Below are 56,908 nucleotides of genomic sequence, written 5' to 3' on the forward strand. Positions count from 1 at the left end.
GTCGCCGGTTCGTTGACCGACTACCTGCAACTGCGGGCAGGCGCTGAGGGCGACGACTGGTATAAGTGACCGCGTCATCGTTCCGCACAATGACCGCCCGCGAAACATCCTCAATTGCCGCATGGCGCGCGGCATCGTGGATCAGAAACGATCGTTTACGAACGCCTCCTTAGCGGGATCGCCGACCGGCCGGCCTCGCGCACGATGCGGTCAATGCTGCGCTCCGACAGCCGGGTCGGCCGCGTGGAGCCAATGAACAGCGCTCGCGGACATCGGTCGGCTTCCGTTTGCTGATCTGCGCGACGACGAACCGGCACCGCTATGGTGCGACGTGGTCGCGAGGTGGGCTCGTCGGCGTGCAATATACGTGCAATAGCGCAGCCCAATCCTGCCCATGGATGTATATGGCTGCTATTGCCGGGTGGCGCACGATCGCCCAGGTAGGAGCCTTTCTTTCGAGGTAGTGGCCGGTTTCGGTGTCCATGCTTTGGCGGGTTCGAAACCAGCTGGGACCACCAAGAAACAGCAGGTCATCGCTATCGTCGCGATGACCTGCTTTTTTGTATGTCGAGACACCTCTACGCCCGTCCGGCCACTCCGAGCTGGCGTATCAACCGGGCCAACCATGCTCGGGCTGCCGGCTGATCGTTGTCGAGCAACAGTTGCACGGTGACGCCGTCGTAGGCGGCAATGACCGCGCGCGCTGCCTCGCCGATCGAGCCCAATTCCGCGGGCAGTCTGAACTGGCTCTCGGCGAGCTTGTCTTCGAGGGCTGATCGCAACTGGGCACGATGGGTGATCAGCCGCGCCGCGGTCTCCGGCCTGCGTGCGGCGTGGGTGAGGAAGTCGGTCTTCACCAGCAGCCAGTCGCGATCGAGCAGCAGTGTCGCCGAGAGCCGGTCGACGAACGATTCGAGGTCCGTCGGGTCCGCGACGGCGTCGAGCGCGGCTCGCACCTGCTCGTTGATCAGCGTGGCGCGCTGGTCGTAGAGGACGAAGAACAGCTCTTCGAGACTGTCGAACTGGGAGTAGAACGCTCCGCGCGTGTATCCGGCCGCGCCGCAGACATCGTCGATGCGCACCGCGCCGAAACCCTTCTCGGCGAACACGCGGAACGCGGCATCGAGCAGACGCGCCCTGGTCTCCGCGCGGCGCCGCGTGATGCGCGGCGCTTTGCCGGCGCTCCCGGCGGCAGACGCAGGCGACGCGGATTCGGTCGAGCGGGGCGAGTTCACCCGAGCAGGATACCTGGCAGAATCGGATGCATTATTGTATCGGATGCAGGATTGAATTCTCTGGTGTGTTCAGTGGGAAGTGGAGGTCGTCCGGATGGATGCCGATGTCATCGTGGTGGGCGCAGGCCTGGCCGGGCTTGTCGCAACCCATGAGCTGACCCGCCGTGGCAAGCGCGTGCTCGTTGTCGATCAGGAGAACTCCGCCAACCTCGGTGGCCAGGCCTTCTGGTCCTTCGGCGGGCTATTCCTGGTCGACAGTCCCGAGCAGCGCCGCCTCGGCGTCCGGGACTCGCTCGAGCTGGCATGGAACGACTGGTCGGGCAGCGCGGGTTTCGACCGGCTCGACGACGAGGATGTGTGGGCGGCGAAATGGGCGCGCGCGTACGTCGAGTTCGCGGCCGGTGAGAAGCGCTCGTACCTGCACGAACTGGGACTCCGGTTCCTGCCCTCGGTGGGCTGGGCCGAGCGCGGTGACCTGCGTGCCGACGGACACGGCAACTCGGTGCCCCGATTCCACGTCACCTGGGGCACGGGAACCGGTGTCGTTGCGCCGTTCACCGAGTCGGCGCTGCGGGCCGCGGACACGGGGCTGGTGACCTTCCGGCACCGGCATCGCGTCGACGAGCTGGTCTTCACCGACGGTGCGGTCACCGGCGTGCGCGGCGCGGTCCTGGCCGACGACGGCGCCGAACGAGGCGCGCCGTCCAACCGTGACGTGCTGGGTGAGTTCGAATTGTCCGCCGGCGCGGTAGTTCTCGCCACGGGTGGGATCGGCGGCAACCATGACATCGTGCGCAGGCACTGGCCCGCGCGGATGGGCACGCCACCGGCGACCATGATCACCGGCGTCCCCGCCTACGTCGACGGCCGCATGCTCGACATCGCCGCCGACGCGGGCGTCCGGCTGGTCAACCGCGACCGCATGTGGCACTACACCGAGGGCATCCAGAACTGGGCCCCGATCTGGCCCGGCCACGCCATCCGCATCCTGCCCGGCCCCTCCTCGATGTGGTTCGACGCCCTCGGCCGGCGCCTGCCCGAGCCGTATCTTCCCGGCTACGACACCCTCGGCACCCTGCGCTACCTGCGCACCACCCCCGAACTTGCTCCGCACGACCACTCCTGGTTCGTCACCACCCAGCGCATCATCGCCAAGGAGTTCGCCCTCTCCGGTTCCGAGCAGAACCCCGACATCACCGCGAAGAACCGGAAGGCGATCGTGACCGAGCGCGTCTTCGGCAAACACGCACCGGGCCCGGTCGAAGCGTTCAAGCGGCACGGCGCCGACTTCGTGGTCGCCGACACGATCGAGGACCTCGTGGCGAAGATGAACACCCTGACCGACGAGCCCCTGCTCACCCCGGACCGCCTCCGCGCGCAGATTCGGTCCCGAGATCTCCAGGTGGACAACGCTGTCAGCAAGGACGCCCAGATCCAGGGCATCCACAACTCCCGCCGCTACCTCGGTGACAAGTTGATGCGGACCGCCGCACCCCATCGCATCCTCGATCCCGCGGCGGGTCCGCTGATCGGCGTCAAGCTGCATGTGCTGACCCGCAAAACCCTCGGCGGTATCCAAACCGACCTCGGCTCGCGCGCTCTCGGCGCCGACGGCAACGTCATCGCCGGGCTGTATGCCGCGGGTGAAGCGGCGGGCTTCGGCGGCGGCGGAGTGCACGGATACAACGCACTCGAGGGCACCTTCCTCGGCGGGTGCATCTACTCCGGTCGCGCCGCCGGTCGTGCGATCGCCGACATCCTCTGAGCGGCGCCTCCGCCGGATGCAGCGATGCCGCCGAAACGGTCCTGCCGAATAGCACGGCGCATCACGGCGAGCCTGGATGAGGTCAGCCGTGGCGGTGGAAGTCCGGTAGCTGCCAGGTGCCGTCGAAGGCTGGGCCGGTGGGACCGTAGATGCGGAAGTAGGTGAACCAGCCTGTGCCCGGGGTGGTTTGGACCCAGCGATCGATCGGGGTGTTCGGTGGTGGGGTCGGCCCGAAGAAGAGAGTGAGGGGGACGGTGGTGTCGATGTCGGCGAGTTCGTACAGGGAACGCAGGGCGGCCCGGTTCTGTGGTGCTCTCAGTTCGCTGCGGGTGCGCGCGTCGTAGGCGGTGACCGACCAGAACAGACGCGCCGGGACCGGCTGCGGCACGGTGAGGCTGTAGTAGCCCGCGCCGTCGAGGTAGGCGCCCGCGGAATCGCGCAGGCCGAGCCAGTACAGCGATCCCGCGCCGGGTTCGCGGGCGAACATGGCGGGGGATTCGATCTGGGCTTGGTAGAACCATTTCTCCCGCGCGTACAGGTCGGTGTAGCCGTCGGCGTCGAAGGTGCCGTTCTCCGGGCGCAGCACAGCCCACTCCCACCGGCTGTCCGGCCACACGATCCGGTCCGGGCGGCGGTCGGCGAACGACTGCACGCACAGGTGCAGGTGACCGCGCCGTGCCGCATCGGTGAGGATGGCCGTCATCCGCCGGTCGGGGTAGAACGGGGCGTCGCGCACGATGCCGAGGGCAGCGAGTTCCCCGTACTGGTAGCGGTAGGCGGGATTGGGTGGTTCGGTCTGCAGAATCTCGTGCAGGACCCGCCAGTACTCGAGGTTGTCCTCCCAGCGCACGGGCGAGAAGTCCAGGCCCTGCTGCACCGACAGGTCGACCCAGTCCACCGGATTCGACTCGGCATCGGCGCCCAGCGGATATACCTTGACCTGCCGCATCAGCGCGATCGCGGCGTCGACGTCGGTGCCGTGGGGCAGTGCGCGCACGAGTACCAGGACCCGGTTGGTCGTGGCGGCACCCGGGAAATATCCCTCGGGGACCGGACCGGCGTAGCCGGGTGGCAGCAGCAGGTGCTTACCGCCGTCGGCGCCGGCCGGGCCGGGCAGGCCCAGGTCGAGGACCCAGAGCTGGTTGAGGTCGTTGGCCGTGCCCATGAGGGTGCCGGGCGGTATCTCCACGACCATCGGCCCGGCGGACAGGTCGACGGTGAGCCCGGAGTACGGGGTGTCGGAGTTGGCCGTGAACACGTACTGGTCCGGGGTGCCGACCAGCAGTGCCATCACGGTGTTCGGCACTGCTCCCGCGGTGAGATTTCCGCGCCAGGTCGCTTCCAGCGAGACGGTGGGATAGAAGAACCGATACATCGCCAATGCCCGGTTGTAGTCGAGTTCGTCGTAGGCGCGACGCACAGCCTCGCTGTCCGGGAAACCCCAGCGGATGTCCTGCGGTGCAGTCACGGTCGACCTCTCCATCGACAGGTTCGGCTCATCCCGGTCACGCTAGGTGGCCGGAATGCCGGCCTGCCTCACCTGAAACGGGTGAACTGCGCGTCTGCCCGGCTCGTCAGATATCACCGCAGTTGCATTGGCGCAACATTGCGACGACAGCGTTCGTGCCGGGCAAATTCGGGGGCGGTCAGACCCTAGGCTCAGTCTCGCCGAGATCGTCCCAGCTGAGGAGGTTGCTAGGTATGCCCAAGTACATGTGGCGGGTCAGCTATCTTCAGGAAGGGGCACATGGCCTCCTCGCACAGGGCGGCAGTGCGCGCCAGGCGGCGATCACGGAGATGGTCGAGAGCGTGGGTGGCCAGGTGGAAGCCTGCTATTTCGCGTTCGGGGAGGATGATCTGTTCGTCATCGGCGATGTCCCGGACGATGTCTCCGCCGCGGCGCTCGCGATTCGTACTGCGGCCGCCGGTGCTGCCGTTTCCCACACTGTCGGGTTGCTGACGCCTGCGCAGATCGACGAGGCCGTAGCGTTGGACGTCACCTATCGGCCGCCGGCGTAGCTCCTCGGCCGCCCGCCGTGCCCGGATGTCATCGACGGCTCGGCGTCGCCTGATTGCCCAGCGCGCACAGTGCCTTGTCGACGAGCACGGTCGGCTCGAATCGGGCGGCGTCGGATAGGCGTGGCATCTGGTTGAAGCTGATCGTCACGGCGCTGGTCGCGGTCGCGGCGACGAGCACCGAGAAACCGTAGATGGCGCCGTTGTGGCCCCACACCTCCAGTCCGCAGCTGGTCGTCCGCCGAAACAGTCCGAGCCCGACACCGCTGATTCCCGGGAGGTGGACGGCAATGGTCTTGGTCATCTCGGCGAACTCCGCTGCCGGTACCAGCCGGTCGGAGAGCAGCGCGGTGAAGAACCGATTCAGATCACGGCCACTCGACACCATGGCTCCATCCGGCAGTCCCCAGTTGGGGTCGATATCGGTGATGTCTACGCGCCCGTCGCCGAAGTAGTGGTAGGCCCTCGGGTGCGGTCCGCGAATCGTTTGTTCCGTCGGGTAGTCCGGCCAGTAGGTATCCGTGAGGCCGAGCGGGCGGATCACCCGCCGGGTGACTTCGTCCGCGATCGACGCGCCGGTGATGCGCTCGACGACCTGCCCGAGCAGCAGGTAGTTGGTATTCGAATAGCGGAATTCCGCACCCGGTTCGAACAGCGCCGGCTGGGCCAGCGCGATATCGATCAACTCGTGGACGGGGCGTGATCGCTGCAGATCCGCCTCGGAGCTCAGTCCGAGCAACGGCAGATAGTCAGGTATGCCGCTGGTATGGCTGAGCAATTGGCGCAGGGTGATCCGGTTTCCGTCACCACCGGGACCTGTCACCATGCCTGGCAGATAGTGCTCCACCGCGACGTCGAGTGCTGCGCGGCCTTCGCTGACCAGTTGCATGACGACGGCGGCGACGAAGGCTTTGGTATTGCTGGCTATCCGCACGCGCGCCGCATCCGGGAACGGTGTCTCGGCGGCGAGATCACCGAACCCGCCATCGAGCTGGATCTCGTGGTCGCCGTCGGTCGCCACCAATTGCGCGCCGGGCACGTTGCCGTCCCGGAGGAGCTGGTTCAGATCGGACTCGAGCTCGACGCGGGGAAACTGCACAGGTGGCGGCGCACAGGACACCACGAACGCCGACATCACGAGCACGGTGGAGGTTGCCACTGACAGCGCTGCGGTGAATCGCATGGTCCACCTCTCCGTGAACGCCCCCACCGGTCGCGGTGACATCGCGTCGGTACACCGCGCTGCTGGCGCCCATCCTAGTGCTCGTGATGAACCTGGACCGCTACGACCTGTACACCTGACGAACGTGGTCCACACCTCACTGGTGGGGAGCCGGTCTCGGTGATATCGCGGCCGTCTTTAGCATCGATGGTGACTACCTATCGAGGAAACCTGAGGACGTGTGTTGACCACCGAACAACTTGACCGCTGGAATGCTCAGGAAGCCGCTGCCGAGGCGATGATCCCGATCATCGGCACGCTGTACCGCGGGAAGGGTGTGACCATCCTGCTGCACAGCCGGTCGCTGGTGAACAAGTCGGTGATCAGCATCCTGCGGACGCACCGTTTCGCCAGGCAGATCGCCGGTGAGGAACTGTCCGTCGACGAGACCCTGCCTTTCCTGCAGGTGCTCAGCGAGCTGGATCTGGGGCCGTGCAAGATCGACCTGGGTCAGCTGGTGATGACCTATCGCGCCGATGATCGCGGACTGTCGATCCCGGAGTTCACCGCGGCGGTGCTGGCCGAGGTGATCGGCGGCAACAAGGCCGAGCCGCAGGGCCCGCGCGATGTCGTCCTCTACGGCTTCGGCCGCATCGGGCGCCTGGTCACCCGGCTGCTCATCGAGAAGGCGGGATCCGGCAACGGGCTGCGACTGCGCGCCGTGGTGGTGCGCAAGGGCGGCGACGACGATCTGGCCAAGCGTGCCTCGCTGCTGCGCCGGGATTCGGTGCACGGCCACTTCAACGGCACCATCAAGGTCGACACGGACAACAACACGCTCACCGCGAACGGTAACGTCATCAAGTTCATCTACAGCGATGACCCGACGACGATCGACTACACCGAGTACGGCATCGACAACGCGATCCTGATCGACAACACCGGTCGCTGGCGTGACCGCGACGGCCTGTCCCAGCACCTGCGCCCCGGCATCGCGAAGGTCCTGCTCACCGCGCCGGGCAAGGGCGACGTCCCGAACATCGTGCACGGCGTCAACCACCGCGGCCTGGACCTGACGCAGCAGATCTTCTCCTGCGCCTCGTGCACGACCAATGCGATCGTGCCGCCGCTCAAGGCCATGGACGACGAATTCGGCATCGTGCGCGGGCACGTGGAGACGGTGCACTCGTTCACCAACGACCAGAACCTGCTGGACAACTACCACAAGGCCGACCGCCGTGGCCGGTCCGCGCCGTTCAACATGGTGCTCACCGAGACCGGCGCCGCGTCCGCCGTGGCTAAGGCGATGCCGGACTTCAAGGCCAAGATCACCGGCAACTCGATCCGCGTGCCCACGCCCGACGTCTCGGTCGCGATCTTGAACCTGCAGCTCGAGCAGGAGACGACGAAGGAGGACGTGCTCGCCTACCTGCGTCAGGTCTCGCTGGCGGGGCCGTTGAGCCGCAACCTCGACTACACCGCCGCCAACGACGTGGTCTCCAGCGACTTCATCGGGTCGCGCGCGGCGTCGATCATCGACGCCAACGCCACGATCGTCGAGGGTGACACCGCGATTCTCTACGTCTGGTACGACAACGAGTTCGGCTACTCGTGCCAGGTGGTGCGGACGGTGCAGTACATCTCGGGCATCGAGTACCCGACCTACCCGCAGGTCGGCGCCCAGTCCGACGCGCGCGAGCTGGCCGCCGCGGACGCGGGGTAATCAGCACCGCGACACCCGAGCGAGGTGGCGCCCGACCTCTGGTCAGGCGCCACCCGCTGTCGTCAGCCGAACGTCAATGCTTGTCGGGTAGTTGATCATTGTGCATACTGGGCACATGACATCTCGTCGAAAGGGCGTTCTGCGCCCGGGCCGTTGAGCCCCACGCCGGTCATCGAACCGGCTTCCCTCCCGCTCGATCGCGGGGAATTTCCGCAGTATCCCCTGGCACAGGACGATTCCCGTCTTTCCTTCTGGCTGCGCGTGCGCGAGTTCGCGGTGCCGCCCGCCATGATCGACGCCGCGACCACGCGGCGCCATGCCGGAGACTGGGCCGGGGCCTGCGCCGCCGCTCATGTCGACGTCGATATCGATCTGCGGTCGCTGGCGCGCACGCACGGCCGGGAACTCGCCGCCCGCGTGCGCTCCGATCTGCGCCATCTGGCACCGGATCTGTTGCGCTGGCATCTGCCCAGAGTCGCGCCGGACGGATTGCTCCGGCCGGGGCTGACGACAGCGTTGGCTCGCTACGATCCCGAAGACGCCGGAATCCCTTGCGGTAGTACAGGTTCCGTGCACTTGGTGGTCCGCACCCCACCGGCCTGGGCGGAGGCAGGTCAGCGGATCAGTCTCGCGTTGTGGGACGGATCCAAACCGGGTTCCGGTCCGAGCATGCACCCCCATCCCCGGCCCAACCGGCGTTTCCGGCTCGACCTGCACCGTCACCTGTGGGACGCGCGCAGGACGGGCGAGCTGCGGATGCGTTCGGGTGCAATGCAGTTCGCCGCGCACAGTGACCGCAACAGCGCCACTGCCACCAACCTGTGGGCTGTGGACCCCGGGCTTCTCGCACTGGTGCCACAGGATTGTGCTGTCGACCGATGGGCGGCCGAGGCGGCGATTCTGCTGCGCGCCGAGAAGGCCAGGGGCGGTCTGGTTCTGGTGCGCTTCGGGGCGCGGCACCGGGTGGTTCTCGGGGCGGATACAGACGGGGGCGAAACGCTGCCGTTGCGGATCACCGGGAAATACCCGCGCGGCGGTGTGTCCGCACTGCCCGTTCTTCCTGACGCGGCGACCTGGGTGCTTCCCGACCTGGCGTTGCTCCGCGCGGGTGCGATCACGGCCGACCAGCTCCATCCACTGGTCGCCTCGGCGCTCGACCCGGCCTGGTCGGCGACGGACGCCACCCCGATGACCGGTGCGGCAGGTCGGCAGCGGTTCGTGGAGTGCAGGGGAGAGCGCCACCGAATCGGGTTGGTGGACGGTGTGCTCGTCGCGCTGGATCATGACCCGGCCGAGATCCGGCGGGAGGAATTGCTGGTCGCCCTGACCGGCACGCCGCTGCCCTGCCTCCAGGCCATCGACCGGACGCATCGTCGTCCGGACGGGCTCGCCGGCGTGCGGGAACGGCTGGATCACGGCGATATCGCCGGCGCGCTGACCGTTGTCGAGGACATGCTCGGTGCCGACGCGCAGCTGCGCGACGGTCCGCTCCGGGACGCGCTGGAGGCCGTCGCACATCGGCGGATCACCTATGGCCTGTTCCGGGCCGGACTGCCCGCGCCCGGCCACGGTCGTTGTCAACCTGCCAGGCGCGCCCGCCGCGAACACGGCGTGCACCCACGCCACGCGACCACGATCTGACGAGCACGGCGGCGCCTGCACGGCGACACTCGCGATTCTCGCATCCATCGAATTCTTCTGAACCCAAAGGTGATTCACGCATGTCTGTTCACACCCTCCGCGCTCCGCTTCCGGCTCCAGCCGCCGGCTCCCAGCTCGACGTCGCAGGCGAACTGCTGTCCCTGCTGAGCGAGGTGGCCACCGAGCCGCGTCCCGATACTCGGCTGGAGGCGCTGACGCTGGCCGTCGCCGCCGACCTGCCGGTACTCCTGTGGGGCGAGCCGGGGATCGGCAAGACCGCCGCCCTGACCCAGCTCGCCGAATCGCTGGACCTGCCGCTGACCACGGTGATCGCGAGTGTGCATGAGCCGTCGGACTTCTCGGGCCTGCCCATCATCGGCGACGACCCCGCGGCTCACGGCGTCCCGATGGCACCGCCGGACTGGGCCGTGAAACTCGCCCGCACCGGTCGCGGACTGCTGTTCCTCGACGAACTGTCGACCGCTCCGCCCGCCGTGCAGGCCGCCCTGCTGCGCGTGGTCCTCGAGCGCAGGATCGGCGCGCTGCAACTGCCACCTGGTGTCCGCATCGTCGCCGCCGCCAACCCGCGCTCTTCGGCAGCCGACGGCTGGGAACTGAGCCCACCGCTGGCGAACCGTTTCGTGCACCTGCAGTGGACCCATGATCACGATGTCGTTGTCCGTGGTCTCGGCGGAACATGGCCGCGCGCGACGCTGCCCCGGCTCGCACCCGAAAAGCTGCCGGAGGCAGTGGCTTTCGCCCGGCGCGCGGTGTGCGGGCTGCTCGCGGCCCGGCCGAAACTGGTGCATCAGATGCCTACCAGTGAAACCCGCCGGGGCGGTGCCTGGCCGTCGCCGCGCAGCTGGGAGATGACCCTGCGGCTGATCGCCTTCGCGACCGCGGCCGACGCCGGTCGCGATGTCGTGTCGATGCTGGTCCGGGGCACCGTCGGCGACGGCGCCGGCTTCGAACTGCTGACCAGCATCGACCGGATGGATCTACCCGACCCCGAGCTGCTGCTCGCCGATCCGGACGCCGCCGAGCTGCCCGAGCGGGGAGATCTGCGCCAGGCCGTGCTCGACGCCGTGGTGGCCGCCGTTCGCAAGCGCCCGGCGAAGTCCCGCTGGGACGCTGCGTGGGAACTCCTGGTCAAAGCGGTGGAAACCGGAGCCCCGGATCTGGTGGTCGTTCCCGCGACCACCCTCGCCACCTTGCGGCGGGACAACTGGGAGGTGCCGGCATCGATCGAACAGCTGGCCGGCATGGTCTCGGTGTCCCAGCGCGCCGATCGCGCCGCGGCCCGGGTCGCCGGGGCTCGCCGATGACAGCGGAGATCGTCGGGCTGGACCTCGACAAGCTGTATGCCGCTCGGCTGCACGCGGTCTCGGCCCGGCCGTACCTGGCGTCCGCCCTGTACGCGCTGCATATCGTCGAGTCGCGACGGGTACCGACGATGGGGGTGGACAGGCACTGGCGGTGCTATGTGTCGCCCGCGTTCGTGCTTCGCACACCGGTGGAAGAACTGGCTTCGGCGCTGGTGCACGAGGTATCGCACCTGCTGCGTGACCATCACGGCCGCAGTGACCGATTCGCTCGCCAGCACGACTTGACCGGGCCGGGGGAGCGCCTGCGGATGAACATCGCCGCGGATGCCGAAATCAACGACGACGCGTTCGGCGACGGGCTGGTCCCGCTCCGCTGGGCGGTCATGCCGGCGACCTTGGGGCTGCCCGAGGGCAAACTCATGGAGGAATATCTGCGCGAGTTCCGTCTCGAGCGCCTTCCCCAGGACATGGCCTGGCTTGATTGCGGAAGCGGCGCAGACGGACTGGACCGCGAGTGGGAACTGGGGCCAGACGGTGCGGACGGGCTGAGCGAACAGGAACAAGACGCGGTCCGGTTCCGGGTGGCGCAGGGCATTGTCGGGCGACCGGGGGACACACCTCAGACGTGGCGGCGCTGGGCGGAAGAGGCATTGCACCCGCCGCAGCCGTGGCGCGCTCTGCTGGGAGCGGCGCTGCGCTCGGCCGCGTCCGCTCCCGGCGTCGGCGAGGACTACACCTACCGGCGACCCGCACGGCGCTCGGCGGCGCTGCCCGGCGTCGTGTTGCCGAGTCTGCGGCGCTCCCCGCCGCACGTCAGCGTGGTCATCGATACCTCGGGATCGGTCAGCGATGTCGAACTGGGCAGTGCGCTGCTGGAAGTGGCTGCCATCATCCGCGCGGTGGGCGGTCGCCGCGACCTGATCACCGTGTTCTCGTGCGACGCCGCGGCATACATCGCCGATCCGCTGTGCCGTGCCGAGGGGATGTCGCTGATGGGCGGTGGCGGTACCGATCTGCGCACCGGTTTCGCCAAGGCCCTGCGCACCTCACCCCGCCCGGACGTGCTCGTGGCACTGACCGACGGTCAGACACCGTGGCCGGCCGAACGCCCGTCCTGCCGGACCGTGGTCGGCCTGTTCCGGCGCGAGCACTCCTGGCGCCGAGACGATCCGGACTACGTTCCGGACACCCCACCGACCTGGGCGCGGGTGGTCGACATCGGGTGAGGCCCGATGCCGCCCACCCGCGATCCTGGGCATTCACACCTTCGCACCGACCAGCTGCCGGTAGTCGCCGTTTCGGGCAATCAATTCGTCGTGTGGGCCACTGTCGAGTATTTGTCCGTCTTTGAGGAACACGACGGTATCGGCTTCGCGGATCGTGGACAGGCGATGGGCAATGACCAACAGCGCGCACTCCTTTCGCACCGCCTGGATGGTCACGTTCAATGCCTTCTCGGTCTCGGCATCCAGCATCGCCGTCGGCTCATCCAGCAGCATCAGCACGGGACGCCGAATCAACGCCCGTGCCAGCGCTACTCGTTGCCGCTCGCCGCCCGAGAGGAGAACGCCATGCTCACCCACGGGGGTGTCGAGGCCACGAGGCAGTCCGGCGACAAGATCTGCCAGACCGGCCAGTTCTATCGCGCGCTGCAGGTCATCCTCGGCGAGGCCCGGCTGCCGATATGTCACATTGTCTCGAAGACTCCCGAACAACAGTGGCGCGTTCTGTTCCAGCAGGCTGATTTCCGAGCGCCACGCCCGGCGAGGCCGATCGGTGTACGACCGTCCGGCCAGCAGAATGTCGCCGTCGTTCGGATTGTAGAATCGGCTCACCAAGGAGAACACCGTGGACTTTCCGGCACCCGAATGCCCGACCAACGCGACATGCCCGCGTGGTGGCACCGAAAAAGTTACTCCGTTGAGAATTTCCCGCTCGTCGTACGAGAAATGAACATTGCGGAACTCGAGTGCGAATTGTTTATTTTCGGCCGACTTGTGAAATGTTGTTCCCGGTGAATTATCGGCTGGTTCGATGATGTTTTGCCGGACGTCGTCGATGTCTTCGGAAGGCAATTCGAGCGTTGATTCGATCCGGCTGAGCGCACCCAGGGCTTGCTGCAGCCCGACCGATCCATTGAAGAGGTCGCTGACCGGGATCAGCACATTCATCGCGAGCAGCATCATCGAGACAAGACCGCTCAACTCCATCTGACCGTTTGCGACCCGAACGCCGCCGACCAGCAGGGAAACGACGAACGAACCGGTCACCGCCAGGTGCATTGCCGGATTTCCCAGTGCTTTCAATCTGGCGGTGCGCATGCCGGCGGAGAACGCTGCACCGGCCAACTCGGTCAGGTGCTCATGCTCGCGGTCCTCGGCATTGTTCACTTTGACCGTGCGAACTCCGGTCAGCGCTCGTTCGATGTCCGCAGAAAGTGCGCCGACACTCTCTTGCAACTGTGCCGACGCTTTCTCGATTCTCGTCATGACCAGCAACATCGCACCTGCGGCAACAGTAACGGTGACGATGACGATCGAGAACAGTAGCCAATCGATATAGATCATCACCGCGATGGTTCCCACGAGGGTGATCGCCCCGGTCGATATCTGCACGAGGCTGGAACCGGCGGCATTCCGGACCACCGTCGAATCCAGCGTCACGCGGGAAATCAGGTCCCCGACCCTGAGTGACTCGAGTGTGGGAATTCGCAACCTCAGCAGATGCCCGGCCAAGCGACTGCGCACGGACAAGAGCACGAACTCGCCCGACCGCTCGAGAATGTAGTGTCCGCCGGTATCGGTGACGGCATACAAGAGGTAGGCCCCCACCAGCGCGGCAAGGGACCATGCGATGGTCTCACCCGAAACCGCGTCACGAACCACCTGTCCGGCCAGCAGCGGTTGCACCAGTGACAATCCGGTACCGACGAGCAGAAGTGCTGTTGCCCCCAACAAGGAATTCCGATGTGGTGCAACCAATCTGAGCAAGGCCCCGACTCTGCGTAGCCACGAACCGCTGTGCGGAGCGCCACCGTTGTCAGCCGACATCTTCACCCCCGTTCGCCTGCCGGCCGACCCGGGGACCGCGGCGACACCAGTATGGACAACCCGGAGAGGGCGAGGCCGGCGAGGGGGAGTGGCGGTAGGTGGCCTGGTGGAGCCGCGCCGGGCGCGACGTATTGCGTGTGGCGCACGTCACAGTTGAGTCGCGATTCGTCCCATTCGCCTCGAGGGCTTTCCCTACGCTTGGGTAGTTCTTTACTATTGGCCCGACCCTGTGTCTCGGGTCGGTTCTCTTCGAGCAGTGCCGCACTTCCGCCGTTCGCTCGCAGCTCAGCATCAATTGCCAGTGCATGTTCGACCGATGAACCGGGCGCCCATCCGCCCCGGCGAAGGAGAATGATGACCGACAATGATCCTGGTCCCACCGCGGCGGCGGCGCGCCCGCTGTCGTGCGCTTCGCTGAAACTTGTTCTCCAGCATGATCTTCCGGCATCGGTCGTCGTGTTTCTGGTCGCGTTGCCGTTGTCGCTGGGTGTGGCGCTCGCCTCCGGCGCACCGGTCGTCGCCGGGCTCATCGCCGCGGCCGTCGGCGGTGTGATCGCCGGGCTGCTCGGCGGTTCGGCGGTGCAGGTCAGTGGGCCGACCGCCAGTCTCGCCGTCGTCGTCGCGGGTGCCGTCCACCAATTCGGCTGGGCCGCCATGTGTTTCATCACCGTCGGGGCGGGGTTACTACAGATCCTGTTCGGGCTCAGCCGGATTGCGCGCGCTGCGCTGGGTATCGCGCCGGTGGTGGTGCACGCCATGCTCGCCGGCATCGGCGTGATCATCGCCCTGCAGCAGGTGCACGTGCTTCTCGGCGGGGCCACGGTGAGCTCGCCGTGGGCGAGTATCGCCGCACTCCCGCAGCAGGTGATGTCGGTGCGGAAGGGTGATCTGTTCGTCGGATTGCTCGTGATCGCCGTGCTGATCGGGTGGCAGTACCTGCCGCGCCGGGTGCGGGTGGTTCCCGGCCCGCTGGTCGCGGTGGTCGTGGCGACGGTGGTCTCGCTGGTGCTGCCGTTGACGGTGGAACGGGTGCGCCTGGACGGCTCGCTCCTCGACGGCATCGGTCTGCCCGCGCTGCCGCACGGCGGCTGGCTGCCGATCGCGCTCACCATGCTCACCGTCGCGCTCATCGCCAGTGTGGAGACCCTGCTCTCGGCTGTCGCGGTCGACAAGATGCGACCCGATCAGCGCACCGACTTCGACCGGGAACTCCTCGGCCAGGGCGCGGCCAACATGGCCTCGGGCGCGCTGGGCGGCCTGCCGATCGCGGCGGTCATCGTGCGCAGCATCACCAATGCCAACGCCGGGGCCCGCAGCAGGGCCGCCACCGTCATGCACGGCTGCTGGGTGCTGGTGTTCGCGATCGCGCTCGTCGGCCTGGTCCGGCAGATCCCGACGGCGGCGCTGGCCGGGCTGCTGGTGCTGATCGGGGTGCAGCTGGTGAAGCTGGCGCACATCAGGCGCGCCCGCCGCACCGGCGACATCTACGTCTACCTCGTCACCGTGTTCGCGGTGGTCTCGCTGAACCTGTTGCAGGGCATGGTGATCGGCCTGATCGCCTCGTTCGCGTTGCTGCTGTGGCGGGTCGTGAAATTCACCATCGCCGCGGCGCCGCGCACCGACGGAACCTGGCTGGTTCGCATCGGCGGCACCTGCACCTTCCTGGCCGCACCCCGGCTCACGACCGAACTGGCGAAGGTGCCCGCGGGCGTGGACGTGACGGTCGAACTGAGCGTCGACTTCCTCGACCACGCCGCGTGCGAGCTGCTCTCGGAATGGGCGGACGCACGCGAATCCGGCGGCAGCGCAGTCGACTTCGTCGAACTCGGCACCGCGAGGATGGCCCGCGCCCACGACGGACCACCCGAACACGGGCACGCGCGCAAAGCGGTCGACGAGGCCATCCGGCCGTGGCGGCGCAGCGGCGGCGTCGACCCGATCGCCGCGGGCATCGCGGCCTACCACCGCGGGCACGCGCATCTGATGCGCCCGCATCTGGCCGGGCTGCGGCACCGGCCCGACGCCGACACCTTCTTCCTCACCTGCGCCGACGCCCGCATCGTGCCCAACGTCATCACCAACAGCGGCCCCGGCGACCTGTTCACCGTCCGCAATGTCGGCAATCTGGTGCCGGTCGGCGGCAGCGACGTCTCGGTGGAGGCGGCGCTGATCTACGCGCTCGACAAGCTCGACGTGCGCTCGGTGGTGGTGTGCGGACACAGTGGTTGCGGCGCGATGGAAGCGCTCTACGGGCAGGTGCAGGCCGGTCCGGGACTCGACGACTGGCTGGCCAACGCCCAGCCGACGCTGGCGGCGTTCCACGGCGGCCATCCCGTCGCCGAGGCGGCCCGGCTGGCCGGCTTCGGCCCGATCGACCAGCTGGGCATGGTGAACGTGGCCCGGCAGGTGCAGACGCTGATCGACTACCCGGCGGTGCGCAGCGGCATCGTGGAGCGGGGCGTCGCGGTGTCGGGGCTGTTCTTCGACCTGGCGACCGCGCGGGTGATCGAGGTCACCGTCGACGGGATCGCCGAATTCGACGACACCCGAAGCCATGTCGCGGCCGAACCGGTGTGAGGCGGGTTTGCTGTGGGTCACACCACAGCGGGCCTGCGCTGATGGCGACACCCACTCTTCTTGCGGCACACTGGTTTTGCCAAGTCTTTACCAATACGGTGGTGGCACATTAACCCGGTTCGCCGTCGACCCGGGGTCTCCCGTGCTTCATCGCAGGCAGCTACTGCACGGTCTGCCGACCGTCCACGACACGTTGATCATCCATCGACCACGGCCGCGCCGAGTCGACGAAGGAGAACCATGTCTGTTGCGAACGACCTAGCCCCTCCCGCCACACCGGCGTCGCCGACGCCCGGACCCGCGCCGTCCTACTGGCGCGACACAGTATTGCGCCACGATCTGCCCGCCTCGATCGTGGTGTTCCTCGTCGCCCTGCCGCTCTCGCTCGGCATCGCGGTCGCCTCGGGCGCTCCGGTCGCGGCGGGCCTCGTCGCCGCCGTGATCGGCGGTATCGTCGCCGGCCTGTTCGGTGGATCGGTGCTGCAGGTCAGCGGCCCCGCGGCGGGCCTGACCGTCGTCGTCGCCGAATCCATCGCGCAATTCGGCTGGCGTGTCACCTGCTTCATCGTCGTCGGCGCCGGCCTGGTGCAGATCCTGTTCGGTCTGAGCCGGATCGCGCGCGCCGCGCTGGCGGTGGCTCCCGTGGTGGTGCACGCGATGCTCGCGGGCATCGGTATCACCATCGCGCTGCAGCAGGTCCACGTGCTGCTCGGCGGCTCCTCGCACAGCACCGCCTGGCGCAACCTGATCGAGCTGCCCGGACAGCTGATGTCGCTGCACGGCGGTGACGCGCTCGTCGGCGCCCTCGTGATCGCGGTGATGCTCGGCTGGAAACACATACCGCCGAAGCTGCGCGCGGTGCCGGGACCGCTGGTCGCCGTCGTCGCGGCCACCCTGCTCTCGCTCGTCCTGCCGGCCGAGGTCGAGCGCATCGTGCTCAGCGGCTCGCTCTTCGACGCGCTGCAACTGCCCGAACTGCCGTCGGGGAACTGGTCGGCGGTCGCGATGATGGTGCTCACCATCGCGCTCATCGCGAGCGTGGAAAGCCTGCTGTCGGCCGTCGCCGTGGACAAGATGCACACCGGCCCGCGGACCGGGTTCGACCGCGAACTGATCGGTCAGGGCTCGGCGAACGTGCTGTCCGGCCTGGTCGGCGGCCTGCCGATCACCGGCGTGATCGTGCGCAGCGCGACGAATGTGCAGGCGGGCGCGCGCAGCAGGGCCTCGGCGGTCATGCACGGCTGCTGGATCCTGCTGTTCTCGGTGGCGCTGGTCGGCCTGGTCGAGCAGATCCCGAAGGCGGCGCTGGCCGGCCTGCTCATCGTCATCGGCATCCAGCTGGTGAAGCTGGCCCACATCCGGCTGGCGCGGCGCACCGGCGACCTGCTGGTGTACCTGGTCACCGTGCTCGGCGTGGTGTTCCTGAACCTGCTCGAAGGTGTGATCCTCGGGCTCGGGCTGGCTTTCGGCCTGCTGCTGTGGCGGGTCGTGCGCGTCCAGGTGTCGGCGGTGCCGATGCCCGACGGTGCGCGCTGGCTGGTCCGGATCGACGGCTCGTGCACCTTCCTCGCCCTGCCGAAGCTGTCGGCCGAGCTCGCGAAGGTGCCCGCGGGCGCCGATGTCACCGTGGAGATGACGGTCGACTTCCTCGACCACGCCGCCTTCGAGGCCATCGAATCCTGGCAGCATCAGCAGGAAAGCGGCGGTGGCCGGGTCGATTTCGTGGAGATCGGCAGCGCCAAGATGGCCGACACCACCGGCGCTCCGCCCGCTCGCGGCTTCGGGCGCGCGACCTGGGACGAGTTGCTCGGCCCGTGGCGGCACCAGAAGTCCGGCAGCGACGCGCTGAACGCGGGCGTCGCGGCCTTCCATCGCAGCCACGCCCATGTCGTGCGCCCGCACCTGGACGAGCTGCGCGACCGGCAGGACCCGGATTCGTTCTTCCTGACCTGCTCGGACTCGCGGATCGTGCCCAATGTGATCACCTCGAGCGGCCCCGGTGACCTGTTCACCGTCCGCAATGTGGGCAATCTGGTGCCGACCAGCGGCGACGACTCCGTCGAGGCGGCGCTGGTGTTCGCGCTCGAGGAGCTTGCGGTGCGCTCGGTCGTGGTCTGCGGGCACTCCGCCTGCGGCGCGATGAAGGCGGTGTACTCCGGGGCCGACGCCGACGGCGGGCTGAGCTCCTGGCTGCGGCACGCCGAGCCCAGCCTGCACCGGTTCCGGGCGGACCATCCGGTCGCGCGGGCGGCGCGGGCGGCCGGGTTCGACGAGACCGACCAGCTGAGCATGGTCAACGTCGCCGTGCAGCTCGAGACGCTGCATCGCCATCCGGCGGTGCGCCGCGCGGTGGCCGAGCGCGGGGTCGAGGTGTCGGGGCTGTTCTTCGACATCGCGGGCGCGCGGGTGATCGAGGTGACCGTCGAGGGCGTGCGCACCATCACCGACCGCGACGAGGTCCCCGTGACGGTGTGAGCGGGGCGTCGGCAGCTCGTAGGCTGGAACGATGATGAGCAAGCCGACCGCCGACACCTCCGATGCCCCGGCGGATTCCACCGCCGGGGCATCGGCGGGCAAGCCGGTCTTCGCAGAGCGCTGGCGCGCCTTCCGGGCGAGCATCGAGCACCGGCCTACCCTGAACCTCGGCTACCGCATCGCCGTCGGCGTGTTCGGTGGGCTGGTGCTGCTCGTCGGGATCATCACGATCCCGTACCCGGGGCCCGGCTGGGCGCTGGTGTTCGCGGGGTTCGGCATCCTGGCCACCGAGTTCGTCTGGGCCCATCACACGCTGACGTGGGTGCGCGGCAAGTACCGGATCGTCATGGACTGGTACACCTCGCGCGGGTGGACGATCAAGATCCTCGGCGCGGTGGCCACCTTCGCCCTCGTCGTGGTGACGTTGTGGCTGCTCGGAACCTTCTCGATGGTGGCAGGGTGGATCGGAGTCGGTTGGCCATGGTTGCGCAGTCCCCTGATGTCGTGAGCACCGTCCCCGGACACCGGCTCACCGATCCCGCGTGGGTCTCGGCCCGGATCGGCGAGATGAGCCGGGCCTGGGGTACCGAGACGCCCCGCGTCGGAGGCACGCTGTGGTGGTGCATGGTCGCCTCGGCCCTGGTCGACCAGATCACCAGCGCCTACGCGGCCGGAACGCCCGTCCCGATCGCCGCGCTCGATGAGCTCGACTGCGAAGTCAGGCCCGATGGGGGAGTCGAGCGTGTGCGGTTCCGGTCGACCGTCGTCCTCGACGACGCCGCCGAGGCCGTCGGCACCGCACTGCGCGAGACATTGACGGCAGTGATAATGCAGGTCGCCGCCGTTTCCGGAGCGGGCGTGCCCGCACTCTGGGCCGTCGTCACCGACGCGATCGGCAACCGGGCGCTGGACGCGGGCGACCAGGCGGCCGGAACCAAGCTGGCGGGCGAAATCGGCGCCCGCCTGCTCGCCCCCCGGTTCGTCACCGTCGGCGAGCGCACCTTCGTCAAACGCCTCTCCTGCTGCCTGGTCTACGAGGTACCCGGCTGCGCCATGTGCACCAGCTGCCCGAAACGCCCGGCGGCCGAGCGTATGGCCATGCTCGCCGAAGCATGAATGCCGGCACAACAGATTTCGCTTGTACATGGGTAACTCGCCGGGGACCGGCGAACGTAGCCCAGTACGCGCCCGCCGGCCGCCTGGACAACCCGACTCCATCCCTAGTCCGGCCAGAATTTCCGGGGAGGCGGAACAGCCAATATTCGCGGAGTGGCGGGCCGCCAGTAGGATCGTGCCTGCAACCGGGCGGGGGAAAGTCCCGCCGGACCACAACGTCAAGGAGAGCATCCCCGTGACCACCTCTGCACCCATCAGCCCAGTCGCCCTCGTCCGGGTGCCGGCCGGGACTACCGCGGGCGCGGCGGTGCGGGAAGCGGGCTTGCCGACCAAGGGGCCGGACACGATCGTGGTGGTCCGCGACGCCGAGGGCGCGCTCAAGGACCTGTCCTGGATCCCCGAGTCCGACGTCGAGGTCGAGCCCGTCGCCGCCGACACCGAGGACGGCCGCAGCGTGATCCGGCACTCGGCCGCGCACGTGCTGGCCCAGGCCGTGCAGCAGGAGTTCCCCGACGCCAAGCTGGGCATCGGCCCGCCGATCAAGGACGGCTTCTACTACGACTTCCGCGTCGACCGGCCCTTCACCCCCGAGGATCTGGCCAAGCTGGAATCCCGGATGAAGAAGATCATCAAAGGCGCGCAGCGCTTTTCGCGTCGCGTCGTCGAGATCGACGAGGCCAGGGTGGAACTGGCCAAGGAGCCGTTCAAGCTCGAGCTGATCAGCGACAAGTCCGGCATCGACGACCCGGAGATCATGGAGGTCGGCGGCAACGAGCTGACCATCTACGACAACCTGGACCCGCGTACCGGCGAGAAGATCTGGGGCGACCTGTGCCGCGGCCCGCACATCCCCACCACCAAGTTCATCCCCGCCTTCAAGCTGACCCGCAGCTCGGCCGCCTACTGGCGCGGTGACCAGGACCGCGAGGACCTGCAGCGCGTCTACGGCACCGCCTGGGAATCGACCGAGGCGATGGACGAGTACCTGCACCTGCTGGCCGAGGCCGAGCGCCGCGACCACCGCAAGCTGGGCCTCGAGCTCGACCTGTTCAGCTTCCCCGACGAGCTCGGCTCCGGTCTGCCGGTGTTCCACCCCAAGGGCGGCATCATCCGCAAGGAGATGGAGGAGTACTCGCGGCAGCGCCACATCGACGCCGGCTACGAGTTCGTCAACACCCCGCACATCACCAAGGGGCATCTGTTCGAGGTCTCCGGACACCTCGACTGGTACAAGGACGGCATGTTCCCGGCCATGCACCTCGACGCCGAACTCAACGAGGACGGCACCGTGCGGAAACCCGGCCAGGACTACTACGTCAAGCCGATGAACTGCCCGATGCACAACCTGATCTTCCGCGCGCGCGGTCGTTCCTACCGTGAACTGCCGCTGCGGATGTTCGAGTTCGGCTCGGTGTACCGCTACGAGAAGTCCGGCGTGATTCACGGCCTGACCCGCGTGCGTGGCATGACCCAGGACGACGCGCACATCTACTGCACCAAGGAGCAGATGCACGCGGAGCTGACCAGCACCCTGCAGTTCGTGCTGTCGCTGCTGAAGGACTACGGCCTCGAGGACTTCTACCTCGAGCTGTCCACCAAGGACCCGAAGAAGTTCGTCGGCTCCGACGAGCTGTGGGAAGAGGCCACCGAGACCCTGGCCAAGGTCGCCGAGGCCTCGGGCCTGGACCTCGTGCCCGATCCGGGTGGCGCCGCGTTCTACGGCCCGAAGATCTCCGTGCAGGCCAAGGACGCGCTGGGCCGCACCTGGCAGATGTCGACCATCCAGCTCGACTTCAACCTGCCCGAGCGGTTCGACCTGGAGTACACCTCCTCCGACGGCACCAAGCAGCGTCCGGTGATGATCCACCGCGCCCTGTTCGGTTCGATCGAGCGGTTCTTCGGCGTGCTCACCGAGCACTACGCCGGTGCGTTCCCCGCCTGGCTCGCGCCGGTGCAGGTCGTCGGCATCCCGGTCGCGGAAAACTTTGCCCCGCACCTGGATTCGGTGATCGATCGGCTGCAGGACGCGGGCGTGCGCGCCCAGGTCGACCGCAGCGACGACCGGATGCAGAAGAAGATCTTCAACCAGACCGCGCAGAAGGTGCCGTTCATGCTGCTGGCGGGCGCGCGCGACGTGGAAGCCGGTGCGGTGAGCTTCCGGTTCCGCGACGGCAGCCAGGTCAACGGTGTGCCGGTCGACGACGCGGTCGCCACGATCCTGGCCTGGGTCGGTAACCGCGAGAACGCCTCGCCCACCGCCGAGGGGTTCGAGGTCGTCAGCGCGAAGGCGTCCTCATGAGTGAGTCCATCGCGTCGGAGGCCGGTTCGATCGTCGACACGGGCGCGGGTCAGCCGGACCGGCTGCAGCGGCTGTGGACGCCGTACCGGATGTCCTACATCACCGGTGAGGTGAAGCCGAAGGACGCCACCGGGCACCCGTTCACCGACATCCCGAAGATGTCCGACGAGGACGGGTTGATCATCGCGCGCGGTGAAACCGTCTACGCGGTGCTCAACTTGTACCCGTACAACCCCGGGCACATGATGGTGGTGCCGTACCGCCGGGTCGCCGACTTGGAGGATCTGACGTCCGCCGAGAGCGCGGAGCTGATGGCCTTCACGCAGCGGGCCATCCAGGTGATGAAGCGGGTGTCGCGGCCCGCCGGATTCAACGTCGGTCTCAATCTCGGTGGGGTGGCCGGTGGTTCGCTGGCCGACCATCTGCACCAGCACATCGTGCCGCGCTGGGGTGGGGACGCGAACTTCATCACCGTGGTCGGCGGGGTGAAGGTGATGCCTCAGCTGTTGCGCGAGACGCGGCAGCTGCTGGCGGAGGCATGGGAGGCGTAGATGTGTGATCGTCGCGAAGCCACGCACATCACCGCCGATCGGGTGCGGGTGTCCCGCAGGTCGCAGGAGGACTAACAACCGTGCTCAGCTTCTTCGGCCGCCAGACGTTTGCGAAAGCGACTGCGCCGCTGGGCAAAGCGCTCGTCGGTACCGGGCTCACCCCGGACGCGATGACACTGATCGGCACCACCGCGACGATCGCCGCCGCGGTGACGCTGTTCCCCTCCGGGCACCTGTTCTGGGGAACGATGGTCATCTGGCTGTTCGTCATGTTCGACATGCTCGACGGGGCGATGGCGCGGGCCCGCGGTGGCGGCACGAAGTACGGCGCGGTCCTCGACGCCACCTGTGACCGGGTGGCCGACGGCGCGATCTTCGGCGGCCTGGCCTGGTGGGCGGTCTACCACGAGCACAGCAAGCAGCTGTTCGCGGCGACGCTGGTCGTGCTGGTCACCTCGCAGGTGATCTCGTACGCGAAGGCGCGCGCCGAGGCGAGTGGGCTCTCGGCCGACGGCGGGCTGATCGAGCGCCCGGACCGGCTGGTCATCGTGCTGGTCGGTGCCGGGCTCACCGGCATCGGCGGGCACTGGGGCATCGGGTGGCTCACCTGGGCCGTGTACGTGGCGATGTGGGCGCTGGCGGTGCTGAGCATCATCACGGTGTTCCAGCGGGTACTCGCGGTCCGCAATTCACCGGGCGCGCGGATCGTGATCCCGCCCGCGCCGCAGCAGCCGGACACGGCCGGAGGTGCGGCATCGTGAGCCTCACCGAGCGGTTGAGCGACTGGGGGTACGCCGCGGGCTGGCGGATCGTGCGTTCGGCGCCGGAAGGCCTGGTGCGCAAGGTATTCGATCTGGGCGCCGACCGTGCCGTCAAGGGCGGCGGGCCGGAGCAGTTGCGGCGCAACCTCGCCCGCGTACTCGGGGTGACCCCGGAACAGGTGCCCGCGGATCTGATGCGCGCGAGCATGCGCTCCTACGCCAGGTATTGGCGCGAGGCGTTCCGGCTGCCCAGCATGGACCACAGCACCGTCGACTACTACGTCGACGGCCTCGAACACCTCGACGCGGGCCTGGAGCTGGGCCGCGGCGTCATCTTCGTGCTGCCGCACTCGGGGAACTGGGACATGGCAGGCGTGTGGCTGGTGCAGCACTACGACACCTTCACCACGGTGGCCGAACGATTGAAGCCGGAGTCGCTGTTCGAGCGGTTCGTCGCCTACCGGGAGAGCCTGGGCTTCGAGGTGTTCCCGCTGACCGGCGGTGAGCAGCCGCCGTTCAAGCAGCTCGCGGACCGGTTGCGGCAGAACCGGATCGTCTGCCTGATGGGCGAGCGCGACCTCACCGGCAAGGGTGTGCCCGTCGACTTCTTCGGCGAGCGCACCTGGATGCCCGCGGGCGCGGCCAAGCTGGCCATCGAGACCGGCGCCGCCCTGATCCCGGTGCATGCCTGGTTCACCACCGAGGCCGACGGCACCGAGGGCTGGGGTCTGAAAACCTGTCCGCCGGTGGATGTCTCCGGTGGCGTGGCCGCTGCGACGCAGGAGCTGGCCGACGTGTTCGCCACCAATATCGCCGCGCACCCGGCCGACTGGCACATGCTGCAGCCGCAGTGGGCGGCCGACCTGTCGCCGGAACGGCTGGCGCGAATCACGGCGAACCAGGGAGGTGGCACGCGGTGAAGATCGGCATGGTGTGCCCGTACTCGTTCGACGTTCCCGGCGGTGTGCAGGCCCATGTGGTCGAACTGGCCAGGGTCTTCCTCGAACGCGGCCACAAGGTGAGCGTGCTCGCGCCCGCCTCCGACGACACCCCGCTACCCGATTTCGTGGTGTCGGCGGGGCGCGCGGTGGCGATTCCGTACAACGGGTCGGTGGCGCGGCTGTCGTTCGGCCCGATGGCCTACACCCGGATCCGGCGCTGGATCGACAGCAACGACTTCGACGTGCTGCACATCCACGAACCCAACGCCCCGAGCCTGTCCATGCTGGCGCTCAAGATCGCCGAGGGCCCGATCGTCGCGACCTTCCACACCTCGACCACGAAGTCGTTGGTGCTGAGCACCTTCCAGGGTGTACTGCGGCCGTACCACGAGAAGATCACCGGCCGGATCGCGGTGTCGGAGCTGGCCAGGCGCTGGCAGGTCGAGGCGCTCGGTTCGGACGCGGTGGAGATCCCCAACGGCGTCGACGTCTCCGCGTTCGCGCGCGGCCCGCTGCTCGACGGGTACCCGCGTGCGGGCAAGACGGTGCTGTTCCTCGGCCGCTACGACGAACCGCGCAAGGGCATGGATGTGCTGCTCGGCGCGCTGCCCACACTCACCGAACGCCACCCCGATGTCCAGATCCTCATCGTCGGCCGCGGCGACGAGGACCGGCTGCGCCGCGAGGCGGGCGAGCATGCCGGGCATCTGCGCTTCCTCGGCCAGGTCTCCGACGCGGAGAAGGCCGCCGCGATGCGCAGCGCCGATGTGTATGTCGCGCCGAACCTGGGCGGCGAGAGTTTCGGCATCATCCTGATCGAGGCGATGGCCGCGGGCACCCCGGTGGTGGCCAGCGAGCTCGACGCGTTCCGGCGCGTGCTGCGCGACGGGACGGCGGGCATGCTCACCCCGGTCGGCGACTCCGCCGCGCTGGCCACCGCGATCGACACCGTGCTCACCGACGACGCCGCCCGCGACCAGCTGGTACGCACCGGCACCCAGGTGGTCGCCGGCTACGACTGGCCGGTGGTGGCCGAGCAGATCCTGCGGGTGTACGAGACCGTCACCGTCGGCGACGACAGGGTCAGGGCCGCCGGATGATCACTTTCTCCGCGACAACGGTCCTCGTCCTCGGGCTGATCGCGCTGCTCGTGCTCGCACTCGGCGTCTGGGCCTACTCGACGGCCAACCGGCTCGACCGGCTGCACGTGCGCTCCGACCAGTCCTGGCAGGCCCTCGACGCCGCACTGGCCCGGCGGGCCGTGGTGGCGCGCGCGGTGGCGATGGCCATCGCCGGTCCGGTGAGCACCGATCCGCGGCGGGCCGACCGGGCCGTCCAGCTCGCGGCACTGGCCGACCGCGCCGAACGCGCCGATCGCGGTGACCGCGAGACGATCGAGAACCAGCTCTCGGCCGCGCTGTCGCTGGTCGATATCGACCAGCTGCGGCCCCAGCTCGTCGCCGAGCTCGCCGACGCCGAGGCCAGGGTGCTGATCGCGCGCCGCTTCCACAACGACGCCGTGCGCGACACCCTCGCGCTGCGCACCCGGCGCCCGGTACGGGTGCTGCACCTCGGCGGTACCGCGCCGCTGCCGGACTACTTCGAGATCACCGAACGGGCCACGCCCGCCGCGGCCACCGGCCTCGAGGTGGATACCACCCGCACCTCGGCGCGCGTGGTGCTGCTCGACGAGCAGGACCGGGTGCTGCTGCTGCGCGGCCACGATCCGATGCTGCCCGAGGAAGCGTTCTGGTTCACCGTCGGCGGCGGGGTCGAACCGGGGGAGAGCCTGCGCGACGCGGCGGTGCGCGAGATCCACGAGGAGACCGGTCAGCGTGTCGATCCGGCGGCGTTGCTCGGTCCGCTGTGGCGCCGGGTCGCGGTGTTCCCGTTCAACGGTGAGCTCATCCGCTCCGAGGAACTGTTCTTCACCCTGCGCGCCCCGCGCTTCGAATGGCGCCCGGCCGCGCTGAACGCGCTGGAGCGGCGCACCATCACCGACCACCGCTGGTGCACGCCCGCCGACATCCGCGCCCTCGACGACAAGGGCGAAGCGGTGTACCCGTACCACCTCGACGAACTGCTCGCCGAGGCCGTCACCGCGGCGGCGGACGATACCGAGCACGTGGTGCGCTCGATCCGCTGACGTGCGGATCGACCGGTGCGTGGCGGCCCGGTTGCCGAGAGCGGCGACGGCCGGTCGGGGCTGAGACGCGGGCCACTGGAGCAGGCCAGCGGCGGGCGGGACTCGCATTGCCGCTGGTCGTGGCAAGGCCAGTGGACCCCAACTGGCTATGAAGGTCGATTTCGGGCGGCTCTAGAATCGACGGTGTCCATAACGAGCGACCTGATTGGCGCACATGACACAGGAGACAGCCGTGACTACGCCTGAGACCACCACCACCGTCGGCACCGCCCGCGTGAAGCGCGGCATGGCCGAGATGCTCAAGGGCGGCGTGATCATGGACGTGGTCACCCCGGAGCAGGCCAAGATCGCCGAGGACGCGGGCGCGGTGGCCGTCATGGCGCTCGAGCGGGTTCCGGCCGACATCCGCGCCCAGGGCGGCGTCTCCCGGATGAGCGACCCGGACATGATCGACGGCATCATCTCCGCCGTGTCCATCCCCGTGATGGCCAAGGCCCGCATCGGCCACTTCGTGGAGGCGCAGATCCTGCAGAGCCTCGGCGTCGACTACATCGACGAGTCCGAGGTGCTCACCCCCGCCGACTACGCCAACCACATCGACAAGTGGAACTTCACCGTCCCCTTCGTCTGTGGCGCCACCAACCTGGGTGAGGCCCTGCGCCGCATCACCGAGGGCGCGGCCATGATCCGCTCCAAGGGCGAGGCGGGCACCGGCGACGTGTCCAACGCGACCACCCACATGCGCACCATCCGCGCCGAGATCCGCCGCCTGACCTCGCTGTCCGAGGACGAGCTGTTCGTGGCGGCCAAGGAACTGCAGGCCCCGTACGAGCTGGTCCGTGAGGTCGCCCAGACCGGCAAGCTGCCGGTGGTCATGTTCACCGCCGGTGGCATCGCCACTCCGGCCGACGCCGCGATGATGATGCAGCTCGGCGCCGAGGGCGTGTTCGTCGGCTCCGGCATCTTCAAGTCGGGCAACCCCGAGCAGCGCGCCGCCGCCATCGTGAAGGCCACCACCTTCTACGACGACCCGGACGTGCTGGCCAAGGTCTCGCGCGGCCTGGGTGAGGCCATGGTCGGCATCAATGTCGAGGAGATCCCGCAGCCGCACCGCCTCGCCGAGCGCGGCTGGTGACCGGCTGCTAGCCTCCTGATCGGCGGTCGCCCCGAACTCTTCTCGGGGCGACCGTTTTTCGTTGCTGCCCAGCCGTCTTCGCGGCGGCGCGGGCCTGAGAATGCTCCCAGGTGGGCATACCGTACAGTCGGTCTGTGACCGCGCTCGACTTCTTCTTGCTGGTTGTCGCGGGATTCTTCACCGGCCTGGTGGGGTTCGTCACCGGGATGGCCTCGATCGTCTCCTATCCGGCGCTGTTGGCTGTCGGGTTGCCGCCGGTCGCGGCCAATGTCACCAATACGGTCGCGATGGTGGCCGTCGGTGTCGGCGCCACCGCGAACTCGGGGCGCGAACTCACCGGGCGTGGAGCCACCCTGGTGCGCTGGGCGGTGCTCTCGGCGATCGGCGGCCTGCTCGGTGCGCTCGCGCTGCTGGTGGCGCCCGCCGGAGCGTTCGAGCTCGTCGTTCCGTTCCTGGTGGCCGTTGCCTCGATCGCGCTGCTGGTGCAGCCGCTGGTGCGCCGCCATGTGGGCGAGCTGAACGCGCCGTGGATCGTGCCCGTCGGCATCGTGCTCATCTCCGTCTACGGCGGGTACTTCGGCGCAGGCGCCGGCGTGATCTACCTGTCGATGATGCTGCTGTGCACCTCCGAATCCCTCTGGAGCGCATCGGTTCTCAAGAGCTTCCTGCTCGGCATCGCGAATCTGGTCGCCGCGGTCGGATTCGCGGCGTTCGGTCCGGTGCACTGGTGGGCGGCGCTGGCGCTGGCACTGGGCGCGCTGGCCGGTGGGTGGTGTGGGCCGCCGGTGGTCAAGGTGATTCCGCCGAACCTGCTGCGAGTGGGTGTCGGCGTCGCGGGGCTGGGCTTGGCCGTCTATCTGGCTCGCTGATCCCGCCGGGCCCGATCGAGATGTGACCGGTACGTGTTCGGCCGCTGGGGGCCGTGCGCGTCCGTACCGTGGAGACGGTGCACCACACGGATGTTGAAATCGCTATTCACGCAACAGAAGTCGCTTCGGAAGTAATCCGGTCCGCGTTTCACGGACCACTCACCCGGTACGAAAAAGTTGGCGATGATTTCGCCACCCAGGCTGATCTGGCCGCGGAGAAGGCCATCCTCGATGTGCTGGCCGCGGCCTGTCCCGGCGATCGCTTCCTGGCCGAGGAATCGGGAGTGAGCGGGACGGTGCGCAGCGACCGCACCTGGTTGATCGATCCCCTCTGCGGCACCCGCAATTTCGCTGTCGGCACGCCGTCCGTCGCGGTGAACGTGGCGCTGCGGACCGGTTCCGTCGTCACCGCCGCCGCGGTCGGGGCTCCCTTCGCCGCCGAGGTCTTCTGGACGGCTGGTCAGGGCGCCCACCTACGTGGCGACGGACACGATCAGCCGCTGCTACCCCGGGCCGACAGCCGCCTCGTCGACGTCGATCTGGACCACCCCTTTCCCTGGTCGAGCCCCGCGAGCCTGTTCGACGCACCCGGATTCGCCGGGGAATTCCATCCGCGCGTCCTGTCGACCTCACTGGCCCTGGCATGGGTCGCGGCCGGGCGCCGCGCCGCCTACGTCACGGGTGGAGATCTGCGCGACAGCGTGCATTTCGCCAGCGCCATCGCCGTCTGCCAGGCCGCGGGCTGCGTGGTCACCAACCTGGCCGGACAACCCCTGCACACCGAACCACACGGGCTGATCGCCGCCGCCGACGCCGAGACCCACGCCCGGCTCGTCGCCGCGATCGCTGCCCTGCGCTGATTCGCTAGGCCGTGTGACGATGGGCGGGTGAGCACAGACGTCGACTTCCACGGCACCTTCGAAGTGCATCTGACCGTCCGCGCCGCCGACGCGGAAACCCTCGCGGCCGCCGAGGCTTTCGCGGTGCGCCGGGAGATGAAGTTCACCCACATCGTCCTCGCGCGCGGCCGTATCGCCGATCAGCCGATGCTCACGCTGCGCCGAACCGGTGACCTCGCACCGGTGGCCGAGGCGGCCGCCGCGGCGGCACGGGAACTGGCGGCCGCCGGACTGCCGGTGATCCGGACCAAGATCGAGGTCCACCCGTGGGGGCGGGGTGTGCCGGTGACCGACAAGGAGGGCCGGGCCAGGGGGCCGCATCGGTACTTCGAGCACCACCTCAAACTTCTGCTACCCCCGGATACCGCCGTGGCGGCGGTCGTGGCGGCCTGTGCCGGGCACAACGCGCATGTCTCGGCCAATGCCAGGCGAACCCGATCCGACGGACGCGTCGAACGGTTCGTGACGCAGCGGTGCCGCGAGGTCGGCAGACACACCTCCGGCACCCGATTGCAGCTGCTGGAGCTGGCACTGCTGGAGCACGGCTACGAGGTGCTGTCGCGGGAACACGAATACGTCGTCTACGACAGCGACGAATCGGTGGACGACGGCTGGCTGGACGGGGACCTGCCACCGGCGCAGCCGATCCCGTGGGAGCACTTCCGGCTCGGACCGTGGCTTGGTGAGCAGCAGTGGGTCCCCGGTCATGCGCCGCCGGCGGCCGAGGGATTCCCGCCGACGTTGGCTCCGGTGGTCGGCGACGGAGTCCGGCAGCGGCCGGTTTTCGACCCCTCGGTGCAGGATCGCCAGTACGGGATGCGGTTGAGCGAGCCGTATTTCGCCGATCCGGCGGTCGCCGAGAGCTGGCGCGCCGCGCGTCGCGCCGCGCTCGACCACGTGCTGGCCGCGGTCGCGGGCACCGCATGGGCGGAGCAGTTGATGGTGCGCGGCAGCGTGCTCCTTCGCGCCTGGTACGGCGCCGACGCACGGGAACCGGGCGACCTGGATTTCGTTGTGCTGACACCGGATTGGACGCTGCACGACGCGCGGACGGCGACCATGCTCGACGACCTCGCCGTGGCGGCACAGCAGACCTCGGCGCAGTCCGGTGGGATCGTCCGGATCGAGGCGGACGGGGCCGTCGCCGACGAGATCTGGACCTATTGCCGCGTACCCGGCCGCCGGCTCGTCCTGCCATGGCACACCACCGAGGCCGCGATCCCGGGCGGCACCGTGCAGTTGGACTTCGTGTTCGGTGAAGACCTGCCCGAGCCGCCGGTGCGCACCGAAGTCGCCCGGATCGGCACCGAAGGTCCCGGCGCGCTGCTGTATACGGCGAGCCCGCGACTGTCGCTGGCCTGGAAATTGCTCTGGCTGGCGAGCGACACCTACCCCGAGGGCAAAGACCTCTTCGACGCGGTGCTGCTGGCCGAACGCGCCGAACTGCCGTTCGGGCTGTTCCGCGCCGTGATCGCGCCGCGCGCGCACGAACGCAGGCCGGTCGTGGACTTCCTCGACGTGGCGCACTGGGCCGCGAAGGCCGACTGGACAGAATTCGCCAAGGATCATCCCGGGGTGGCCGACGAGCACGACACCTTTGTCTGGCGTCTGCTCACCGCGCTCACCCGAACCAGCCGGGGCGATCTGGCCGCCGCCTACGACCGGTACGCCGCCGATCTCACCAACTGGGCCGACGGCCTGCGCGGTGTATACACCGACCGGGGCCTGACCGGTCTGGCCGCGGAGATGGACCGGGATCCTCGGCCCACGCTGTTTCGCCTTGTCGTGCTGCGTGAGGTCATCGGGCGGGATCGTTGCTCGCTCACCGACGCCGCGGATCTGCTGGCGCAGTTGCCGATTCCCGAGGAATGCGAGCTGCCGACCCGTGTCGACCCGCACGTGATCGCTGCCGCATTGTCGGCCGCTTACGCATGACCGGACCACGCCTCTCACAGACCGCCGCGACCCCGTTCTCAGAGTTTCCTCACCATCGCTGGGTAGCGTCCGGGCCGTGGTATCGAGGCCTGCGTCCTGTGGCGCTGGTTCGTGCCGTCGCCCGCCAGGGCGAAGACGACCCGACGTAAGGACGAGTGGATGAAGTTTGGTAGGACCGGACGTTTCGCGATTGCGGGCCTGGCTGTGGTTGCGGCCCTGGGCCTGAGCGCGTGCAGCGACGACAAGGGTGACAAGCCCGCCGCGAAAACCACCACCAGCGCCAAGGTTACGGCCTCGGCCGCCGCGAACCTGCCCGCGGTGCCGACCGTCGAGGCGCTCAACGCGCAGCTGAACACCGCGCTGGATCCCTCGGTCCCGAACGAGCAGAAGCTGGACTTCGTGCAGGGCGTCGCCGCCGATCCCGAGCTGCCGAACCGGTTGGCGCAGGCCGCCAAGGACGCCAACGTCCAGGTGCAGGTCACCGAGGTGACCTCCTTCGGTGACAGCGTGAACGCCAAGGCGAACTTCACGCTCAACGGTCAGACCAATGTCGTGGATGTGCCGTTCGTGGCCGAGGACGGCAAGTGGAAGGTCCAGAAGTCGTGGGCCTGCGGCATGCTCACCAACCTGGGTCAGCAGTCGGCCGCCTGCGCCTGATCCCGCAGCACGGGCCCCGGCCGGAATTCCGGCCGGGGTCTTCGTGTATCCGGGGCGAGTGTGGCTGCGCGGCAGCGAGTTACGTGCCGACCCGCAACGCGGCCCGGTCGGGATGGTCCCAGCGCACCGTCCACGTGGCGGCCTCGGGATTCTCAGCGGCGTGATCACGCAGGGCGGGCAGCGTCCACTGCTGATCGGGTGGGGTGCGGCGCAGCGCCGCCTGCTCGCTCAGCTCCAGTCGAATGGTGAGATCGAAGGCGAGGCCGCGACCCAGCAGCATCGGTCCGGCCAGTACCAGTACCAGGTCCGCCTGCGCCGTGCGGACCGCCGCCCGCGCCGATCGATCGCGTTCCTCGTCCCAGAGCGCGGGCAGCCAGCGGCCGGCGGTCCGGACCGGATCGAGGATCTCGCGGCGCACCGCGTCGTAGTCGAACCAGGCTGTGCGATAGGACCATTCGTCATCGCGTCCGAATTCCATCCGCAACGAGGCCGGGCGCACGAAGTCGTGCAGTGACACCACCTCCGCCGACCGGCCCCGCGAGGTAAGCGCGTCGGCGATCCGCCGGGCCGGCTCGACCGGCGCCGCGGCATCGGCGCCGTCGACGGCGAGCACGCGCCGCCCGGGCAACTCGGCCAGGCGGTCGGCGACGATCCCCGCCATGGCCGCGGGGGAGGTGGGTGTGAACGACGGCACCGCCCTATCACAGCAAATTCCGCGGCGCAGTGCCGAGCCGGACAGACCGGGCGGTCGGCGACGGGATAATCTCGAGCGCATGGCGACTATCGAAGAGGCGCTCGAGATCGAGCAGCTGGAACGGGACATCTTCCGTGGTGCGGCCACCGAGTCCCAGCTGACGCGCACCTTCGGCGGTCAGGTCGCGGGCCGGGCGCTGGTCTCGGCGGTGCGCACCGTCGACCCCTCCTTCCAGGTGCACTCGCTGCACGGCTACTTCCTGCGGCCGGGCAACCCCGAGGAGCCCACCGTCTACTTGGTGGAGCGCATCCGCGACGGCCGGTCGTTCTGCACCCGCCGGGTGACCGGCGTGCAGGACGGGCAGGCGATCTTCATGATGTCGGCGTCGTTCCATCGCGGCGACGAAGGCCCGGAGCATCAGGACGTGATGCCCGAGGTCGAGGCGCCTGAGGGGCTGCCCGACGCCAGCGTCACCCTGAGCCCGGAACGGCTGTGGGCGATGCGCGAATGGGAGCACTGGGACATCCGCACCGTCCCGCAGGGCCAGGTCGCCCAGCGCGACGGCGCCGCCTCCCAGCAGCAGGTGTGGTTCCGGTACCGGCACCCGCTGCCCGACGACCCGCTGTTCCACGTGTGCACCCTCGCGTACATGAGCGATATGACGCTGCTCGGCTCGTCGAAGGTGGCCCACCCCGGCGAACCGACCCAGGACGCCTCGCTCGATCACGCGATGTGGTTCCTGCGCCCGTTCCGCGCGGACGAATGGCTGCTCTACGACCAGTCCTCGCCGTCGGCCGGCTTCGGCCGCGCACTCACCGGCGGCAAGATCTGGGATCGGGACGGCAATCTGGTCGCCGCGGTCGTCCAGGAGGGTTTGATCAGGACGCCGCGCCACAAGTAGGCGGTGCGCCGGAACCGGTGCGGATGCCCGCCGCACCGGTCCTGCATTCCTCGGTCTGCCACCAGTGCCGGACCATGCCTGTCTGGGCGATGGTGAAGGAACGCACCCGGCGTCGACGCAACGTCGACGGTGACCGTGAGCGGGCGCACATCGGCACGGCTCGTAAGCTCAGCGCCTGTGAACGCATCCTCCGCTGCCACCCGGCCGACCATCGGCGTCCTCGCGCTCCAGGGTGACGTGCGCGAACATGTTGCCGCGCTGGAACACTGTGGCGCCGACGCGGTGCTGGTGCGCCGGGAATCCGAGCTGGCCGCGGTCGACGGGCTGGTGCTGCCCGGCGGTGAGTCGACCACCATCTCCAAGCTGCTGCAGGCCTTCGAGCTGCTCGAACCGCTGCGCGCGCGACTACGCGACGGAATGCCCGCCTTCGGCTCCTGCGCGGGCATGATCCTGCTGGCCTCGGAGGTGCTCGACACCAGGGCCGACGCTCAGCACCTGTCCGGCATCGATATGACGGTGCGCCGCAACGCTTTCGGCCGCCAGGTCGACTCCTTCGAGACCGACCTCGATTTCACCGGCCTCGACACACCGGTGCGGGCCGTGTTCATCCGCGCGCCGTGGGTCGAGCGGGTCGGTGCCGGCGTCGAGGTGCTGGCGCGCGTGCCGCACGGACCGGCACAGGGCCGCATCGTCGCCGCCCGGCAGGGCAATGTCGTAGCGACCTCGTTCCACCCCGAGGTCACCGGCGATCTGCGGGTGCACGAGCTGTTCGTGGACCTGGTGCGCAAGGCTCGGTGAACGCCCGCGTCCACGGTCGCGCGCGGCCCGAGTAGGCTGGATCGAGCTTGTCCGCCCGGGCAGACGCGCAACCGACCTGAAGGAAGTAGGGCATGAGCGGCCACTCCAAATGGGCCACCACCAAGCACAAGAAGGCGGGAATCGACGCCAAGCGCGGCAAACTCTTCGCCAAGCTGATCAAGAACATCGAGGTGGCGGCCCGCACTGGTGGTAGTGACCCTGCGGGCAATCCGACGCTGTACGACGCCATCCAGAAGGCGAAGAAGTCGTCGGTCCCCAACGACAACATCGAGCGCGCCCGCAAGCGCGGCGGTGGCGAGGAAGCCGGCGGCGCCGACTGGCAGACGATCATGTACGAGGGCTACGGCCCCAACGGTGTCGCCGTGCTGATCGAGTGCCTCACCGACAACCGCAACCGCGCCGCGGGCGAGGTCCGCGTGGCGATGACCCGCAACGGCGGCAACATGGCCGACCCGGGTTCGGTGGCGTACCTGTTCGGCCGCAAGGGCGTGGTGACCCTCGACAAGAACGGCCTGTCCGAGGACGACATCCTCGAGCACGTCCTCGACGCGGGCGCCGAAGAGGTCAACGACCTGGGTGAGTCCTTCGAGATCATCAGCGAGCCCGGCGATCTGATCGCCGTGCGCAGTGCCCTGCAGGCCGCGGGCATCGACTACGACTCCGCCGAGTCCGGCTTCCAGGCGTCGGTGTCGGTCGCGGTCGACGCCGAGGGTGCCCGCAAGGTGCTCAAGCTGGTCGACGCGCTCGAGGACAGCGACGACGTGCAGAACGTCTACACCAACGTCGATATCTCCGACGAGGTAGCCGCCGAGCTCGACGACGAGTAGGCCAGGCAATACCGCTGAACCGCCCCGGCCGTGACATCGGCCGGGGCGGTTCACGTTTCGGCTAGGACGCGCGTTTCTCGTAGTACCCCGCCATGGCCGGGTAGTAGTCGGCGAAGTCCGGTCGCTCGGTGTGTGTGCAGGCGGCGACGAACATGTCCGCGTAGTACTCCCAGCCGGGACCGATCTGCGGGATCTCGGCCAGTTGGTACTCCGAGGTGAGGTGGTGGACCAGGCGCACGTCGGTGGCCGCCCCGGTGTCGAGCAGCGTCACCTCCAGCCGCCACACCCCGATCTGGTCGGTGGCGGAGAGGCCGAGGTGGATCGGCGGCGTGCAGTCGTCGATGTTCATCCCCGTCCACGGCTCGCCCTCCTCGAACCGCATCTGCACCTGGATGGTGTTGCCGGTGCCCGCGTCGCCCTCCCAGGCGCCGTACCAGCTCACGGTCAGGTGCGGATCGGTCAATCGCGCCCAGACTTCCTCGATCGGCAGTCCCAGCGACCGGGTGATCACCAGATCCCTGCCGTCGGACGTCGGCAGGACCTCGCCGGTGGGTGTGGGCATGCGCGGTTCTCCTCGACTCGGGTGGAGCGACGATCTGCGACGGTGTCGACGGTACGCCGCGATATCCGGTGGTGTCGCGCTCGCCACGGCCAGCACAATAGACCGATGACACGGATCGAGGCGGTGCGCGGGGACATCACCGAACAGCAGGTCGACGCGGTGGTCAATGCGGCGAACTCCTCGCTGCTGGGTGGTGGCGGCGTCGACGGCGCGATCCACCGCAAGGGCGGGCCCGAGATCCTGTCCGCGTGCCGTGACCTGCGTGCCTCGCACTACGGGAAGGGCCTGGCGACCGGTCAGGCGGTGGCGACGACCGCGGGACGGCTGCCCGCCCGCTGGGTGATCCACACCGTCGGCCCGGTGTGGTCGGCCGCCGAGGACCGCTCGGCGCTGCTGGCCTCCTGCTACCGCGAATCCCTGCGCGTGGCAGACGAACTGGGTGCCCGGACGGTGGCGTTCCCCGCGATCTCCACCGGCATCTTCGGCTGGCCGATGGACGACGGCGCCCGGATCGCCGTCGACACCGTGCGATCCGCCGGCACCGCGGTCGAGCACGTCCGGTTCGTCCTGTTCGACGACCGGGCGCTCACGGTCTTCCTCGCGGCACTGACCTAGCCCGTCCTCGGGTAAGGTCCTGGCTCTAACCGCTTGTGCCCGAGGGGGACCGATGACCTACCAGCCGCCACCGCCGCCGTACCAGGGTGGATACCCGCAGGGCCAAGGGGGATACCCGCAGGGCGGGTACCCGCCGAACTACGGATATCCGCCGCAGCCGCCGAAGAAGCCGGTGTGGCCGTGGATCGTCGGCGGCATCGTGCTCGTGCTCGTGCTGCTCGGCGGCGGATGCGCGGCGATCGTCGGGGTGGCCGCCTGGCAGGTGGACAAGGAAGTCAACAGCAGCGCTGATCTCGTCTACGAGGTGGGCGGCACCGCCTCGCAGGTCGACATCACCTACTACACCGGCGAATTCGACCAGAACACCGCGAACTCGTCGAGTGTGCCGTGGCGCAAGGACGTCACGGTCTCCGGCTTCGCGAAGATGGGCAGCATCACCGTGACGACATCGGGCCTGGAGGAAGGCACGGTCAGCTGCCGGATCCTGCGCGACGGCAAGGTCCTCGACGAGGACACCTCGACCGGCACCTTCGGTTTCGTCTCCTGCAGCGCGTCCGTCGACTGACCGCGCGGGACCGATCGTGCCCCTGCTCGGCTGTCGGGCAGGGGCGTTCGGGGCTCGTGTCGCTGGTCGGTGGCCGCGGCGGAATGCTCTAGACTTTCGAACAACTGTTCGTTTCTTCGAAGGGGCTGCCGGTGCGGGTGATGGGCGTCGATCCCGGGCTCACCCGGTGCGGGCTCAGCATGGTGGACAGTGGCCCCGGCCGCAAGGTCGTCGCGCTCGATGTCGGCGTGGTGCGCACACCGCCGGAGGCGGAGCTGGCACTGCGATTGATGGCCGTCGCCGATGCTGCCGAGGAATGGATGGATACGCACCGTCCCGAAGCCGTCGCCATCGAACGAGTCTTCGCGCAGCACAACGTGCGGACCGCGATGGGGACCGCGCAGGCGGGCGGCGTGATCGCGCTGGCCGCGGCGCGGCGCGGGATCAAGGTCGCTTTCCATACACCCAGTGAGGTGAAGGCCGCGGTCACCGGCAACGGCACCGCCGACAAGGCGCAGGTCACCGCCATGGTGACCCGGATACTCGGATTGCAGGTCGCCCCGAAACCGGCCGACGCCGCCGACGCGCTCGCCCTCGCGATCTGTCATTGTTGGCGGGCGCCGCTGATGGACCGGATGGCGGCCGCGCAGGCACAGGCGGACGAGGTCCGCCGCCGCTACGAACAACGGCTGGCCGAACAACGGAAGGTGGTGCGCGGGTGATCGCGTCGGTACGCGGCGAGGTACTCGAGATCGCGCTCGACCATGTGGTGATCGAAGCCGCGGGGGTCGGGTACCGGCTCAATGTCACGCCGGCGACGCTGGCCGGGCTCAGCCGCGGCGAGGAAGCCCGGCTGTACACGGCGATGATCGTGCGCGAGGACTCGATGACGCTGTTCGGCTTCGCCGACACCGAGGCCCGCGATCTGTTCGGCCTGCTGCAGACCGTGTCCGGCGTCGGCCCGCGCCTGGCGATGGCCGTGCTCGCCGTGCTCGAGCCGGAGGCACTGCGAAAAGCGCTGGCCGAGAGCAATGTCGCCGCGCTGACCAGGGTGCCCGGCATCGGCAAGCGCGGTGCCGAACGCATGGTCGTCGAGCTGCGCGACAAGGTGAACCTGGTGCCGGTGCCCGCGGGCCCGCCCGGTGCGCAGGTCCCGGTCACCCCTGTGCGCGAGCAGGTCGCCGAAGCGCTCATCGGTCTCGGTTTCCCCGCGAAACAGGCCGAACAGGCCGTCGACACCGTGCTGGCCGACCAGCCGGCCGCCACCACCTCCGTGGCCCTGCGCGCCGCCCTCGGCCTGCTCGGCAAGAACAGGTAGGTCATGGACGACTTCGACACCGACGACTTCGAGACCGACGAATCCGCGCTCACCGCGCGGTATCTGCACTCCGACGGCGAAGCCGAGACCGGCCTGCGCCCCACCTCGCTCGACGACTTCATCGGCCAGCCCCGGGTCCGCGAACAGCTCGCCCTGGTGCTGCGCGGCGCCAAGCAACGCGGCGCCACCCCCGACCACGTCCTGCTGTCCGGCCCGCCCGGCCTCGGCAAGACCAGCATGGCGATGATCATCGCCGCCGAACTCGGCACCGCGCTGCGCATCACCTCCGGGCCGGCCCTGGAACGCGCGGGCGACCTCGCCGCCATGCTGTCGAACCTGGTCGAAGGCGATGTGCTGTTCATCGACGAGATCCACCGGATGGCCCGCCCCGCCGAGGAGATGCTGTACCTGGCGATGGAGGACTTCCGCGTCGACGTGGTGGTCGGCAAGGGACCGGGCGCCACCTCGATCCCGCTCGACATCGCCCCCTTCACCCTCGTCGGCGCGACCACCCGTTCGGGCGCGCTCACCGGCCCGCTGCGCGACCGCTTCGGCTTCACCGGCCACATGGACTTCTACGAACCCGGCGAACTGCTGCGGATCCTGCAGCGCTCGGCCCGCATCCTGGGCGTGCAGATCGACGACGACGCCGCCGCCGAGGTGGCCGGTCGCTCGCGCGGCACGCCGCGCATCGCCAACCGCCTGCTGCGTCGCGTGCGCGACTTCGCCGAGGTCAGGGCGGACGGCGTGATCACCCACCCGATCGCGATGGCGGCCCTCGAGGTCTACGACGTCGACGTGCTCGGCCTCGACCGGCTCGACCGCGCCGTCCTCGGCGCGCTGGTGCGCGGTTTCGGCGGGGGACCGGTGGGTGTGTCCACGCTCGCGGTCGCCGTCGGCGAGGAAGCGGCCACCGTGGAAGAGGTGTGTGAACCGTTCCTGGTGCGCGCCGGGCTGGTCGCCCGCACGCCCCGCGGCCGGGTCGCGACCGCCGCCGCGTGGGAGCATCTCGGGCTGGTGCCGCCGCCGGATCTGGTCATCGGCGCCATCGAAGTGCGTGGCCGCGAACCACAACCGAGCATCGATCTGCTCGACTGAGCGGTAGAGACCCGGCGGGCGCGGCACGGCGACGTCGGTTACTGTCGGCCAGGTGGCAGTCCATGCGGTGGTGCAGCGCCTCCCCGAGCCGTTGCGTTCCCAGCTCCTGAAGCATCGGGAGCTCCTGAAGTTCGCGGTGGTCGGCGGGATCACCTGGTTCATCGACACCGGTGTCGTGTACGCGGTGAAGCTGACCGTGCTCGGCGACAAGCCGCTGACCGCGCGGTTGCTCGGCGCGCTGATCGCGACCATCGCCTCCTACATCCTCAACCGCGAATGGTCTTTCCGCACCCGCGGCGGCAGGCAGCGCAGTCATGAGGCCGCGCTGTTCTTCACGATCAGCGCCCTGGGCATCGGCGTCACCATGATTCCGCAGGCGATCTCGCTGTACGTGCTGAATCTGCGCGTGCCGCACGTGGATCCGGTGGTGCAGGCGGTCGCCAACTTCGTGTCCGGGCAGATCCTGGGCGTGCTGCTGGCGATGGCGTTCCGCTTCTGGGCGTTCCGCCGCTACGTCTTCCCCGACGACCTGCGCGAAGCCGAACTGCACAGCATCCAGGGCTGATCCGCCGGATCTGTGGCTGCGGTCAGTGCCTGCGCTCGGCGTGCTCTAGCGCGGTGATCACCAGATCGATGAACGCGTCCACTTCCTCGCGGGAGTACCCGCGGGTGCCCAGCCGGGTGTCGGTGAACCGGACGCCGCGCACGTCTTCCGAGGTCAGGCTGCCCGGACCGTTGTGGGCCAGTGTCGCCGCGACCAGATCGAGGAACGCGTCGACCTCTTCCTCGTGGTAGCCGCGCCTGCCGACTGCCGACTGGCTGAACCGCATGCGGTGCACGTCGTCGGGGGTGAGCATCTCGGCGACATCGTCGCCCAGCCGGGCCGCGGGCACCGGGGCGGCGCCCTTCTGCCGGTATTCGAGTTCGGTCCTGACCCGGTCGAGGAAGTCGTCGACCTGATCGGCCTGATAGCCGCGGCCGCCGAACCGCGGTGCGCCGAAATGCACGTGACGGATGTCGTCGGCGGTGAGAACGCCCTGTCCGTCGAGGGTGGCCGAGACCAGTTCCAGGAACGCGTCGACCTCCTCGGCGTGGTAGCCGCGATGACCCAGGGTCGGCATGGCGAAGTGGGTGCGGCTCACGTCGTCGGGCGTCACAGCGGTCATTGTGTCAGGATTGCCCTTCTATCCCACGGGTTTTCATCATCGCGCAGCAACTCGGACGCCATCGATGAACAGCCGCCGTACCGCGTGACTGTACACCGCCATCAGCGCCGGATCCGGGGTTCGCAAGCCGTGCACGATGCCGGCCACCACCATCCCCAGCGCCGCTTTCGCCGTCGTGGCGGTGTCCAGATCAGGGCGCAGATAACCCAGCCGGACGCCGTGGTCCAGATAGCCGGAGATGACGATCTCGGTGCTGTCGACCAGACCGAACACCCGGGCGGTGAGCTCGTCGTCGATGCCTGTCGCGTGGAACAGCAGCAGCTGCGGCACCCGTGGGTCCTTGAGCAGCGCCCGGTTGAGCGCATCGCCGATCCGGTCCAGCAGTTCTGCGTACTCGTCGAGGGTGGTCGCGGTCTCGGGGCTGAGCTCGTTCTCGAGTGAGGTGAAGATGCGGCCGGTGACGTCGTCGATGACGTGGTCGATGATGTCGCGCTTGTTGGCGAAGTACCGGTAGAAGGTGCCGTGCCCGATACCGAGGCGGACGGCGATGTCGGCGATGCCGGTGGCGTGATAGCCCTTGTCGGAAAAGCAGTCGAACGCGGTATCGATGATCTCCTTGCGCAATTCGGCTTTGCGCTGTTCGACGCGGGCGGATGGCTTCGTCACCTCGCCGATGTTACTGTCGCCGACAGCGGAATGATGTGTCATTCTGTAACAGACACCTGATGTATGTGGAGGTTCGGCGTGGCACCTCAGTTGGACGCGGTCGTGGTCGGGGCGGGATTCGGTGGCATCGGCGCCGGCATCGAGCTCGACCGGCTCGGACTGCATGATTTCGTGATCCTCGAGCGCGAAAACGACCTGGGCGGTACCTGGCATGTGAACCGGTATCCCGGCCTCGCGGTCGATATCGCCTCGGTTACCTACTCCTATTCCTTCGAGCCGAATCCGCACTGGACCCGGCTGTTCGCCCCCGGCGCCGAGCTCAAGAAGTACGCCGAGCACGTCGCCGACAAGTACGACCTGCGCAGGCGGATGCGGTTCGGCACCGTCGTCGAGGGCGCCCGCTGGGACGAGGACAACCAGCAGTGGGTGGTCTCGATCGCCGGCGGGGAGACCGTCACGGCGCGCTACCTGCTCGCGGCCACCGGATTCCTGTCCCAGCCCTACACCCCACCGTTCCCCGGCATCGAGTCCTTCGCGGGCAAGATCATCCACACCACCGACTGGGACGCCGGCTACGACCTGACCGGGCGCAAGGCCGCCATCATCGGCACCGGCGCCACCGCGGTCCAGCTCGTGCCCGAGGTGGCCAAGAAGGTCGACGCGCTGACCGTCTTCCAGCGCACGCCCATCTGGGTGGTGCCCAAGGTCGACGCCCCGATCCCCGGCGTCGTCCAGGAGATGTTCGCCAAGGTGCCGCTCACCCAGAAGGCGGCCCGGCTGGTCAACACGAGCATGCTCGAGGCGCTGATGGTCGTCGGCGTGCTGCACTACGCACAGGCCAAGCCGCTGAACAAGGCAGCCGCCGCGCTGGCCAAAGCGCACCTGTTCGCGCAGGTGCGCGACAAGGACACCAGGGCCAAGCTCACCCCGCACTACGACTTCGGCTGCAAGCGCCCGACCTTCTCCAACCAGTACTTCAAGACGTTCAACGAACCGCACGTGCGGCTGGAGACGAACTCGATCGACCACGTCGAACCCGACGGCATCGTCACCGCCGACGGGCACAAGACCGAGATCGACACCCTGCTGCTGGCCACCGGCTTCAACCTGTGGGACGTGAACTTCCCGGCCATCGAGATCGTCGGCCGCGACGGCGTGAATCTCGGAAAGTTCTGGCGCGACAACCGTTTCCAGGCCTACGAGGGCATCGCCGTGCCCAAGTTCCCCAACTTCCTCAGCCTCAACAGCCCCTACTCCTACAGCGGGCTGTCGTACTTCACCACCATCGAGGCGCAGATGAAGCACATGGGCAGGCTGTTCACCGAGCTGTTCCGGCGCGGGGAGAAGACCTTCGAGGTCACCGAGCGGGCCAACGCCGAGTTCCTGGACCGGGTCACCGGCAAGCTGGGCAGCTCGGTCTTCTACGGCGGCGACTGCGCCACCGCGCGCAGCTACTACTTCAACCAGCACGGTGAAGCGGCGCTGCTGCGCCCGACCAGCACCGCCAACGCGCACCGCGAGGCGGTCACCTTCCCGCTCGACGACTACACCTACGGCCGCGCCTGACCGGCCGCAGGGCACTGCCCGGCCCCGGTTCGCGTCACCGCGGACCGGGGCCGTTTTCCCTCGCGCGTCGGTGTCCGGTGTGTCGCCGCGGACGGGAACTGGCAGACTGTCAGGCGTACCTGCACGTCCACCACTGACTAGGGACTGACTTCGACGATGGACTTCCTGTTTCCGCTGCTGATCCTCGCCCTGCTCGTGCCGATGTTCTTCGGTATCCGCAAACAGAAGCGGGAGGCCGAGAAGGTCTCGAGCCTGCAGGAGGGTCTGAAGGTCGGTGACCAGGTCATCACCACGTCGGGCCTCTACGGCACCGTCGTGGACCTGGACGACACCACCGTCGACCTGGAGATCGCCGAGGATGTCGTCACCACCTGGCTGCGCCAGGCGATCCGTGAGGTGCGTGCCGAGGAGCAGGCGGCCGAGGAGACCCCCGCCGCGACCGACGCCCCCGTCGAGGAGTCCGCGGAGCAGACCGAGACCCGGCTGACCAAGGACTGATCACTCCCGTCAACACCGGTGCGCGCTGCGTCGCGCTCCGGTGCGGGCACCGCCGTGCCCACCGTTCCGACCTCGACTTCCGCCTAGGAGATGACCTGCTGTGCCACCTTCCCAGGGATCGGCGCATCCGTACCGGCTGCTCGGCGTCTACGCCGCGCTGCTGGCCGTGATCTACGCGCTGGTGTTCTTCACCGGTGATCATTCCCCCACGCCCAAGCTCGGTATCGACCTGCAGGGCGGCACCCGCGTCACCCTGACCGCGCGCACCCCCGACGGCAGCAGGCCGAGCCAGGACAGCCTGAAGAAGGCCCAGGAGATCATCGAGAACCGGGTCAACGGTCTCGGCGTCTCCGGCTCCGAGGTGGTCATCGACGGCGACAACATCGTCATCACGGTGCCCGGCGAGGAGAGCCAGCAGGCCCGCGCGCTGGCCACCACCGCCAAGCTCTACATCCGTCCCGTGCTGGCGGCCACTCAGCCGCAAGCCGGTGGCGCGGCACCCCAGGTGCCCCCGACCCAGCCCGGCGCGCCGCAGACCCCGGCGACCGACACCCCGGCGCCCGTGCCCGGTGAGCCCACCGCCCCCGCGGCGGGCGAGCCCACCACCCCGGCACCGCAGTCGCGGGTGTTCCCGGCGCAGGCACCGCCGACGCCGACCCCGGCCCCCGGCAACGGCAGCGTCCAGCAGCAGCAGGCCAAGGAGATCGCCGACGCCAAGGCGCTGCGGCAGAGCACCGATCAGACTGTGCAGCAGGTCGCCGTGGCGAGCATGGACTGCACCAAGCCCGACCCGCTGGCGGGCAACGACGACCCGGCGCTGCCGCTGGTCACCTGTTCGCAGGACGGCACCGAGGTGTTCCTGCTCGGCCCGAGCCGCATCGACGGCCAGGAGATCGCCGACGCGACCTCCGGCCTGAACACCCAGCAGGCCCGGCACGAGGTGAACCTGGAGTTCAAGTCCGCCGGTGCCGATGCCTGGTCCGATCTGACCGGTGAATACGTCTACAAGCGGGTCGCCTTCGTGCTCGACTCGAAGGTGGTCAGCGCCCCGCAGGTGCAGCAGGGCCCGCAGCTGGGCGGGCGCACCTCGATCTCGGGCAGCTTCACCGCCGACAGTGCGTCCGAGCTGGCCAACACGCTGAAGTACGGTTCGCTGCCGCTGTCGTTCCAGACCTCGGAAGCGGAGACGGTCTCGGCCACCCTCGGCCTGTCCTCGCTGAAGGCCGGTCTGCTGGCCGGCGCGGTCGGCCTGATCGCGGTGCTGCTGTACTGCCTGCTGGTGTACCGCATGCTCGGCCTGCTGGCCGGGTTCTCGCTGCTCGCCGCCGGTGCCGCCGTCTACGGCATCATCGTGCTGCTCGGGCGCTGGATCGGCTTCACCCTCGATCTGGCCGGTATCGCCGGTCTGATCATCGGTATCGGCCTCACCGCCGACTCGTTCGTCGTGTTCTTCGAACGCATCAAGGACGAGATGCGCGAGGGCCGCAGCTTCCGCTCGGCGGTGCCGCGTGGCTGGGCCAGGGCGCAGCGCACCAACCTGTCCGGCAAGACCGTCAGCCTGATCGCCTCGGTCGTGCTGTACCTGCTCGCCGCCGGTCAGGTGAAGGGCTTCGCCTTCACCCTCGGTATCACCACCGTCCTCGACGTGATCGTGCTCTACCTGGTCACCGCACCGCTGATGATGCTCGCCGCGCGCTCGCCGTTCTGGGCGAAGCCGTCGGTGAACGGTCTCGGCTCGGTGCAGCAGATCGCCAGGGAACGCGGTGCAGGCCAGGCCCGGCCGAAGGAGATGTCACGATGAACAACACCCATCCCACCGAGGAAACGGTGTACCTGGACAAGGCCGAGCCGTCGCCGGCCGCGCAGCACGGGTTCTTCGAACGTCTCTACACCGGCACCGGCGGATTCCGGATCGTCAGCCGGCGCAAGTTCTTCTACGCCATGTCCGCGGCGCTGCTGCTGATCTCGCTGCTCAGCATCGCGGTGCGCGGCTTCACGCTCGGCATCGACTTCGAGGGCGGCACGCGCATCCAGGTCCCGGCGGCCGGGAACGTCACCACCCAGCAGGTGGAGGACGTCTATGCCCAGACCCTCGGCCACGGCCCGGTGACGGTGCAGGAGGTCGGTTCCGGTTCCGCCGCGACCATCCAGGTGCGCTCGGAAACTCTGGACAAAGACCAGACCGACCAGGTGCAGGAAGCATTGCGCGCGATGCTCGAGAAAGAGACGGGCACCTCCGTCAGCATCGATGCCATCAGCATGGCCGAGATCAGCGAGACCTGGGGTGGCCAGATCACCCAGAAGGCGCTGATCGCACTCGCGGTATTCGTGGCGCTGACGATGATCTACATCGCGATCCGCTTCGAGCGGGACATGTCGATCGCGGCGATCGTGTCGCTGTTCTTCAACCTGATCGTCACGGCGGGCATCTATTCGCTGGTCGGGTTCGAGGTGACACCGGCCGCGGTGATCGGTCTGCTCACGATTCTGGGTTACGTGCTCTACGACAATGTCGTCGTCTTCGACAAGGTCGAGGAGAACACCCGCGGCGTGCTGCACCTGAACAAGCGCACCTACGCCGAACAGGCGAACCTCGCCGCCAACCAGACCCTGATGCGGTCGATCAGCACCACCGTCATCGGCATCCTGCCGATCATCGGCATGCTGGTGATCGCGGTGTGGCTGCTGGGCGTCGGCACGCTGAAGGACCTGGCGCTGGTGCAGCTGGTCGGCATGATCGTCGGCGCCTACTCCTCGATCTTCCTCGCCGTCCCGGTGCTGGTGTCGATCAAGGAACGCTGGGGTCCGGTGGCCGCGCACACCAAGAAGGTGCTCGCCAAGCGGGCCGGTGGCGGGGTGAGCCCCCGGGTGCCGGTGGCCGCCGGCGCCACCCGCGGCCCGCGACCGACCGACGCGTCGGCGCCGCGGCCGGGTACCCGGCCCAGCGGGAAGCGGCACAAGCGCAGGAACTGACGGCGAGAGCAGGGGGTCTCATCATGCGACGCGGCACGATTCGACTGATCACCGTGCTGGCCACGGCGGCCGTGACCACCGGCCTGGTGGCCGGGTGCTCGAGCAAGAACCAGGTGCCCTCCATCGGGTACGCCGTCGACGCGGCGGTCGCCAGCTACAACGGCGGCAGCACGCTCGGGGCGAGCAGCGGCGCCGCTGCGGTGTTCGGGCGGGTGCTGACCGGGTTCTTCTACACCGGACCCGACGGTCAGCAGGTCGCCGACACCGACGCGGGCACCGCGAAGGAGGTGCCGGGCGAGACGCAGACCGTGCAGTACCGGCTCAACCCGGACGGGGTGTACTCCGACGGGGTGCAGACCTCCTGCGACGATCTGGTGCTGGCCTGGTCGGCGCGCTCGGGCCGGTTCACCCGCCCGGGCGACCGCGGCCCTGTCCCGTTGTTCGACGCGGCGAGCACCGTGGGCTACGCCGACATCGAGCGGGTCGACTGCCAGCCGGGATCCAAGGACGCCACCGTGGTGTTCCGCCCCGGCAGGCACTACCTGCCCTGGCGGACCCTGTTCACCGCGGCCGAGCTCATGCCCGCGCACGTGGTGGCGCAGGCGGTGGGCGCGCCGAACGTGGTGAACGCGCTGCAGACCGGTGACGGCGCCGTGCTCGGCCGGATCGCCGACTTCTGGAACTCCGGCTGGGCCATGAAGCCGGGTGGGCTCGACCTCACCAAGTTCCCGTCCTCGGGGCCGTACCGGATCGAATCCTTCAGCGCGAAGGACGGTTTGGTGCTGGTCGCCAACGAGAAATGGTGGGGGAGCGCGCCCGCGACCAGCCGGATCGTGGTGTGGCCCAAGGGCACCGACTACGCCGCCAAGGCGAAGGAGAACGCGCTCGGTGTCGTCGATCTGGGCGCCGGGTCGGTGTCGGACCTGACGCTCGACGGGTTCGAGGAACAGACGGTCGCGAGCCGCAGCGCCGAACAGCTCGTGCTCGCCACCGACGGTGTCTTCGGCTCGCCCGAGGTGCGCCGCGCGTTCGCTCAGTGTGTGCCGCGGCAGGCGCTGTTCGACACGCTGGGCAAGGCGGGAGAGGTCCCGCAGAGCGGCCTCGGCGCCGGCACCTTGAACGCCCACGTGGTGCAGCAGGATTCGCTGTACTACCCGGCGGTGATCGGAGCCGCCGACCGGTACCGGGGCGCCGATATCCCGGCGGCCACCGCGACCCTGGCCTCGGCACGTGCCGCCAAGCCGACGGTTCGGATCGGTTACCTGGCACCGGATGCGCGCCGGGCCGAGACGGTGGCGATGATCGCCGATTCCTGCCGTGGCGCCGGCATCGGCGTGGTCGACGCGGGCGCACCGGATTTCACGCCTGCCAGGCTGTCCGAGGGCGCGGTCGACGCCGTGCTCGGCGGCACCGCCGCAGTTCCCGGGCCTGCCGGATCGGCCACCGGCGTCGCGGCGTTCGCGGCATTGCGGACCGGTAGCGGCCTCGATGCCGGGGGCTTTGCCAACGGTCGCTACGATGCGATCACCGATCAGCTTGCGGGAGAGGCCAACTCGACCGTGACGCTGAACCTGCTGACCGAGGCCGAGAACCTGCTGTGGGCGCAGCTGCCGAGCATTCCCTTGTTCGCGACGCCGCGCACCATCGCCTTCGGCAACGGCATGCAGAACGGGATCGCCGGGCCGACGCAGGCCGGTACCGGCTGGAACATGGATCGCTGGGTGTTGCAGCGATGAGTAGTGGTGGCAGTCACGCGGGGCGTGACCGTGACGGAGAGGTGTCGATGAGCAAGCACGCGGTGGTCGAGTCCGACGACCAGGTCAGTGAGCGGACCAGCAGGGCCGCCGACGCGGTGTCGCGGCTGACCCGCTGGCACGACGACTTCCCCACGCCGGGTGTGCGTTTCGCCGATCTGACCCCGGTATTCGCCGACGCCGAGGGCTTCCGGGCGGTCATCGACTGCTTCGCCGCCATTGCCCCCGAGGCCGACCTGGTGGCCGGTGTCGATGCGCGCGGTTTCCTGCTCGGGGCAGGGGTCGCCGCGACCCTGGGCACCGGTGTGCTCGCCATCCGCAAGGGCGGCAAGCTGCCGCCGCCGGTGGTGTCGCGCGAGTACGAGCTCGAATACGGTTCCGCCGCACTGGAGATCCCGGCCGACGGCGTCGCCCTCGCGGGCAAGCGCATCCTGCTGCTCGACGACGTGCTCGCCACCGGTGGCACCCTCGCCGCCGCGGCCGCGCTGTTCAAGGAAGTCGGCGCCGAGGTGGTCGCGGCCGCCGTCGTGCTGGAACTCGAGTTCCTGAAGGGCCGCGAGCACCAGGGCGACTACCCGCTGACGTCGATCGTCAAGTTGTAGGCCGTCAGCGGGGCGCTCGCCACATCGGCCACAGCGGCGGCCCGCCGGGAATGCGGAGCTCGCCGGTGACGGTGAAGCCGAAGCGTTCGTACAACGGGACGTTGTCGGGGTTGCTGGATTCCAGGTAGGCGGCGGCACCCTCGGCGTCGATGCGGGCGAGCCGCGAGCGCAGCAGGGTGCTGCCGTATCCGGCGCCGCGGGCCTCGGGGGTGGTGCCGAGCATCGCCAGGTACCAGTGCGGTTCCTTCGGATGGTGGTGTTTGATCAGGTCGCCGACGGTTTTGCCGGCCAGTGTGCGCCGTCCGAACGCGCGGATCAGCCCGGGCATGACACGCAGGTCGGTGGCGATGTTGCTCTGCCAGCGGTCCGGCGGGGTCCACATCGCGACCCCGGCGACGGTCCCGTCCTCGTGGAGCGCCAGATCGGACGCGTCGAGCGGGAAGAAGACGTGCCGTGCCACCGCGGCGAAGAACCAGGGAAGTCCGGTGGCTCGCCTGCGCTCGTCCGGCAGGATCCAGCTCATCACCGGGTCGTGCCGGAAGGCCGCGCCCAGCGCGTCTCCGGCTGCCCGCACGTCACCCCGCTCGGCGGCACGTACTCGCTTCGGCTCCGACATCACAGTCCTCCGGTTTCACTGGTACGGCACTCGACGGTGGGGAATCGCCTTGGAGCCCACGTTAGCGTTCCACTCCGACAGGGACAGCGCTCACGACCACCGGTAGCGGACCGGTCCGAGCTGCCCGCCGCGCACGGTCGCCCGGCAGATCTGTTCCTTCAGCAGGGCGGCGCCCCCGTGGGTGAGGACCAGCTGGGGCAGCGGCCGGTCGGTGAAGTCGGTGAACTGGACGAGCGCGTTCTTGCGGCCCAAGCTCACCGCCTGACCGATGTACCTGCGGCGCAACGGTTTCGGTGCCAGTCCGGCGCGCAGCCGCAGGACCGTCTCGGCGGCATGGATTCCGGATGGGATGGCGGCCTGACAGCTCATGCGCAGCGGGTCTGCGCCGAGGGCGACACCGTCACCCGCGCCGACGATCGCCGGAGACATGGTGCTGACCAGGGTTTCGTCGACGAGCAGCGCGCCGGAACCGTCGACCTCCATGCCGCTGCCACGGGCCAGATCCGACGGGGCGAAGGCGGTGGTGGCGACGGTGAGATCGGTGGACAGCACCGTGCCGTCGGTCATCGCGATCTTGCGGTCACCGATCTCGGCGACCGCGACCTGTTCGACGACGGTGACACCCAGCTCCGCCAATGCGACGCGCAACAGTGCGCGCGCCGCGGCGGACATGCTGTGGCCCAGCTCGCCGGTCACCAGATGCACACGCGCCGAACCACTCTCGGCCAGTTCGGCCGCGACTTCGATCCCGGTGAGCCCGCCGCCGACCACCGTGACCACCGCCCCGGGTGGCAGCGCGCGCAAGCGGTGCCGCGCTCGCTCGGCTTCGGTCCAGGTGCCGAGGGAGACCGCGTGCTCGGTGGCACCGCGGATATGGTGGGCGTCGGAATGGCTGCCCGGGGTGTAGACGAGGTGACCATAGGGCAGTTCGCGCCCGGAACCGGTGTGCACCAGGTGGTTTCGCTCGTCGATCGCGGTCACGGTGTCGATGGTCAGGTGCACGCGGGCGGGCAGGACGGCGCGCAGCGGCCGCCGGGCCGGATGGTTGCCCGCGACGTATTGGTGCAGCCGGATGCGTTCCACGAAGTAGGGGCTCGGGTTCACCATCGTGACACGGACACCGTCGGCAGCGGCCAGTCGTTTCGCGGCGCTGATCCCGGCGTAGCCCGCGCCGACGATGACGACGTCAGCGCTCATGTTCTCCCCTTGTTCGCGATCGCCTTCCACGATAAGTGAGCCGCACCGCACTCCCGGCCTCCGGGTGAGCGGGCTCACGGTGGGCGAAAAATAGGGTGGCGCGACGGTGCACCGGAGTGTTATCAATGAATGGTCTTGTTCCCGGCGATCGGAGTCATGCGTTGATTTCTTGAGGTAGCGCTCCCGGACGGTCCGCATTCTGCGCACCGTGTTTCCGTCGCACCTCAAGGGGATCCGCATGACCTCTCTTTCTCTTTCCGATCTCACCTTCCACTGGCCGGACGGCACTGTCGTGTTCGACGGCCTCGACGCCGTCGTCGGTCCCGGCCAGATCGGCCTGGTCGGCAGCAACGGTGCGGGCAAATCCACGCTGATGCGGCTGATCACCGGTGCGTTGCGCCCGATCCGCGGGTCGATCACGGCGCCGGGACGGATCGGCTATCTGCGCCAGGACCTGGGCATGCAGGCCGGGCAGCGGGTCGAGACGGTGCTCGGCATCGCCGAGGTGCGGGCCGCGCTGCACCGCATCGAAACCGGTGCAGGCGAGCCCGAGGACTTCGACACCGTCGGCGTGCAGTGGCAGATCGAGGACGAGGCGATCGCCCTGCTGGGCAAGCTCGGCCTCGACTACGTCGCCGGTTCGGTCGCCGACCTGGACCGCACCCTCGACACCCTCTCCGGTGGCGAAACCGTGCTGCTCGGGCTCGTCGCGGAACTCCTGCGCGAACCCGATGTGCTGCTGCTCGACGAGCCGACCAACAATCTGGACGCGGTCGCGCGCGCCCGGCTCTACGAGGTGATCCGGCAGTTCGCCGGCACCGTCGTCGTGGTCAGCCACGACCGGGAACTGCTGGATCGGATGGACGGGATCGCCGAGCTGCGGGCCGGCGAGATCCGTTCGTTCGGCGGCAATTTCAGCGATTACGAACGGATCATCGACCAGGAGCAGGAGGCGGCGCGGGCGGCGGTGCGCGATGCGCGCAGCGATGTCCGCAGGCAGGCGCGCGAACTGGTCGACGCGCGGACCAAACTGGATCGCAGGCAGCGGTTCGCGCAGAAGATGCAGGACAACAAGCGGGTGCCGAAGATCGTGGCGGGACTGCGCCGCAACGCCGCCGAGGTGTCGGCGGGCAAACTGCGCAACTCCCACCTCGAGAAGCTCGACACCGCGCGCGAAACCCTCGATCACGCCGAGGAATTGGTGCGCGCGGATCGCGAGATCAGGATCGAGCTGCCCGGTACCCGGCTGTATCCGGGTCAGGACGTCGTCACGCTCGAGCAGGCGCGGCTGGCCAACGGCCCGGTGATCGATCTGCGGGTGAGTGGTCCGGAGCGGATCGCGCTCACCGGCCGTAACGGTGCGGGCAAGACCACGCTGCTGCGCCGGATCGTGGCGGAGCAGCCGAAGGTGGCGTGGCGGCTGCTGCCGCAGCGGCTCGACGTGTTCGACGAGCAGCACAGCGTGTTCGAGAACGTGGCCGCGGCCGCACCGCACGCCACCGCCGAGCAGATCCGGGGTCAGTTGGCGCGCTTCCTGTTTCGCGGCGGCGATGCCGATGTCGCGGCCTCGGCGCTGTCCGGCGGGGAGCGGTTGCGGGCCGCGCTGGCGACGCTGTTGCTGGCCGAACCCGCGCCGAAACTGCTGATGCTCGACGAGCCGACCAACAACCTCGACCTGCCCAGTCTCGCGCACCTGACCCAGGCACTGGCGAGCTTCGAGGGCGCGCTGATCGTGGTCAGCCATGATGCGCGGTTCCTCGACGACATCGGGGTGACGCGCACCCTCGAGCTCACCCCCGACGGGCTCGTCGAGTAGCCGGTGGCCCGGCATTCCCCGCCGATGCCGGGCCATCGACCTGGAATCCGGCGGCTCGGCGCACGATCGCCGGGTACCGGAGCATGGTGGGGCCGAGCCACAGCGCGACCACGGTGATCGCGAGCCACGGCCGCAGGTGCGGGCGTAGCCGCCGGATCCGGCCGTCGGGGGCGAGGTCGAGCACCATCGCCTCGGTCATCCGGAACGGGCCGATCCTGGCCTCGCCCAGCAGGATTCGGGTGTCGCCCGATCCGACGGTGTCCGTCCACCGCAGGTCGCTGATCGCGCGGTAGACGAGCGTCAGCAGTGGGGCGAGGTCGGCGCGGCCGCGGAACACGAGCCTTCCCGACACGGGCGAGCGGAGCTCGGCGTCGTCGGTCAAGGTGTCGAGCAGTGCGGGGATGTCGTTGTCGACGGTGGCGCGCCGGAATCGGGCGACGGTATCGGTGTCCTGCTCGCCGGCGAGTACGTCGGTCATGTTCGCGTCCCTTCCCTTCGGACGGATTTTCCAGACGAAACGACCGTATCCAGCTGTCTTGTAAAAAGCAATGGACTAGGATGGGTGACATGTCCAAAGTGGAACTCGCCGATATCGTGTGCTCGATCGCCCGCACGGTAGGCATCGTGGGGGAGCGCTGGACCCCGCTGATCCTGCGCGACCTGTTCCTCGGCATCACCCGCTTCGAGGACCTGCGCCGCGACCTCGGCATCGCCTCCAACGTGCTCACCGACCGGCTCCGCACCCTCCGCGAGCACGAGATCGTGGAAACCCGGGTGTACCAGGACAACCCGGTCCGCACCGAGTACATCCTCACCGACCGCGGCCGCGACCTCTATCCGGTCCTGACGATGCTCCTCGCCTGGGGTGACCGCTGGCTGTCCACCCCCGACGGCCCACCCCTGTCCGTCGTCCACCGCGACTGCGACCACCTCACCGAAGGCGTAGTCGTCTGCCACCACTGCGGCGACCCGATCACCGCCGACAACGTCACCTGGCACCCCGGCCCCGGCGGCCGCCCCGGCCCCGGCGTAGCGCTGATCGGCGAACGCCTGACCCCACTCCCGGGTCAGCGACCGGGGTTACCACCCGCGGCGGTCAGTCCAGAAGATCAGCGGCCCGATTGACCTCGAGCGCCTTGCGAAGCCACCGCTGCAGTTGATCGAGATCATCGCAAGCCAGAATTCGCTCGCGGACCTCGATGGGGACAGCGATTCCGCGAGCATCGAGCACCGTCAGCACAGACTTGGCCTCACCGCGTGCTTCGCCGCGGGCCTCGCCTTCCGCGAAGTACTTGCGGGCGAACTCGCTGCGGTATTCGTAACCTTGGAGCCCGGCGGCCATCAGTGCCTCCCACTCGGATCGCGCTGCGGCGGGCAGCGTCGACAGGATGAAGTCATAGTACAGCGCGGCACGGTCGCCACCCAGGGTGCCGAGGGCTGCGAGCAGCGCTTTCCAGATTTCGCGGTGTTCGGGATGCTGCGCATGGGCCAGGGCGGACAGCACGGCCAGTTCGGGTAGATCCGCCGCCGCTTCGAGGTCGGTGACGACCGGGACGCCTGACGGGTCCAGGACCTGCGGGCATAGTCCGACGGACGGGTTGCCGTAGCCGAGGTCGATGGGCTTCGCGGCCCACCGCGCGGTCCGGGCGTCGGGGCACACGACCAGCAGCAGCGTCGGGCAGTGCAGCCGGGCTCGGAGTGAAGTGACATACACCGGCCAAGACCAGCGCTTGTCCGGGTCCGGTCGTAGCTGTACCTCCACGACCACCGCCAGGATTCGCTCGCCGCCGCGATGGAAGGCGACTACCGCGTCGGCGTGGTACTCGGTCGGCGCCAGCACCGTGGCATCGCCTGGCACGGTGGTGATCGACTCGTATTCAGGTAGGGGGCAGCCCAATTCGGTCAGCAACGGGGCGACGAGTGCCGGTTGCTGTTGGAAGAGATCGATCACCACTTCGTGCGGAGCCGATGGCATGTGCCAGAAGGTAGCGGACGGTACCGACAAACAGCGAATCCGCTGGGGCTCTTGACGATCGTTGTTTTGGTTGAATAGACTAAAACAACGAAAACGAGAGGGAGTGGTTCTGATGGGGTATGGGCATTGGGATGACAGTGCGTATCGGGCGGGGAAGACGTTCCGGGCGCGAGCCGGGGTGGATGACTTCGGGTATACGGCCCAGATGCGGGAGCAGCCGTATGAGACGTGGTGTGCGCATCCGTTGCTCGATCCGTTCGGGGTGGGGGTGCGGGAGTGCCGGGATTCGGCGGAGCATGGGAATTCGTTGCCGGTGGCGGTGTTGTTCGACGTGACCGGGTCGATGGGGCGGGTGCCGCGGATCATGCAGGACAAGCTCGGGAAGTTGCACGGGCTGCTGAAAAGCAAGGGGTATGCGCAGGATCCGCAGGTGCTGTTCGGGGCGATCGGGGATGCCGATACCGATCGGGTGCCGTTGCAGGTGGGGCAGTTCGAGTCCGACAACCGGATGGACGAGCAGCTGCGGTCGATCCTGCTCGAAGGCGGCGGTGGCGGGCAGAAGTCCGAAAGCTATGAGCTGGCCGCCTATTTCATGGCGCAGCATGTCGCGACCGACGCGTGGGACAAGCGCGGGAAGCGGGGGTATCTGTTCGTGATCGGCGACGAGCTGAACAAGCCGCGCCTGGCCGCCCGGCACATCCGGTCGGTCATCGGTGATCATGCGCGGCGTGATGTGTCGGTCGAGTCGATCTACCGCGAGCTCGCGCAGCGGTGGCATGTCTACTACATCCTGCCGAATCAGTCGTCGTACTACGGGGATCCGGAGATCGCCGAGCACTGGCGCGGTCTGCTCGGCCAGAACTTCCTGAAGCTCGACGATCCCGGCGCGGTGTGTGAATTGATCGCGCTGACGATCGGGTTGGGGGAGGACCGGGTCGACGTCGACACCGGGCTGGCCGACCTGCGCGATGTCGGGTCGGTCGCCGAGGCCGACGCGGTGGGCCGGGCGCTCGGTTCGAAGCCGGCGCGCGGTGTGCGGGCGCTGCCGCCCGGCAAGTGAGGCACGAGAAGGGAAGGGGCGCTGCCATGCTCGGTACAGGGCACATCGTCGTCGTCGATCTGGGGTTCGGCGATGCGGGCAAGGGTGCGACGGTCGACTGGCTGTGCGCACCGGAGGCGGGCCTCGACGTGGCGGCGGTCGTGCGGTTCAACGGCGGTGCGCAGGCCGCGCACAATGTCGTCGCCGACGGCCGCCACCACACCTTCGCGCAGTTCGGCGCGGGGACCTTCCACGGTGTGCCGACGCTGCTCTCCCGTCACATGCTGGTGGAGCCGATCGCGCTCGCCGCCGAATCCGGGCAGCTGGCCGCGCTCGGCGTGCGTGATCCGCTGGGACTGCTCGCCGTCGACGGTCGCGCCCTGCTCACCACGCCGATCCACATCGCGGCGAACCGTGCCCGCGAGGACGCGAGGGGTTCCTCGCGGCACGGTTCCTGCGGTCGTGGAATCGGCGAAACAGCCTGGTACGCGCTCGAACACGACGCACCGACCGTCGCCGACTGCCGGACTCCTGGCGTCCTGCGCGCCACCCTGGATCGGCTGGCGGCGCACTACGACGAGCTGATCGGCCCGAGCGCGCACGGCTACGAATCGATCGATGCCCTGGTGGCGATGTACAGCGACTTCGCCAGGGCGGTGCGCATCACCGACGGTGGTGAACTCGCCCGCACCGCCGCGCGCGGCAGGCTGGTGTTCGAGGGCGCGCAGGGTGTTCTCCTCGACGAATGGCGCGGATTCCACCCGCACACCACCTGGTCGACCGTCGAACCACGCCATGCCCGCGCCATGGTCGCCGGCATCGGCGGCACCGCAACCGTTCTGGGTGTCACCCGCACCTATATGACCCGGCACGGCGCCGGTCCGCTCCCGACCGAGGCGCCACTCGGGAACCCGGAACCGCACAACGGCACCGGCCCGTATCAGGGAGCGTTCCGGCAGGGCCACCTCGACCCGATCCTGTTGCGGTACGCCGTCGACGTCTGCGGCGGGATCGACGGATTGGTCGTCAACCACCTCGACGTGCCCGGAACGCTGTGCGCCGCAGCGGCATACGACACCGAAGCGGGCACGGTCACCGACTTGATCCCGGGCCGATGGGGTGATCTCGGGCATCAGCAGCGGCTCACCGACCAGTTGTCCGAGGCGACTCCGATCCTCGAGCCGGTCGACGGTGACCCGGCGGACTGGCTCGCCCGCCGCCTCGGCGTGCCGGTCGTGCTGACCGGCCACGGACCGGATCGACGTGACCGCACCGTTCGTCTCGAACCACGGCTCAGCATCGGTTCGGCGAACAACCCGCCGGTGGGCGCGGATCGCGACGTCGCGACTGCCGAACAGCCCGCATGAGCGAACGTGTGACAGCG

Annotated in this window: 53 protein-coding genes (1 of these 53 cut by a window edge); 41 read left to right on the forward strand and 12 right to left on the reverse strand. The window is 68.8% G+C overall.

What is annotated here, in order from left to right:
* On the forward strand, window positions 1–69 hold the 3' end of the coding sequence (locus tag ACFVAV_RS08665) for an SMI1/KNR4 family protein (RefSeq protein WP_379032157.1). It extends 372 nt beyond the left edge of the window; 69 of the gene's 441 nt are visible here — the last part of the coding sequence; the start codon falls outside the window, past its left edge; its stop codon occupies window positions 67–69.
* A gap of 509 nt (window positions 70–578) precedes the next feature.
* Here the strand turns inward: ACFVAV_RS08665 and ACFVAV_RS08670 are convergent.
* Entirely contained in the window at window positions 579–1,235 is a 657-nt protein-coding gene (locus tag ACFVAV_RS08670; RefSeq protein ID WP_379032160.1) for a TetR/AcrR family transcriptional regulator, read from the reverse strand.
* Window positions 1,236–1,329: 94 nt separating this feature from the next.
* Here ACFVAV_RS08670 and ACFVAV_RS08675 point away from each other — a divergent pair, with 94 nt between their 5' ends.
* Window positions 1,330–3,000, forward strand: a complete 1,671-nt coding sequence (locus ACFVAV_RS08675) for an FAD-binding dehydrogenase (RefSeq protein WP_379032163.1) — start codon at window positions 1,330–1,332, stop codon at window positions 2,998–3,000.
* 82 nt (window positions 3,001–3,082) lie between these two features.
* On the opposite strand, the gene ACFVAV_RS08680 is transcribed toward ACFVAV_RS08675, so the two are convergent.
* Entirely contained in the window at window positions 3,083–4,468 is a 1,386-nt protein-coding gene (locus tag ACFVAV_RS08680) for a DUF1254 domain-containing protein (RefSeq protein ID WP_379032166.1), read from the reverse strand.
* 233 nt (window positions 4,469–4,701) lie between these two features.
* Here ACFVAV_RS08680 and ACFVAV_RS08685 point away from each other — a divergent pair, with 233 nt between their 5' ends.
* Window positions 4,702–5,019, forward strand: a complete 318-nt coding sequence (locus ACFVAV_RS08685; protein ID WP_379032169.1) for a GYD domain-containing protein — start codon at window positions 4,702–4,704, stop codon at window positions 5,017–5,019.
* Between the two features lie 28 nt (window positions 5,020–5,047).
* Here ACFVAV_RS08685 and ACFVAV_RS08690 read toward each other — a convergent pair whose 3' ends face one another.
* A complete protein-coding gene (locus ACFVAV_RS08690; RefSeq protein WP_379032172.1) occupies window positions 5,048–6,199 on the reverse strand; it encodes a serine hydrolase domain-containing protein in 1,152 nt (383 codons plus the stop codon).
* A gap of 223 nt (window positions 6,200–6,422) precedes the next feature.
* On the opposite strand from ACFVAV_RS08690, the gene ACFVAV_RS08695 reads away from it, so the two are divergent.
* From ACFVAV_RS08695 to ACFVAV_RS08710, 4 genes are all read left to right on the forward strand, one after another.
* Window positions 6,423–7,901 carry a glyceraldehyde-3-phosphate dehydrogenase gene (locus ACFVAV_RS08695; RefSeq protein ID WP_379032175.1) on the forward strand — a complete coding sequence of 493 codons (1,479 nt, stop codon included), beginning with the start codon at window positions 6,423–6,425 and terminating at the stop codon, window positions 7,899–7,901.
* Window positions 7,902–8,189: 288 nt separating this feature from the next.
* A complete protein-coding gene (locus ACFVAV_RS08700) occupies window positions 8,190–9,542 on the forward strand; it encodes a hypothetical protein (RefSeq protein ID WP_379033545.1) in 1,353 nt (450 codons plus the stop codon).
* Window positions 9,543–9,622: 80 nt separating this feature from the next.
* Window positions 9,623–10,867 carry an AAA family ATPase gene (locus tag ACFVAV_RS08705; protein ID WP_379032178.1) on the forward strand — a complete coding sequence of 415 codons (1,245 nt, stop codon included), beginning with the start codon at window positions 9,623–9,625 and terminating at the stop codon, window positions 10,865–10,867.
* On the forward strand, window positions 10,864–12,093 hold the full coding sequence (locus ACFVAV_RS08710) for a VWA-like domain-containing protein (protein ID WP_379032181.1): 1,230 nt from the start codon (window positions 10,864–10,866) through the stop codon (window positions 12,091–12,093). Before ACFVAV_RS08705 ends, ACFVAV_RS08710 begins: the two co-directional genes overlap by 4 nt.
* A 33-nt stretch (window positions 12,094–12,126) precedes the next feature.
* On the opposite strand, the gene ACFVAV_RS08715 is transcribed toward ACFVAV_RS08710, so the two are convergent.
* A complete protein-coding gene (locus ACFVAV_RS08715; RefSeq protein WP_379032183.1) occupies window positions 12,127–13,917 on the reverse strand; it encodes an ABC transporter ATP-binding protein in 1,791 nt (596 codons plus the stop codon).
* Between the two features lie 351 nt (window positions 13,918–14,268).
* Between ACFVAV_RS08715 and ACFVAV_RS08720 the strand changes: the two genes are divergently transcribed.
* The 15 genes from ACFVAV_RS08720 to ACFVAV_RS08790 all read left to right on the forward strand — a co-directional run bounded on the left by ACFVAV_RS08720 (window position 14,269) and on the right by ACFVAV_RS08790 (window position 32,278).
* On the forward strand, window positions 14,269–16,494 hold the full coding sequence (locus ACFVAV_RS08720; RefSeq protein ID WP_379032186.1) for a SulP family inorganic anion transporter: 2,226 nt from the start codon (window positions 14,269–14,271) through the stop codon (window positions 16,492–16,494).
* Window positions 16,495–16,734: 240 nt separating this feature from the next.
* Window positions 16,735–18,969, forward strand: a complete 2,235-nt coding sequence (locus ACFVAV_RS08725) for a SulP family inorganic anion transporter (RefSeq protein WP_379032188.1) — start codon at window positions 16,735–16,737, stop codon at window positions 18,967–18,969.
* A gap of 31 nt (window positions 18,970–19,000) precedes the next feature.
* Entirely contained in the window at window positions 19,001–19,477 is a 477-nt protein-coding gene (locus ACFVAV_RS08730; protein WP_379032191.1) for a TIGR02611 family protein, read from the forward strand.
* A complete protein-coding gene (locus tag ACFVAV_RS08735) occupies window positions 19,474–20,085 on the forward strand; it encodes a (2Fe-2S)-binding protein (protein WP_379032194.1) in 612 nt (203 codons plus the stop codon). Before ACFVAV_RS08730 ends, ACFVAV_RS08735 begins: the two co-directional genes overlap by 4 nt.
* Window positions 20,086–20,320: 235 nt before the next feature.
* Window positions 20,321–22,384, forward strand: coding sequence for a threonine--tRNA ligase (gene thrS, locus ACFVAV_RS08740; RefSeq protein ID WP_379032197.1), 2,064 nt, complete (start codon window positions 20,321–20,323; stop codon window positions 22,382–22,384).
* Window positions 22,381–22,935: an HIT family protein gene (locus ACFVAV_RS08745; RefSeq protein WP_379032200.1), complete on the forward strand. Its 555-nt coding sequence runs from the start codon at window positions 22,381–22,383 to the stop codon at window positions 22,933–22,935. The genes thrS and ACFVAV_RS08745 overlap by 4 nt, the downstream gene beginning before the upstream one ends.
* Before the next feature lie 80 nt (window positions 22,936–23,015).
* Entirely contained in the window at window positions 23,016–23,696 is a 681-nt protein-coding gene (gene pgsA, locus ACFVAV_RS08750) for a phosphatidylinositol phosphate synthase (protein ID WP_379032203.1), read from the forward strand.
* Entirely contained in the window at window positions 23,693–24,616 is a 924-nt protein-coding gene (locus ACFVAV_RS08755; RefSeq protein WP_379032206.1) for a phosphatidylinositol mannoside acyltransferase, read from the forward strand. The genes pgsA and ACFVAV_RS08755 overlap by 4 nt, the downstream gene beginning before the upstream one ends.
* Window positions 24,613–25,737: a glycosyltransferase family 4 protein gene (locus ACFVAV_RS08760; protein WP_379032209.1), complete on the forward strand. Its 1,125-nt coding sequence runs from the start codon at window positions 24,613–24,615 to the stop codon at window positions 25,735–25,737. The genes ACFVAV_RS08755 and ACFVAV_RS08760 overlap by 4 nt, the downstream gene beginning before the upstream one ends.
* Window positions 25,737–26,783 carry an NUDIX domain-containing protein gene (locus ACFVAV_RS08765; RefSeq protein WP_379033547.1) on the forward strand — a complete coding sequence of 349 codons (1,047 nt, stop codon included), beginning with the start codon at window positions 25,737–25,739 and terminating at the stop codon, window positions 26,781–26,783. Before ACFVAV_RS08760 ends, ACFVAV_RS08765 begins: the two co-directional genes overlap by 1 nt.
* A 214-nt stretch (window positions 26,784–26,997) precedes the next feature.
* Window positions 26,998–27,918, forward strand: coding sequence for a pyridoxal 5'-phosphate synthase lyase subunit PdxS (pdxS, locus tag ACFVAV_RS08770; RefSeq protein WP_186817437.1), 921 nt, complete (start codon window positions 26,998–27,000; stop codon window positions 27,916–27,918).
* 134 nt (window positions 27,919–28,052) lie between these two features.
* On the forward strand, window positions 28,053–28,787 hold the full coding sequence (locus ACFVAV_RS08775) for a TSUP family transporter (RefSeq protein ID WP_379032212.1): 735 nt from the start codon (window positions 28,053–28,055) through the stop codon (window positions 28,785–28,787).
* 77 nt (window positions 28,788–28,864) lie between these two features.
* Window positions 28,865–29,647 carry an inositol monophosphatase family protein gene (locus ACFVAV_RS08780; RefSeq protein ID WP_379032215.1) on the forward strand — a complete coding sequence of 261 codons (783 nt, stop codon included), beginning with the start codon at window positions 28,865–28,867 and terminating at the stop codon, window positions 29,645–29,647.
* Between the two features lie 27 nt (window positions 29,648–29,674).
* Window positions 29,675–31,621 (forward strand): nucleotidyl transferase AbiEii/AbiGii toxin family protein, encoded by a 1,947-nt coding sequence (locus ACFVAV_RS08785; protein WP_379032218.1) that lies wholly within the window; start codon window positions 29,675–29,677, stop codon window positions 31,619–31,621.
* Between the two features lie 159 nt (window positions 31,622–31,780).
* Window positions 31,781–32,278 carry a hypothetical protein gene (locus tag ACFVAV_RS08790; RefSeq protein ID WP_379032221.1) on the forward strand — a complete coding sequence of 166 codons (498 nt, stop codon included), beginning with the start codon at window positions 31,781–31,783 and terminating at the stop codon, window positions 32,276–32,278.
* A gap of 79 nt (window positions 32,279–32,357) precedes the next feature.
* Here the strand turns inward: ACFVAV_RS08790 and ACFVAV_RS08795 are convergent, their stop codons facing one another.
* Complete coding sequence (locus tag ACFVAV_RS08795; protein WP_379032224.1) at window positions 32,358–32,972, reverse strand: hypothetical protein; 615 nt, start codon at window positions 32,970–32,972, stop codon at window positions 32,358–32,360.
* A gap of 79 nt (window positions 32,973–33,051) precedes the next feature.
* Between ACFVAV_RS08795 and ACFVAV_RS08800 the strand changes: the two genes are divergently transcribed.
* The 3 genes from ACFVAV_RS08800 (at window position 33,052) to ACFVAV_RS08810 (ending at window position 35,519) form a co-directional block, all read left to right on the forward strand.
* Window positions 33,052–33,873, forward strand: coding sequence for an acyl-CoA thioesterase (locus ACFVAV_RS08800; RefSeq protein WP_379032226.1), 822 nt, complete (start codon window positions 33,052–33,054; stop codon window positions 33,871–33,873).
* A gap of 177 nt (window positions 33,874–34,050) precedes the next feature.
* Window positions 34,051–34,671, forward strand: coding sequence for a pyridoxal 5'-phosphate synthase glutaminase subunit PdxT (pdxT, locus tag ACFVAV_RS08805; protein ID WP_379032229.1), 621 nt, complete (start codon window positions 34,051–34,053; stop codon window positions 34,669–34,671).
* 92 nt (window positions 34,672–34,763) lie between these two features.
* Window positions 34,764–35,519 (forward strand): YebC/PmpR family DNA-binding transcriptional regulator, encoded by a 756-nt coding sequence (locus tag ACFVAV_RS08810; protein ID WP_357344921.1) that lies wholly within the window; start codon window positions 34,764–34,766, stop codon window positions 35,517–35,519.
* A 61-nt stretch (window positions 35,520–35,580) separates the two neighbouring features.
* Here the strand turns inward: ACFVAV_RS08810 and ACFVAV_RS08815 are convergent, their stop codons facing one another.
* Window positions 35,581–36,081, reverse strand: coding sequence for an SRPBCC domain-containing protein (locus ACFVAV_RS08815; RefSeq protein WP_379032233.1), 501 nt, complete (start codon window positions 36,079–36,081; stop codon window positions 35,581–35,583).
* A 105-nt stretch (window positions 36,082–36,186) separates the two neighbouring features.
* On the opposite strand from ACFVAV_RS08815, the gene ACFVAV_RS08820 reads away from it, so the two are divergent.
* From ACFVAV_RS08820 to ACFVAV_RS08845, 6 genes are all read left to right on the forward strand, one after another.
* On the forward strand, window positions 36,187–36,696 hold the full coding sequence (locus tag ACFVAV_RS08820; RefSeq protein ID WP_379032235.1) for an O-acetyl-ADP-ribose deacetylase: 510 nt from the start codon (window positions 36,187–36,189) through the stop codon (window positions 36,694–36,696).
* 52 nt (window positions 36,697–36,748) lie between these two features.
* Window positions 36,749–37,261 (forward strand): MmpS family transport accessory protein, encoded by a 513-nt coding sequence (locus tag ACFVAV_RS08825; RefSeq protein WP_379032238.1) that lies wholly within the window; start codon window positions 36,749–36,751, stop codon window positions 37,259–37,261.
* A gap of 131 nt (window positions 37,262–37,392) precedes the next feature.
* Complete coding sequence (gene ruvC, locus ACFVAV_RS08830) at window positions 37,393–37,962, forward strand: crossover junction endodeoxyribonuclease RuvC (protein ID WP_189024891.1); 570 nt, start codon at window positions 37,393–37,395, stop codon at window positions 37,960–37,962.
* Window positions 37,959–38,558: a Holliday junction branch migration protein RuvA gene (gene ruvA, locus ACFVAV_RS08835; protein ID WP_379032241.1), complete on the forward strand. Its 600-nt coding sequence runs from the start codon at window positions 37,959–37,961 to the stop codon at window positions 38,556–38,558. Before ruvC ends, ruvA begins: the two co-directional genes overlap by 4 nt.
* A 3-nt stretch (window positions 38,559–38,561) precedes the next feature.
* The gene (gene ruvB, locus ACFVAV_RS08840) at window positions 38,562–39,656 is read left to right on the forward strand and encodes a Holliday junction branch migration DNA helicase RuvB (RefSeq protein ID WP_379032244.1); all 1,095 of its coding nucleotides are present in this window, start codon (window positions 38,562–38,564) and stop codon (window positions 39,654–39,656) included.
* A 52-nt stretch (window positions 39,657–39,708) separates the two neighbouring features.
* Complete coding sequence (locus ACFVAV_RS08845) at window positions 39,709–40,221, forward strand: GtrA family protein (RefSeq protein ID WP_379032247.1); 513 nt, start codon at window positions 39,709–39,711, stop codon at window positions 40,219–40,221.
* 22 nt (window positions 40,222–40,243) lie between these two features.
* Here the strand turns inward: ACFVAV_RS08845 and ACFVAV_RS08850 are convergent, their stop codons facing one another.
* On the reverse strand, window positions 40,244–40,822 hold the full coding sequence (locus tag ACFVAV_RS08850) for a DivIVA domain-containing protein (RefSeq protein ID WP_379032249.1): 579 nt from the start codon (window positions 40,820–40,822) through the stop codon (window positions 40,244–40,246).
* A 36-nt stretch (window positions 40,823–40,858) separates the two neighbouring features.
* Window positions 40,859–41,488 carry a TetR/AcrR family transcriptional regulator gene (locus ACFVAV_RS08855; protein WP_379032252.1) on the reverse strand — a complete coding sequence of 210 codons (630 nt, stop codon included), beginning with the start codon at window positions 41,486–41,488 and terminating at the stop codon, window positions 40,859–40,861.
* A 78-nt stretch (window positions 41,489–41,566) separates the two neighbouring features.
* On the opposite strand from ACFVAV_RS08855, the gene ACFVAV_RS08860 reads away from it, so the two are divergent.
* From ACFVAV_RS08860 to ACFVAV_RS08885, 6 genes are all read left to right on the forward strand, one after another.
* Window positions 41,567–43,054, forward strand: a complete 1,488-nt coding sequence (locus tag ACFVAV_RS08860) for a flavin-containing monooxygenase (RefSeq protein WP_379032255.1) — start codon at window positions 41,567–41,569, stop codon at window positions 43,052–43,054.
* A gap of 156 nt (window positions 43,055–43,210) precedes the next feature.
* Window positions 43,211–43,552, forward strand: coding sequence for a preprotein translocase subunit YajC (gene yajC / locus ACFVAV_RS08865; RefSeq protein WP_379032258.1), 342 nt, complete (start codon window positions 43,211–43,213; stop codon window positions 43,550–43,552).
* Between the two features lie 100 nt (window positions 43,553–43,652).
* Entirely contained in the window at window positions 43,653–45,353 is a 1,701-nt protein-coding gene (gene secD / locus ACFVAV_RS08870; protein WP_379032260.1) for a protein translocase subunit SecD, read from the forward strand.
* Window positions 45,350–46,525, forward strand: a complete 1,176-nt coding sequence (gene secF, locus ACFVAV_RS08875) for a protein translocase subunit SecF (RefSeq protein ID WP_379032263.1) — start codon at window positions 45,350–45,352, stop codon at window positions 46,523–46,525. The genes secD and secF overlap by 4 nt, the downstream gene beginning before the upstream one ends.
* A gap of 23 nt (window positions 46,526–46,548) precedes the next feature.
* Window positions 46,549–48,261 (forward strand): ABC transporter substrate-binding protein, encoded by a 1,713-nt coding sequence (locus tag ACFVAV_RS08880; protein ID WP_379032265.1) that lies wholly within the window; start codon window positions 46,549–46,551, stop codon window positions 48,259–48,261.
* Window positions 48,262–48,308: 47 nt separating this feature from the next.
* Complete coding sequence (locus ACFVAV_RS08885; protein WP_379032268.1) at window positions 48,309–48,881, forward strand: adenine phosphoribosyltransferase; 573 nt, start codon at window positions 48,309–48,311, stop codon at window positions 48,879–48,881.
* A gap of 4 nt (window positions 48,882–48,885) precedes the next feature.
* Here ACFVAV_RS08885 and ACFVAV_RS08890 read toward each other — a convergent pair whose 3' ends face one another.
* Together ACFVAV_RS08890 and ACFVAV_RS08895 are read right to left on the reverse strand one after the other, a co-directional pair.
* Window positions 48,886–49,497, reverse strand: coding sequence for a GNAT family N-acetyltransferase (locus tag ACFVAV_RS08890; protein ID WP_379032270.1), 612 nt, complete (start codon window positions 49,495–49,497; stop codon window positions 48,886–48,888).
* Between the two features lie 90 nt (window positions 49,498–49,587).
* Entirely contained in the window at window positions 49,588–50,694 is a 1,107-nt protein-coding gene (locus ACFVAV_RS08895; RefSeq protein ID WP_379032273.1) for an NAD(P)/FAD-dependent oxidoreductase, read from the reverse strand.
* 238 nt (window positions 50,695–50,932) lie between these two features.
* Here ACFVAV_RS08895 and ACFVAV_RS08900 point away from each other — a divergent pair, with 238 nt between their 5' ends.
* Window positions 50,933–52,510 (forward strand): ABC-F family ATP-binding cassette domain-containing protein, encoded by a 1,578-nt coding sequence (locus ACFVAV_RS08900; RefSeq protein ID WP_379032276.1) that lies wholly within the window; start codon window positions 50,933–50,935, stop codon window positions 52,508–52,510.
* Here ACFVAV_RS08900 and ACFVAV_RS08905 read toward each other — a convergent pair.
* On the reverse strand, window positions 52,485–52,988 hold the full coding sequence (locus tag ACFVAV_RS08905; protein ID WP_379032279.1) for a nuclear transport factor 2 family protein: 504 nt from the start codon (window positions 52,986–52,988) through the stop codon (window positions 52,485–52,487). The two genes, ACFVAV_RS08900 and ACFVAV_RS08905, sit on opposite strands and share 26 nt — an antisense overlap.
* Before the next feature lie 89 nt (window positions 52,989–53,077).
* Here ACFVAV_RS08905 and ACFVAV_RS08910 point away from each other — a divergent pair, with 89 nt between their 5' ends.
* Window positions 53,078–53,635, forward strand: coding sequence for a winged helix-turn-helix transcriptional regulator (locus ACFVAV_RS08910; RefSeq protein WP_379032282.1), 558 nt, complete (start codon window positions 53,078–53,080; stop codon window positions 53,633–53,635).
* Here the strand turns inward: ACFVAV_RS08910 and ACFVAV_RS08915 are convergent.
* Complete coding sequence (locus tag ACFVAV_RS08915) at window positions 53,607–54,485, reverse strand: hypothetical protein (RefSeq protein WP_379032285.1); 879 nt, start codon at window positions 54,483–54,485, stop codon at window positions 53,607–53,609. The two genes, ACFVAV_RS08910 and ACFVAV_RS08915, sit on opposite strands and share 29 nt — an antisense overlap.
* 112 nt (window positions 54,486–54,597) lie before the next feature.
* On the opposite strand from ACFVAV_RS08915, the gene ACFVAV_RS08920 reads away from it, so the two are divergent.
* Together ACFVAV_RS08920 and ACFVAV_RS08925 are read left to right on the forward strand one after the other, a co-directional pair.
* On the forward strand, window positions 54,598–55,545 hold the full coding sequence (locus ACFVAV_RS08920; RefSeq protein WP_379033550.1) for a hypothetical protein: 948 nt from the start codon (window positions 54,598–54,600) through the stop codon (window positions 55,543–55,545).
* A 26-nt stretch (window positions 55,546–55,571) separates the two neighbouring features.
* Window positions 55,572–56,891 (forward strand): adenylosuccinate synthetase, encoded by a 1,320-nt coding sequence (locus tag ACFVAV_RS08925; protein WP_379032288.1) that lies wholly within the window; start codon window positions 55,572–55,574, stop codon window positions 56,889–56,891.
* The last annotated feature ends 17 nt before the right edge of the window (window positions 56,892–56,908 follow it).

Origin of the sequence: Nocardia sp. NPDC057663 (genome assembly GCF_042799895.1) — a bacterium.
Taxonomy (GTDB): Bacteria; Actinomycetota; Actinomycetes; order Mycobacteriales; family Mycobacteriaceae; genus Nocardia.

Coding starts and splice junctions, on each gene's coding strand:
- ACFVAV_RS08675 (WP_379032163.1), top strand. CDS start 1,330: ATGGATGCCGATGTCATCGTGGTGGGCGCAGGCCTGGCCGGGCTTGTC.
- ACFVAV_RS08685 (WP_379032169.1), top strand. CDS start 4,702: ATGCCCAAGTACATGTGGCGGGTCAGCTATCTTCAGGAAGGGGCACAT.
- ACFVAV_RS08690 (WP_379032172.1), bottom strand. CDS start 6,199: ATGCGATTCACCGCAGCGCTGTCAGTGGCAACCTCCACCGTGCTCGTG.
- ACFVAV_RS08700 (WP_379033545.1), top strand. CDS start 8,190: ATGATCGACGCCGCGACCACGCGGCGCCATGCCGGAGACTGGGCCGGG.
- ACFVAV_RS08705 (WP_379032178.1), top strand. CDS start 9,623: ATGTCTGTTCACACCCTCCGCGCTCCGCTTCCGGCTCCAGCCGCCGGC.
- ACFVAV_RS08710 (WP_379032181.1), top strand. CDS start 10,864: ATGACAGCGGAGATCGTCGGGCTGGACCTCGACAAGCTGTATGCCGCT.
- ACFVAV_RS08715 (WP_379032183.1), bottom strand. CDS start 13,917: ATGTCGGCTGACAACGGTGGCGCTCCGCACAGCGGTTCGTGGCTACGC.
- ACFVAV_RS08720 (WP_379032186.1), top strand. CDS start 14,269: ATGATGACCGACAATGATCCTGGTCCCACCGCGGCGGCGGCGCGCCCG.
- ACFVAV_RS08725 (WP_379032188.1), top strand. CDS start 16,735: ATGTCTGTTGCGAACGACCTAGCCCCTCCCGCCACACCGGCGTCGCCG.
- ACFVAV_RS08730 (WP_379032191.1), top strand. CDS start 19,001: ATGATGAGCAAGCCGACCGCCGACACCTCCGATGCCCCGGCGGATTCC.
- ACFVAV_RS08745 (WP_379032200.1), top strand. CDS start 22,381: ATGAGTGAGTCCATCGCGTCGGAGGCCGGTTCGATCGTCGACACGGGC.
- pdxS (WP_186817437.1), top strand. CDS start 26,998: ATGACACAGGAGACAGCCGTGACTACGCCTGAGACCACCACCACCGTC.
- ACFVAV_RS08790 (WP_379032221.1), top strand. CDS start 31,781: ATGAAGTTTGGTAGGACCGGACGTTTCGCGATTGCGGGCCTGGCTGTG.
- ACFVAV_RS08800 (WP_379032226.1), top strand. CDS start 33,052: ATGGCGACTATCGAAGAGGCGCTCGAGATCGAGCAGCTGGAACGGGAC.
- ACFVAV_RS08810 (WP_357344921.1), top strand. CDS start 34,764: ATGAGCGGCCACTCCAAATGGGCCACCACCAAGCACAAGAAGGCGGGA.
- ACFVAV_RS08815 (WP_379032233.1), bottom strand. CDS start 36,081: ATGCCCACACCCACCGGCGAGGTCCTGCCGACGTCCGACGGCAGGGAT.
- ACFVAV_RS08820 (WP_379032235.1), top strand. CDS start 36,187: ATGACACGGATCGAGGCGGTGCGCGGGGACATCACCGAACAGCAGGTC.
- ACFVAV_RS08825 (WP_379032238.1), top strand. CDS start 36,749: ATGACCTACCAGCCGCCACCGCCGCCGTACCAGGGTGGATACCCGCAG.
- ruvB (WP_379032244.1), top strand. CDS start 38,562: ATGGACGACTTCGACACCGACGACTTCGAGACCGACGAATCCGCGCTC.
- ACFVAV_RS08850 (WP_379032249.1), bottom strand. CDS start 40,822: ATGACCGCTGTGACGCCCGACGACGTGAGCCGCACCCACTTCGCCATG.
- yajC (WP_379032258.1), top strand. CDS start 43,211: ATGGACTTCCTGTTTCCGCTGCTGATCCTCGCCCTGCTCGTGCCGATG.
- secF (WP_379032263.1), top strand. CDS start 45,350: ATGAACAACACCCATCCCACCGAGGAAACGGTGTACCTGGACAAGGCC.
- ACFVAV_RS08880 (WP_379032265.1), top strand. CDS start 46,549: ATGCGACGCGGCACGATTCGACTGATCACCGTGCTGGCCACGGCGGCC.
- ACFVAV_RS08885 (WP_379032268.1), top strand. CDS start 48,309: ATGAGCAAGCACGCGGTGGTCGAGTCCGACGACCAGGTCAGTGAGCGG.
- ACFVAV_RS08890 (WP_379032270.1), bottom strand. CDS start 49,497: ATGTCGGAGCCGAAGCGAGTACGTGCCGCCGAGCGGGGTGACGTGCGG.
- ACFVAV_RS08895 (WP_379032273.1), bottom strand. CDS start 50,694: ATGAGCGCTGACGTCGTCATCGTCGGCGCGGGCTACGCCGGGATCAGC.
- ACFVAV_RS08900 (WP_379032276.1), top strand. CDS start 50,933: ATGACCTCTCTTTCTCTTTCCGATCTCACCTTCCACTGGCCGGACGGC.
- ACFVAV_RS08905 (WP_379032279.1), bottom strand. CDS start 52,988: ATGACCGACGTACTCGCCGGCGAGCAGGACACCGATACCGTCGCCCGA.
- ACFVAV_RS08910 (WP_379032282.1), top strand. CDS start 53,078: ATGTCCAAAGTGGAACTCGCCGATATCGTGTGCTCGATCGCCCGCACG.
- ACFVAV_RS08915 (WP_379032285.1), bottom strand. CDS start 54,485: ATGCCATCGGCTCCGCACGAAGTGGTGATCGATCTCTTCCAACAGCAA.
- ACFVAV_RS08920 (WP_379033550.1), top strand. CDS start 54,598: ATGGGGTATGGGCATTGGGATGACAGTGCGTATCGGGCGGGGAAGACG.
- ACFVAV_RS08925 (WP_379032288.1), top strand. CDS start 55,572: ATGCTCGGTACAGGGCACATCGTCGTCGTCGATCTGGGGTTCGGCGAT.